We start from the raw sequence: 57,671 nt of genomic DNA on the forward strand, positions 1-57,671 counted from the left end.
GCAGGTATTGCGTATATAGACTGACAGGAACAAACCTGTACACATAAACAAGACAAGAACATAATTAATTTATTTACACTATGACGGAGCAAAAAAATAACAATGGATTAAAGGTTATTGCCGGCCTTTTAGGGGTTATTCTACTCGGTACCATAATCTACACTGTTAGCCTTTATCAGGACAAGAAAAAAACCACTACCGCACTTACCAAGGAGAAAGAACTGGTTGTGGAGGACTTAAATAGCCTTAAATCTGAATACGATAAGGCTATTCTGGAGAGCAATGCAACCAATGAGGAATTGGTTATTGCCAGGGACAGAATTGCCAAGTACATCGATTCTGTTGAAACAATGAAAGCCGACATATCTGCTTTATCTCGTTACAGAAGGCAGGTTAGAGTACTAAGAGCTGAGCGAGAGCAATTGCTTAAGCAGGTAGATTCCCTGACCCAGTCTAACGCCCTGATTGCGATGCAAAGGGACAGCACGTTTACCGAGCTGGAAAAGCAAACTGTATTTAACGATTCACTTGTTGTTCAGAATACACAACTTGCTGCCGCCGTAGAGCGCGGATCTGCTTTGAATCTATCCAGTTTTACGGTAGATGCCGTTCGTGAGCGTAGCAGTGGAAAACTTGTATCAACGTCAAGAGCCCGTAGTACAGATAAATTCAAAATCTGTTTTACCGTTGCTGATAATATTATCGCCGAGGCCGGAGATCGTGAATTCCTTATTGAAGTATTGGATCCTCAGGGTAATATCCTCGGAGGTGGTCTTTCCAAAACCACAGAAGAAGGTGCTTCTGTAAGCTACAGCAAGGGTACAAACTTCTATTATGAAAACAATTCGCTGGATGTATGTGATTATATCAATAAACCAGCGGGAGATTTCCAGAAAGGAAACTACATGGTCAATGTATATGATGACCGTTTAAAATTGTTGGGAACTTCCAAGTTTACTTTGAAGTAGGACTTTAGTTAGTTAGTTAGTTTGAAAAAGGGGCACTGTTTAGTGCCCCTTTTTTATTTCCACAGCGGAATACCTGGAAGGTCTGAAGTCCTTATTTAAGGGATCCTACCATTTCTTCCGGCTTAACCCATTCGTCGTACTCTTCTGCCGTTACATACCCGAGGTTGATGGCTTCCTCTTTAAGGGTGGTGCCGTTTTTGTGTGCCGTATTGGCGATCTCAGCCGCTTTGTAATAACCAATCTTAGTATTCAATGCCGTTACAAGCATAAGCGAGTTGGAAAGCAGCTTCTGTATAACTTCCTGATTGGGTTCTATGCCCACCGCACAGTTCTTTTCAAAACTCACACAGGCGTCACCGATTAATTGGGCGGATTGGAGGACATTGGCGGCCATAACAGGTTTAAATACGTTGAGTTCGTAGTGGCCCTGGGTACCTCCCACCGTAACGGCCACATCATTGCCCATAACCTGGGCGCAGACCATGGTAAGGGCTTCGCATTGGGTTGGATTCACTTTGCCGGGCATTATGGAACTACCGGGCTCATTTGCCGGAAGGATAATTTCCCCAATGCCGGATCGTGGACCGGAGGCGAGCATACGAATATCGTTTGCAATTTTATTAAGGGAAACAGCGAGTTGCTTCAGGGCACCGTGTGTTTCCACCAGGGCGTCATGGGCTGCCAGAGCTTCAAATTTATTAGCAGCAGTTTTAAAGGGATGCCCGGTGAAATCCGCAATATATTTAGCAACTAACACATCGTAACCTGAAGGTGTATTCAAACCGGTTCCTACTGCTGTTCCTCCCAGTGCCAGTTCGCTAAGGTGTTCCAGGGTATTTTTCAGCGCCTTCACACCATGATCCAGTTGGGCTACATACCCTGAAAATTCTTGTCCCAGGGTCAGTGGAGTGGCATCCATGAGGTGGGTGCGCCCAATTTTTACAATCTTCTCAAAAGCTTTGGCTTTGTCATTAAGTGTATCACGAAGCTGGACCACACCGGGGATGGTATTCTCCACCACCTTTTTGTATATGGCTATGTGCATGCCTGTTGGAAAGGTGTCATTAGACGACTGGGACTTGTTTACATCGTCGTTAGGTGTAAGCACCTTTTCTCCTTCTCCTATAGCCCCGCCTGCAAGCACCTGGGCCCTGTTGGCAATAACTTCATTTACATTCATATTGCTTTGGGTGCCAGAGCCGGTTTGCCAGATGACCAATGGGAATTGCTCATCGTGCTGCCCGTCAAGGATCTCATCGCAGACCTGGGCAATTAGGTCGCGTTTGTTCTCTGGTAAAACGCCCAGTTCACAGTTGGCAAAAGCAGCCGCTTTTTTTAAATAGGCAAAGCCGTAGATGACTTCCAGTGGCATGGAAGCCGCAGGGCCAATTTTAAAATTATTCCGGGAACGTTCCGTTTGGGCACCCCAGTACTTGTCGGAAGGGACCTGTACTTCGCCCATAGTGTCCTTTTCTATTCTAAAACTCATAGATCGCGTATTTTTTGGTCTTTACAAAGTTAGGGTATATGCCTTTCTTAAACGAGCGGCGGCCCTATTTTTGATACCTGATAATTTTTTTTGAACCGATTTGACTTTATTGTACTTTTCACTATATCTTTGTGCCCATAACAATACACACTATGTTTGATTTTGACCAGTATTTAGGATTTCTTGCCTTCCTCACCATAGTTACAATTGGTTTCTGGCTGATGATGTTTTTACTATTGTTTGTAATCCCGTACTGGGTTACCGGAAATATCCGTGAAATGTTGAAAGAAAAACGCGAGGCCAAACGAGCCAAGCGGGAAGCATAAAAAAAGAAGCCATCTGGCTTCTTTTTTGTTTCATATAACTCTTTGCTTATCTGGACGAACCTTCAAATTCAAAATCGTCGTCCCCTCCGTTTCCGTTCCTTCTTCGACCATTACGCTGATCCTGTTGCTCGTTGAAACGATATAGAAATGACATGGTTATCTGCCGTTCCCTCCACTGGAATTCACTGTAGGTAAATACGTTGTCGGTCCGCACTTCGGAACGACGTTTCCTGGAGTTAAAAAGGTCACTTACATTAAGGGACAGGGTGGCCTTGTCTTTTATGATGTCCTTGCTGAAGGCCAGGTTTGTACTCAGGATTCCCTTATTCTCGCTTTGTGCATTTCTTGTAGGGCCCCTGTAAAATACATTAGATTGAAAATCAATCTGGTAGGGCAGGGGTATCTTGGCGCTTACCCGGGTGAACCAGGTAAAATTGTCCGCATCAAAATTCTGTGTGACCTCCTCGCCCAGGAAATTTGTAAAGGTATAATCCCCACGTATATTTTGTTGAAACAGGTTCAGGTTCCAGGTTAGCCTCCAGCTTCTCTTGGGAACATAGGTAGTGGTAAACTCCCACCCAATGCGTTCATCCGTTGCCAGGTTAACGGGTGTCCTTCGCTGTACTGGCACGAGTACCGGATTACCAGGATCATCAGGATTTTCAATCTCTACAAAATCGCCTGTTTCCTGCTGTATAAACTGGAACACTCCGGTAGAACGATTATAGTAAGCTGACGTGTTGAAGGTCAGTTTTTCCCAACGTTTCAAATACCCGAAATCGAAAGCATTGGTGTATGTGGGGTCAAGGTCGGGGTTTCCCTGGAACAAGTTGGTGTTGCTGGACCGCGAAGGGAATGGGTTGATAAAACGGTTTCTCGGGCGGCGCAATCTTCGGCTGTAACTCAGGGTAAGTTGTTCCTCTTGTGAAAATTCATAGCCCAGGAACAGGGAAGGAAACCAGTCAACATAGTCCTTATTATCCACCTCTCCTGTATTGACCAGTTCTATGCCAATATCAGAGGCTTCCATCCGCAAGCCCCCAAGTATATTGAACTTGTTAAACTTAGAGCCCAGCTGGGCATAGGCCGCATTGACGTATTCCTTATAGTTGAGCTCGTTGCTGAAGTTCGGATCTACATCCAGGTTACCGTCCTCGAGTATACCAAAATCAAAATCAGTATTGAAATTATTGAAAGTACCACGGTATCCCAGTTCAAATTGCGACTGGTTGTCTTCCCCGAATGGCAAAACATAATCAAATTGAACCAGCTGGTTCTCCTGGGTTTCATCATTGATGGTCTGCTCGGTAGGCAGATTGATGTTCTCACCCAGAACTACCTCATTGATAATCGAATTCTCAATTTCGTTACCTCTGGAGTACTGGTAATCTGCCGTAAGGATGTGACCATCTCTTTTGAAACGTTTGACAAAATTTACGGAATACTGCACCGTTTCGTCCTCATTGTCTTCATTGGTAAACCGATTCCTTTCAATGGTAGGATTTAGAGCGGCATCGAAATTAAAAAAATCAATATTCGTTTCGCTGTTTCCACCCCTGCTGCGTATTACTAGGGAATTAGTAATGCTGCTGGTATCATCGAAAAAATATTCAAAGCCTACATTGGTATTAAATCCATCACTTTGTCGCTGGTAATTGCGTATTTCGTCCTGGAAACTTGCTGTTGTGCCATCGGGGTTCAGGTTCTCCTGTTCAAAAAGGGCGTTACCTGGTGCATCCCTGTATCGGTAGGTTGTATTTGTGAAGATGTTGAATTTTTCTCTTCTGAGGTTCAGGCTCACGGCACCTCCAAAGTTATCGGGAGTACCGGCAAATACATTGACAGATCCATTTAAACCGGCTGTTTTACTTTGTTTAAGTACAATATTCAGGATACCTGCTGTCCCTTCTGCGTCATAACGAGCGGATGGGTTGGTTATTACTTCCACTTTTTCTATGGCTTCTGCAGGCAGCTGCTGAAGGGTTTCCGGATTTAAACCGGATAGGGCCGAAGGTTTTCCATTGATCAGGATACGGACACTTTCATTACCCCTGAGGCTGATATTGCCCTCCACATCCACAGTTACCGAAGGAACATTGTCCAGTACGTCCGTAACAGAGCCCCCTCTTACGGTAAGGTCAGATCCTACATTGTACACTTTTTTATCCAGGCGGAGCTCTACCGTAGTACGTTCACCAACAACCTCTACTGCCTCCAGTTGTTCTGCATCTATTCCCAAACTGATATTTCCCAGGTCTGTAGAAGCCCGGAAGGTTTGATTTGGAAGTTCATAAGTTTTATACCCAAGGTATTCTACACGCACATTATACTGACCTGGAAATGTCTCCACGCTGAATTTTCCCGAGCTATCCGTGATACCCCCGGTAATGAGGTCTGGCCTTCTTACGCTTTGCAAGACCAGTGTGGCATATTCAAGTGGCTGACCGGTTTCCTGGTCAAACACTGATCCAGTGACGGTGATGGATTGAAGACGATTTTGATTTTGAGGGCGTTGGCTATTAGCGAGGCTAAATACGAGAAGACTCGCTAGAATTAGAATATACTTCATCTAAATTTCTGAATCAGAATTATTCTTGTTGTTTTTCTTCTTCTTCCTTTTTTTCTTATCCTTTCTTTTAACCTGAAATCTATTTTTCTGAAGTTCCTGGAAGGCGAGAAATTTGTCTTCAGGAAGGCCTGCTTTTAATTCTTCTTCCTGATTTTTCTGGATTTTTTCTATACTCTCGCGCATCTTATTTGGTTCCAGCTTTAACAACTGCAATTCTATGCGCTGTTGAACATATTTGGTGAGTATACTACTAACTACAGCCTGTTCAAATTCATTAAGGTTCAGGGCCTCGGTAATTTTGGGCATTTCCTGTTCCACAATCTCAGGTGCAGTAAGTGCTTTGGGTTCCTGCTGCTGCACCGGACCGGCGGGAGCCATGTTCCGTTGCCTGCCGAAGCGATTGCCCATGGTCTGGGCATTTAGGTTAGAGATACCTAGTAGCAGTATAAAAAGGCCGATTAGTATTATTCCGTTATATTTCATTACCCCTCATTCTTGGAGTGTAAAATTAGCAGAAGGTTTAACGCTACTCGGTTAATTGTTTGTTAAAGCGCACATTGAAATTCGCAATATCGCTATTGGGATAGTCGATATCACTACCGGATAAAAAGTCGGGGATGTACTACAGCAGCTCGTTTATTTTATCCGCTGGGCGGGCTATCACGGCCTTATTGCCCATAAGTACAATGGGTCTTTCTATCAGTTTGGGGTGTTCGGCCAGCGCAGCTATCAGCTGGGAATCGCTGAGTTCCTTACCCTTGTAATCACTTTTCCAGATAGCTTCATTTTTACGCACCAGGTCTATAGGGGAGATGTTAAGTGCCTTAAGTAATGCCGTGATTTCCTCCCTTGTCAGCGGATTGTCCAAATAGCGGACTATTTCAAATTTTTCTCCTGATTTTTCAAGGAATGCGAGCCCTTCACGGGATTTACGGCAGCGGGGGTTATGATAGATTTTAATCATTAATTTAGGTAATGAATGTTCGTTTTAATAATCAGGCTTCTTTTTCCTTTTGCCCCATCATCATGAGGTAGGCTTTTAGAAATGCATTGAGGTCACCATCCATAACGGCATCCACATTTCCGGTTTCCTCACCTGTGCGGACATCCTTTACGAGCTTGTAAGGGTGCATCACATAATTACGGATTTGCGACCCCCATTCAATCTTCATTTTGGACGATTCTATGGCGTCTCTTGCCTCCTGCTTTTTCCGGAGTTCTATTTCGTAAAGCTGGGACTTCAGCATTTTTAGGGCGGTGGCACGGTTATCATGCTGGGACCGGGAATCGGAACAGGAAATTTGTATACCCGTGGGTTTATGGACCAGCTGAACCTTGGTTTCCACCTTGTTGACATTCTGTCCTCCAGCACCGCTGGAACGCGCAGTGGTTATTTCGATATCAGAAGGATTAATCTCAATTTCAATGCTGTCATCCACCAGAGGATAAACATAAACAGAGGCAAATGAGGTATGGCGTTTGGCATTGCTGTCGAAAGGTGAAATTCGCACCAGCCGGTGTACCCCATTTTCTCCCTTCAACCATCCGAAAGCATAGTCCCCATCAATCTGCAGGGTTACTGTTTTAATACCCGCTACATCACCTTCCTGAAAATTGAGTTCTTTAACCTTGTAGCCGTTTTTCTCACTCCACATCAGGTACATACGCATAAGCATAGCTGCCCAGTCGCAGCTTTCCGTACCTCCGGCACCTGCCGTTATCTGCAAAACAGCCACCATATCGTCACCCTCTTCCGAAAGCATGTTCCGGAATTCCAGGTTTTCAATAGCAGTAAGGGCTTTATGGTATTGTGTGTCTACTTCCCCGGCATCAACTTCGCCTTCCTTGTAGAATTCGAGTAAAACCTCCAGGTCATTGGTCAGGGTCATACCCGCTTCAAAATCGGCAACCCACTTCTTTTTCTTCTGCAAAAATTGCATATGCTCCTGGGCTTTTTTGGGGTCATCCCAGAAATCAGGAGCTAAGGTTTTTTCCTCTTCGTTCTCTATTTCAATGCGTTTGGCATCTATGTCAAAGATACCTCCTTAGCGCACCAAGGCGCTCCATGAGATCTTTATACTGATCTGTAGTAACCATGCTTTTTTACTTTCCTCAAAAATACGCTATAAACATGGTTGAGCAACCAAATTTGCATAAATTTAAAATTTCAACACGGAACGCTATGAAGACATTGACCATCTGTAAATTCCTACTACTATTTCCATGCCTGTCCCTTACTGCACAATTTTCTAGTAACAGTAAGGATTACCAGAAATTCCAGGGTTTTTTCAACTACTATCACGATGATAAAAACGACCGCATATATCTGGAGGTAGAAGACCTGGAGAAAGATTTCCTTTATGTCTATTCCCTCAGCAGCGGCATTGGAAGCAATGATATTGGCCTGGACCGTGGTCAATTAGGGAACGAACAGGTTGTGTTTTTTGAAAAGGCCGGAAACAAGCTCTTGTTGGTACAACCTAACCTCAGGTTTCGGGCCATTACAGACAATGCGCTGGAAAGCAAGGCCGTAGAGCAGGCCTTTGCCAGATCCGTGCTCTATGGCTTTCCTATAGAGGAAGAAATCAACGATACCTTCATTATTGACATTACGGATTTCCTGATGCGTGACGCTCATGGGGTTGCTGCCCGACTAAAAAACTCCGGACAGGGTACTTATACCCTGGATAAGTCCCGCAGCGCTATGGCCATGGATCGAACGCGAGCATTTCCCAAGAACCTGGAGTTCGATTTTACCCTGACCTTCAAGGGCGAACCCAAAGGCCGCTACATCAGTTCTGTGACCCCTAATCCCAACCTGGTTACGGTTGCGCAACATCACAGCTTTATTGAACTGCCCGATGACAATTATAAAAAGCGTGAATTTGACCCCAGAAGTGGGTCTTACCCCTTTTCTTATTACGACTATGCCACACCTGTTGAGGAGCCTATCCTGAAACGCTTTATTACAAGGCACCGGCTGGAGAAAAAAGATCCTTCTGCGGAGGTAAGTGAGGCTGTTGAACCCATAATTTACTACCTGGATAACGGCACCCCTGAGCCTGTCCGCTCAGCTCTTCTGGAAGGTGGACGCTGGTGGAATGAAGCTTTCGAAGCCATTGGCTTTAAGAATGCCTTTCAGTTGAAGATGTTGCCGGATAATGCGGACCCACTGGATGCCCGCTATAATGTGATTCAATGGGTACACCGGTCTACCCGGGGCTGGAGTTATGGCAGTAGCATTACTGACCCACGCACCGGTGAAATCATCAAGGGACACGTTAGCCTGGGCAGCCTGAGGATACGCCAGGATTTTATGATTGCACAGGCTTTGATGAATCGCCCTTATGCCCAGCGGGATGATAATCACCAGCCCATGCTGGAACTGGCATTGGCCCGTATTCGTCAGCTATCTGCACACGAAATCGGGCATACGCTTGGTTTTACGCACAATTTTGCAGCCAGCACAAACAACAGGGCCTCAGTGATGGATTATCCCCATCCTAATTTTGAAATCCGCGATGGCAACATCGATTTCTCCAATGCATACGATACCGGAATAGGGGAATGGGATAAGGTTACAGTGGCTTATTCCTATTCCCATTTTCAATCGGGGACAAATGAAAAACAGGCACTGAATGCCATACTGGATCAGGCCAGAGAAGACGGGTTGCGATTTATATCCGACCAGGATGCGAGGCCCATGGGCAGTGCGCACATCTTAGCGCATTTATGGGATAATGGAGAACAGGCTGCGGATGAGCTGGAAGAGGTACTGCAGATAAGAAAGGTGGCCATATCCAATTTTTCAGCTGAGAATATCCCTTCCTATCAGCCATATACGGTTCTGGAAGACGTCTTTGTACCCCTGTACTTTTTCCACAGGTATCAGACAGAAGCAGCTACAAAAGTAATTGGAGGTATGGATTACAACTACGCGGTCCGGGGGGACAGACAGGGAATTTGGAAAATGGCAGACAAGGACCTGCAGGAAAGTGCTTTGCAAAGTATTCTGAAAACCCTCGATGCCAGTGAAATAGCAATCCCCCGGGAGAAATTACCGCTGTTTCCGCCCAGGGCTATAGGCTACAACAGAAGTCGGGAATCTTTCAGGGGAAAGACTGGGGTAAGCTTTGACGCCCTTTCTGCAGCCGAAACTGCAGCCGATATGACACTGGGATTTTTGCTCCATCCGGAACGTGCTTCCCGCCTTGTTCATCAAAAAAGCCTGGAATCCAAACAGTTGGGATTAAAGGAGGTTATGGAAAAAACGGTGGAAGAAACCATTTTTAAAGAAGAGAAAGATTCCTACCTGGCCGAAGCACAGCACATTATAAACTATAGAGTCCTGTTCCATATTATGAACCTGGCCCAGCACGAAGATGTGCACCCGCAGGTCAATGCGCTGGCCCATGAACAGCTAAAGAGTTTGAGGGCGTCCCTGTTAAAGTCCAGGGCAAATGGTACTGCTGTGGAAATGGTAAGGAGAATAGATCGTTTTTACAGCGACCCTGAAGAGTTTAAAGTGATACCCTCGCCAAAGATACCCGATGGCTCGCCTATTGGAATGGACTGTTTTACACCTTATCAAACACATGGAGATTAATCTGATTAGTGATACGGTTACGCGTCCCGGGAAGGGAATGCTGGCCGCAATGATGGACGCTGAAGTTGGGGATGATGTCTTTAAGGCCGATCCCACAGTAAACGCACTGGAATCCGAGGCTGCTGCTATGTTCGGCAGGGAAGCTGCGCTGTTTTTTCCCAGTGGTACAATGACCAATCAAACAGCAATTAAACTGCATACAAATCCGGGTGACCAGCTCATTTGCGACCACTACGCCCATGTTTACAATTACGAGGGCGGAGGAGTGAGCTTTAACAGCGGGGTTTCCTGTAAACTGATTGAGGGTCAACGGGGTATGATTACCGCCACCCAGGTAGAGAAGGCAATCAATCCACCGGATTTTTATCACAGCCCGTTAACCCGACTGGTATGCATTGAGAATACTACAAACAAAGGAGGAGGCGCTTGCTGGGATTTTGAAGAACTCAAGCGAATAAGGAAAGTGTGTGATGCTCACGGGCTTTCCTATCACCTGGACGGTGCCAGATTGTGGAATGCCATGGTGGCCAAAGGGGAAACTGCAGAGCAGTATGGTAGAATGTTTGATACCATAAGCGTTTGTCTCAGTAAGGGATTGGGATGCCCGGTTGGTTCACTGTTAATTGGTGATCGGGAGCATATTGATAAAGCCCTTCGGGTAAGAAAGATCCTGGGAGGGGGCATGAGGCAGGTCGGTTACCTGGCTGCTGCAGGTTTATATGCTCTTAGGAATAACATCGAAAGGCTGGTGGAAGATCACAATAAGGCCAGTGAGATAGGGCAAACCCTTTCAAAATTGGAATTTGTAAAAAAAGTGGAGCCGATAGAAACAAACATTATAATCTTTGAGGTTGAAGAGAAAATAATAACAGCTGAATTATTCACCGAAACCCTGAAGAAAAACAATATTCATATTATCAGTATGGGGCAGGGCAAATTACGTATGGTAACGCATCTGGACTATACAGGCGCCATGCATAAAGAGCTCTTAAAAAGGCTAACGTCCTTATAAAATTTCATCCTCAGGAATGTCCTGTATGCGTTTTAACAGGTGTTTTATCCCGTTCTCCATACCTGCCTCGGATGAGAAAAGTCCGCTTTTTCCGACGATCTTCCCCTGTTTATCCCTCAAGCTGAACAAGAATTTTCCGTTGTAGTTGGTCTTTCGTTCTACACGAATGGATCTTTCCGATGCAGGAATTAAGCGTCTCAGGGATTCACGGGCTTCCTTTTCGCTTTTGTAATCCACACTATTCAGGAGGGTTCGGCCCTGCATGGTTTTTAGCAGGAAGCGGTAAGTGTTTTCTTTTTCTTTTCGGATTTCGTACATCTCTAAAAGTTGCGCAATGCGAGCAATTTATTTAAGAAAGGCATCCATGCCAGGTATATTAGGCATTCCTTCCTTGGCAACCGCAGCCAGTTCTTGTTCGTGGATCTGAGTGGCTTTATCAATGGCCTTATTCAGAGTGAGAACCAGATAATCCTCGAGTTGTTCCTTATCGGCAAGGAGTTGGTCGTCAATTTCAATTGCCTTGATCGTCCTGTTTGCGGTTAAAGTGACAGAAAGGAGTCCATCTGAGGAAGCTTCCTGAATGCTTACGGAATTCAACCTCTCCTTTGTAGCTTTTACTTTTTCCTGGGTTTCTTTTAGTTTACCCATCATGCCCATCAAATCTCCAAACATATTATTGTGATTTAGTTGAACCCAAATTTACTAATTTGTTGCTCAAATGTAAATCATGCGATCAACTCTGAAATTCGTTTCCATATTGGCATTAAGTAGTATTTTAGCCGCCGCATGTCAAAATCATAAAGGTAACCAAATGGCCAGTACGCCTCCTAAAGCAAAAAAAGTAGAGAAAGCACTTACTATTCACGGAGACACCCGTATTGATCCTTATTACTGGTTAAACGAACGGGAAAATCCTGAAGTTATAGCATACCTGGAACAGGAAAATGCTTATTACCAGGCGGCTACGGCCCACACAAAGGAGTTTCAGCAGCTGCTTTTTGATGAAATGAAATCCCGTATAAAGGAAGATGATTCCTCTGTTCCTTACAGACTGAACAATTACTGGTATGCTACACGATATGAAAAGGGCAGGGAATACCCTGTTTACACCCGAAGGGCCGGTTCATTGGATGCGCAGGAGGAGATCATGTTTGATTGCAATGTGCTTGCCGAAGACCAGGAATACTTTAACCTAAGGGGTATTTCCATAAGCCCGGACAACACATATGCAGCTTTTGGTATAGATACAGTTTCAAGAAGGCAGTATCAGATTCAGGTCAAAAACCTGAAAACTGGTGAGGTTTATGAAGACAAGATAGAGAATACAACCGGAACGTCTGTATGGGCCAATGACAACAAGACCCTCTTTTATGTGAAAAAAGATCCGGTTACACTTCGTTCGGAAAAGGTCTATAAGCATATTCTTGGAACTCCTGCCGAACAGGATGAACTGGTGTATCACGAAAAGGACGCAACGTTTAACATATATGTTTACAAGTCCAAATCACGGGATTACATTATCATTGGTGCTAACAGTACCATGACTTCAGAATACCGTTTCCTCAGAGCGGATGATCCCAACGGAACTTTCCAGGTGTTCTCCCCAAGGGAACGTGGACTTGAATATTCGATTTACCATTTTGGAGACCATTTTTACCTGCTGACCAATAAGGATGGAGCTACCAATTTCAAATTGATGAAGACGGGCACAGACAAAACAAATTCGGAACATTGGCAGGAGTTCATACCGCATCGTGAGGATGTGCTTTTGGAGGACCTTGAAATTTTTAGCGATTACTATGTACTGGCCGAAAGAAACAATGGGCTAACCCACCTGAAGATCAACAGGTGGGATGGTGGTGAGGCTTATGAGATCCCCTTTACAAGTGAAACCTTTATTGCTTATCCCTATGTAAACCCCGACTATGATTCCAAAAAGTTCAGGTACGTTTACAATTCGCTTTCTTCCCCATACGCTATAATTGATTTTGATATGGAAGACCGCACTCAGGAAGTCCTTAAGGAACAGGAAGTACTGGGTGGAAAATTCAACAAAAAGAACTACAAAACAGAACGTGTCTGGGCCAAAGCCAGGGATGGCAGGGAAATTCCCATATCCTTGATTTACCACAAAGACACTCCCCTCGATGGAAGCAGTCCGCTTTTTCAATACGGATATGGTTCCTATGGGAGTACCTCGGACCCTTACTTTTCTTCTATCCGACTTAGTTTACTGGATCGCGGGTTTATTTATGCCATAGCTCATGTGCGGGGAGGGGAATACCTGGGCAGACCCTGGTATGAGGACGGAAGGTTGTTCAACAAGAAGAATACCTTTACTGATTTTATCGATTGCTCCACATACCTAATAAATACCCGTTATACTTCACCGGAACATTTGTATGCCTATGGTGGATCGGCGGGAGGTCTGCTTATGGGTGCCATAGTAAATATGGAGCCAGACTTATATAATGGGGTTATTGCTGCTGTGCCCTTTGTGGATGTGGTTACCACCATGCTGGATGATTCCATTCCGCTTACTACCGGGGAATACGATGAGTGGGGAGACCCCAATGATCCTGAGTACTACAAGTACATGAAATCTTACTCTCCCTATGATAACGTAAAAGCCCAGTCTTATCCCCATTTATTGGTGACCACAGGCCTGCACGATTCGCAGGTACAGTATTGGGAACCCGCTAAATGGGTAGCCAAACTGCGAGAATACAAAACAGACGACAATCAGCTTTATCTGGATACTAACATGGATGCCGGTCACGGAGGCGCTTCAGGTCGTTTTGAAGCCCTGAAGGAAACCGCCAAAGAGTTCGCTTTTCTGCTGGATTTGGAGGGAAAAATTCCCTAAATAAAAAAAGTGTAATTTTGTCCCCACAACCAGAGTACAATAGAATTGCATAATCTAACCAAGATATATGGCAAAATCGATTCAAGCGTACGATAACATCCTGCAACTTGTAGGGAATACTCCGCTTATCAGACTTAACGATATAGTTTCCAACTTTGATGGTAACTTTTACGCTAAAGTAGAAGGATTTAACCCCGGGCATTCTGCCAAGGACCGCATCGCTGTTCATATAGTTGAAGAGGCAGAGCGCAAAGGCATCCTAAAGAAGGGGAGTACAGTTATAGAAACTACATCAGGGAATACAGGGTTTAGCCTGGCTATGGTATGTATGATCAAGGGATATGATTGTATCCTGGCCGTAAGTTCCAAGTCTTCTAATGATAAGATAGACATGCTCCGTTCCATGGGGGCAAAGGTGTATGTTTGTCCTGCTCACGTGAGTGCAGACGATCCGAGGTCCTACTACGAGGTGGCCAAACAGCTGCACCGGGAGATCGAAGGCTCTATCTATATCAATCAATACTTCAACGATCTCAACATTGAAGCCCATTACAGGACTACAGGACCAGAAATCTGGGAGCAGACCAATGGTTTGATCACTCATTTGGTGGCTTGTAGTGGCACAGGAGGTACCATTTCCGGAACAGCCCGATATCTTAAAGAGCAAAACCCGGATATTAATGTTATCGGAGTAGATGCCTATGGTTCTGTTTTGAAGAAATACCACGAAACCAGGGAGTTCGACCATAATGAGATATATCCATACCGGATCGAAGGCCTGGGTAAGAATCTGATACCAACCGCAACGGATTTCGACATTATTGATTCTTTTATAAAAGTAACCGATGAAGAGAGTGCCCATACAGCGCGTGAAATTTCCCATAAAGAGGGAATTTTTGTGGGCTATACAAGTGGCGCGGTTATGCAGGCTGTAAAGCAGCTAGACGCCATGGACACTTTCACAGCAGACAGTAATGTGGTTCTGATATTTCCCGATCACGGCTCCCGCTATATGAGCAAGATTTACAGCGACAAATGGATGGAAGATCAGGGCTTCTTCGACAAGCAAAAGGCTGCGGAGGTCAAACCTGTTGAAGTAATACGCTGACCAACAGTATCCTAAACAATTTTTCTACCTTCAAATCAGCTTAATCCCTGTTAGGGATTGGCTAAATATTATTATGAATCCTAGGCAAAATTCTATATTTTTGCACCCATCAAACTAGGCTGAATGAGAGATTTATTTGACAGGATTATTGAGAATAAAGGTCCTTTGGGCCGATGGGCCTCACAGGCAGAAGGATACTTTGTTTTCCCAAAGCTGGAAGGGCCAATCAGCAACCGTATGAAGTTCCAGGGAAAAGATGTGATTACCTGGAGTATAAATGATTATCTGGGATTGGCAAACCTGCCTGAAATCAAAAAGGTAGATGGAGAAGCAGCCATGGAATACGGTGCTGCTTATCCCATGGGAGCTCGTATGATGAGCGGTCATACCGATTACCACGAAAAATTGGAGCAGGAGCTGGCTAAGTTTGTCAATAAGGAAGCAGCCTATTTGCTGAATTTCGGATATCAGGGAATTATGTCTGCTGTGGATGCCCTTGTCTCCAAAGATGATATCATAGTTTACGACGTTGATTCCCACGCATGTATTATTGATGGTGTTCGCTTGCATATGGGTAAGCGCTTTACCTTTAAGCACAATGACATTGACAGCCTGAGAAAGAACCTGGAACGCGCCACCAAATTAGCGGAACAAACCGGAGGTGGCATACTGGTTATTTCCGAAGGTGTTTTCGGAATGCGTGGAGAACAAGGAAAACTCAAGGAAATTGCCGCCCTAAAAAAGGAATTTAATTTCCGCCTTCTTGTTGACGATGCTCATGGGTTTGGTACTTTGGGCAAGACAGGTGCTGGCGCCGGGGAAGAACAGGGGGTACAGGACGATATCGATGTGTACTTCGCCACTTTTGCCAAGTCTATGGCGGGAATTGGTGCTTTCCTTGCAGCAGATAAAGAAATTATTGACTACCTCAAATACAACCTGAGGTCCCAGATGTTTGCCAAGTCATTGCCAATGATTTATGTGAAGGGAGCCCTCAAGAGACTTGAGATGCTCCGCACCAGGCCTGAACTCAAGGCGAAGTTGTGGGAAAATGTAAACGCCCTTCAAAATGGTCTTAAGGAAAGAGGTTTTGATATTGGCAACACTTCAAGCTGCGTTACACCGGTCTACCTGAATGGAAGTATCCCGGAGGCCATGGCTTTGGTTAAAGACTTAAGGGAAAACTTCGGAATATTCTGCTCAATTGTAGTATATCCTGTGATTCCTAAAGGGCTTATACTACTGAGGATGATACCTACCGCCACGCACACCATGGAAGACATTGCCGAGACTCTCGAGGCCTTCTCCTCAATACGGGAGCGCCTGCAGAAAGGGGTTTACAAGCGTTTGTCTGCTGCTGTAGCTGCAGCAATGGGAGAATAATTTCAGAGTTCTTTACGGTAGGTCCGTCGCTTCTTATAGATAACCGGGTCAAAATTCTTCCAAATCAAACGAGTAGCGATATTATCCTCTAACTCTGGCGTACGGTAACAGTACTCTATGCCTTTAGGCTCAAAGGTATCGTAGAACTCATTAAAGATTATAGCTGTAACCCCTTTTCTCTGGTAATCAGGATGGATACCGATCAGGTAAAAAATCATATCCTTGCTGTGGTTACGTGCTCTAAGTAAATGTATAAGCCCAAATGGAAATAACTTTCCCCTGGCCTTTTGAAGTGCTTTGGAATAGGATGGCATCACAATTGCAAAGGCCACTAGTTCATCGGATTCATTTACTACAAATTTGATGTATTCCGGATTGATAAAACTGAGATACTTCTTCTTGAAATACTCCCGCTGCAGGTCTGAAACGGGTACAAAGGAAGACAGCGCAGCATAGCTTTCATTGAAAAGCTCAAACATTTTATCCGTCCAGGGCATAATTTCCTCTGTCTTGGTAAAGTTCAAAGCTTTCAAACCATAACGTTTTTTTATCAAAACATTCGCTTTTCGAAACGTCTTGGGATCGGCGTTTCTGAAAGGAAATTTATTTTCATGGTATGTTTTTTCAGTTACGAAGCCCAACCTTTCATAGTGTTCCTTATAATATGGATGATTGTACCAGGTAACCATGGTTCCAATATGGTCAAATCCTTCAATCAGCACTCCCACTTTATCCAGGTTGGAAAAGCCTACAGGGCCTTCCACATATTCCAGCTGCTGCGACTTGCCTATCTCAATAACCTTTCCTATCAGGGCTTCTGACACCTCTGTATCGTCCACAAAGTCGAACCAGCCAAAGCGCATTTTCCGGATTTTCTGCTGATTTATTTCTATCCAGTTGATAATAGCCGCAATGCGCCCGACTATTTTGCCTTCTTTATAGGCCAGAAAAAACCAGGCATCAGCGTCATTGAAGATGGGGTTGACCTTTTTATTAAAGGTGTCCATCTCTTCTTTGATAATGGGAGGGACCCAATACGGGGAGTTTTTGTATAGCGCAAACGGAAATTTGACAAACTTTTTTAGTCCGCTTTTGGACTGCACTTCCTTTAGAGTAACCATACTTCCAATTTAGTACAGCCAATATCCGCAATATTTGGCAATACTAAAAATGACAGGACAATTTAAAGGTTAGCTGTTTTTTCTACCTGAAAGGTCTTAGCTGTCGCCATTTCGTTTGAGTTTTCGCAATTGCCTTTTGCTGGGACTTAAATCCACATCTTCTGCGCCTGTTTTCCTGCCTTTCTTTTTGGCCTTCCGATTTTTCTTATTGGGGTTCTTCCTGAAAAGTCCGCCCTTGCTTAGAGCCTTTTGTTCCTGAATAGGCTTAAGGTCCTGATGGTAATCCAAACGGTAGGAAACCCCTGTTGTAAAAAAAATGCGACTGGGGGAATTCTTAAAGTTGGCACCCAGGCTGAAATCTGCCTGGAAGTATTCTCCGAAGAGGTGGGCTATACCGCTTCGTAACAGCAAATCTGAATAACGATCCGAATCTATACCCTGGTTTTCAACAAACACACTCCATTTAGGATTTCTAAATGCATGGGAAACTGAAATTACGTAGCTGAGCTCTGGAAAATCAGTGCCTATACGGTCATAGGCTATATTGGTAATAAGCACCATACGTGGTGTTAGTCTGCTTTGTGTGGCTACCATGGCCCTGGGTGAAACTACCGGATCTCCTGGATAAAAAGGATTGTCGCCCAGGGTAAAGTTTGCCCCACCGTAAATGGAAATGGCAGGAAGGAGATTTCGAAACTGGAATTTGTTGTTAGCCCTCCAGCTGTACAAATTGGGTTTATTTCGCTCCGGATCTTTGAAGGGGTCAAAAATGAGGAATTTAAGTCCCAGTCGGTTCTGGGCAAAATCAGTCCTTGACTCCTCAAGTCCGAAATTCTCAAAAGTTATGTTCTGATTCTGGAAGGTACCCTCCCAGATAACCTCCAGTTGTTCCAGAAAGAAACCGTAGCGCAAGGCAAGGTCTGCACCAAAAATACCGGAGGTTGTATTTAGTCCGCTGTGATCCTGTTTTTCGTATGCCAGTCCCAATTCGGCCTGTATAACATCCTTTCCAACTGCATAGGCACTGACAGAAAAGCCCGGGCGGTTAGAATTGATAACATCTGTGTATTGTGAACTTACCGTAAGGGGGGCAATGCAAAGCAAAAACCCTGTTAGCCATAATGATGGCTTCAGCAAAGACGGTCGACCCATAAATAGCGATTTAGTATATTTTTATGACATTTATTCTGCTATTACAACGTCGGAATTGTACTTTTGATATAATATCGCAGCAGATTATGACATTTTTGAAGGTACTTTTCTTCGTTTTATTATTTTACTACCTGCTAAGGCTGCTCGGTCGCTGGTTCGCTCCCAAGCTTTTTCAGTATGCCGTAAAGAAGACGGAACAAAGGTTTCAACAGCAGTACGGACAATACCAGTCGCACCGTGAACCGGAGGCACCGGAGGGTGAAGTAAGCATCTCCAAATCACCCGGTACACGAAAAAAAAACCAGGAATCTCTCGGAGAATACATAGATTACGAGGAAATCGATTAAATTGTATCGTATTCGCTGCCTATGAATAAAAGAATCCCATCTGTATTTGTTCATTTTTTTGTCCTTGTTTTCCTGATCCTCGCCTCATTGGCCTATTTCTATCCTGTATTGCAGGGCAAAGCCATAAGCCAATCGGATATTCAACAATACATTGGGATGGCCAAGGAGCAAAACGACTTCCGGGCACAGTTCGACCAGGAACCTTACTGGACAAATAGTGCTTTTGGGGGTATGCCTACCTATCAGCTCGGAGCCAACTACCCACACAATTATGTTAAGGAACTGGACAGGGTTCTCAGGTTCCTGCCACGTCCGGCCGATTATCTTTTCCTGTATTTCCTTGGCTTTTATATACTGCTTTCATGTCTTAAGGTAGATTATCGATTGGCTGTGCTGGGTGCACTGGCTTTCGGTTTCTCTACCTATATGATTATCATTCTGGGAGTAGGTCACAATGCTAAGGCCCATGCCATTGCTTATATCCCCATGGTGCTAGGTGGCATAATACTGACCTTCCGGGGCAAATATTTAAAGGGATTCCTGCTAACTGCAATTGCCATGGCACTGGAAATAAGCGCCAATCACTACCAGATGACCTATTACTTTATGTTATTGGTCCTGGTTCTGGGCCTGGCATACCTTATTGATGCCATTCGGGGCAAAACGCTTAGGCATTTTGCAGTAAGCCTGGGTATCCTGATAGGTGCCGTGTTGCTGAGTATCGGCATGAATGCCACGGGTTTGCTGGCAACCAAGGAATATGCAGACTGGAGTACCAGGGGGTCTACCGAATTAACCATGAACCCGGACGGAAGTCCAAAGGAAGACGTTTCTGGACTAAGTAAAGAATACATTACCCAATATAGCTATGGGGTAGCCGAGTCGCTTAACCTTTTTGTTCCCAGGTTATTTGGCGGTGCCTCAACAGAAGATCTGGGTAGTGAATCCAAGGCATATCAATACCTCACTGAGCAAGGTATTTCGCGGAGCAGGGCGCTGGACTTTTCCCGCAACATTCCACTGTATTGGGGGAACCAACCCGGGGTAGCTGCGCCGGCTTATGTTGGAGCTGTTGTTTTGTTCCTCTTTTTTCTCGGGATTTTCCTGGTAAAGGGAAAAACAAAATGGTGGCTTTTGGGTGGGGTTGCATTTTCGCTTGTACTTTCCTGGGGAAAGAATTTTGGCCCGCTTACTGATTTCATGATCGATTATTTTCCTTTGTACAACAAATTCAGGGCCGTTAGTTCCATACAGGTAGTGCTTGAACTCTGTGTGCCGCTCCTGGGTGTTTTAGGCCTTGCCCGATTGTTTGATAAACAGCTATCGTCAAAAGAAAAGTTAAGGGGAATCAAAGGCGCTGGTTTAATCTTGTTAGGCACTGGGGTAGCCCTGTTTCTGGCAAAGGGAATGTTTTCTTTTACCGGCCTGAACGACTCCACTTATCTGCAATATTACGGGGAGGAGATCATGACCATGATCAGGCGCGACAGGGAGATGGCTTATACACAAGACCTTATACGGTCACTTGTTTTTGTAATACTGACTGGGCTAATCTGCTGGTTGTCTATAAAAGGCAGGCTAAAATACAACTTTGCTATACTTGCACTTGCGGTCCTAATTGCGGTGGACCTTGTAGGGGTAAACCTGAGATATGTAAATGAGGATGATTTTGTAAGGCAGCGCCAGGTGAACGAGCCTTTTGCAGAGCAACCTTTTGACAGGGAAATAAGGAAGGATTCTACGGTATTCCGGGTGTATGATCCCAGAGAAGGGCTCAACGGGGCAAGGACCTCATATTTTCATAAATCCATAGGGGGTTACCACGCAGCTAAGCCCCGAAGCACTCAGGAACTATTTGATTACCAGATCTATCAGGGTAATCTTCAAATGCTGAACATGCTCAATGTCAAGTATGTAATACAGAGAAGTGAAGAGGGTGCATTTGCAGTTCGGAACCCCGATGCTTTGGGTAATGCCTGGTTTGTTTCAGGTTTGGTTGAAGTGAATTCTGCGGACCGGGAAATGCAGCAGTTAAGCACGCTGAACGTTAAGGATTCTGCGGTAATAAACACGGCTAAATTCCCGGATTTATCTCTTAGAAAACAATATCAAAAGGATTCACTGGCTGATATATCCCTGGCCAGGTATCTGCCAAACAGATTGATTTACAGCACATCCAATGCTTATGACGGCCTGGCAGTATTTTCCGAGCTCTATTATCCACAAGGCTGGGTAGCTTATGTAAATGGAATAGAAACACCTCACTTCCGGGTTAATTATGCCTTGAGAGCAATAGAGATACCTGCAGGGGAAAATGAAATTGAATTCAGGTTTGAACCGACGGTGATTGAAACAGGCTCGCAGATAGCCCTGGCGGGATCCCTGCTTTATGTTTTAATTGGAGCTGCCGGATTTCTCTTTACCATAAGAAACCGAAGAAAAGAAGAACAAGCAGATTAGCCATGCAAAAGGTGCTGATCATTACATATTACTGGCCTCCGGCAGGCGGACCGGGAGTACAACGCTGGTTGAAGTTCGCCAGGTACCTTAGGGAATTCGATGTAGAGCCGGTAATATATACTCCCTCTAATGCAGACTACCCAGTCCTGGATCAGGAGTTGGAAAAAGAACTGCCTGAAGGAATCCGGGTACATCGCCGTCCCATTTTTGAACCCTACAGGCTGGCCAGGTTCTTTTCAAGGGAAAAAACAGACGTGATCCGTACAGGAATCATTCCCAGTGATCGCCAATCACTAATGGACCGACTATTGCTTTGGATAAGGGGAAATCTGTTTATTCCTGATGCCCGTAAATTCTGGGTAAAACCTTCTATACGCTTCCTGCAGGAACTTCATAAGAAGGAAGCATTTGATACTATTATCACAACGGGTCCGCCGCATAGTGTGCACCTGATTGGTTTACAGCTAAAAGAACAACTGAAAATAACATGGTGTGCAGATTTTCGGGATCCCTGGACCAGTATAGGATATCATAAGCAATTGAAGTTGGGTAATGCCGCAAAGAAAAAGCACCTGAGGATGGAAAAGCAGGTGTTGAATACGGCCGACTGGATTCTGGTAACCAGCAATACCACAAAAAAAGAGTTTGAGGGGATTACATCCAAACCGGTACATGTTATTACCAATGGCTATGATCTGGGATATGAAAAACCGGAAGTTCCGGATTCCGGGTTTACTATTTCACATATTGGATCACTTTTGAGCAAGAGAAACCCGGAGAACCTCTGGAAGATACTTGGTGAATTGCTTCAGGAGAATTCCGAAATGCGCAAACACCTTAAGCTGCAACTGATAGGATTAGTGAGTCAGGAGGTGCTGGATTCCCTGGAAAAGCATGGTCTTATCACCTATACCCAAAGGGTGGATTATGTACCGCACGAGGAGGCCATCCAATATCAGAAGAAATCACAGGTATTGTTGCTCCTTGAGATTGATGCTGAGGAGACCCGGGGTATCATCCCGGGAAAGCTTTTTGAGTACCTGGCAGCAAGGCGGCCTGTACTTGCAGTTGGCCCGAAAGAGTGGGAGGCAGGTGATCTACTTGTTAGTACCGGTGCTGGCAGGGTTTTCAACTACCAGGAAGAGTCTGGTTTAAAAAAGGTAATTTTAGAGTGGTTTAAGAAATACCAATCTGGGAATCTTAATGTGAAAGAAACCCAAATCACTCAATTTAGCAGGAGGGAATTAACCCGTAAACTTGCACAGCTGCTCCATGGGAATCGTATTTAGACAATCGGCAAGGAACACCCTGGTGACCTATTTTGGCTTTGCCATTGGAGCGATAAATACGCTATTTCTCTACACCCGATTTCTGACAGACGAATACTTTGGACTTGTTGGGGTAATCCTGTCTACAGCAACCTTGCTAATGCCTGTTATGGCCTTTGGAGTGCCAAATACCCTCATCAAGTTCTACAGCAGATTCAACAATGACGAGTCTTCCTATTTCCTGGGCAGCATGCTGTTTTTTCCCCTGATTATGATATTGCCCCTGGGCCTGCTGAGCTATTTGGCCAATGAAGCCATAGGAGCCTTTTTAGCCCACAAGAACCTGATCGTTAAGGGTTATGTCTGGCATATTTTCCTTATTGGCATGGCCATGGCTTATTTTGAGGTGTTTTATGCCTGGAGCAAGGTACATATGAGGTCGGTCTTCGGGAATTTTATGAAAGAGGTTTTTGTGCGGATTGGCGTTACCCTTTTACTGCTGTTGCTATATGCCGAAATCATAGATGTTTCCTTTTTCCTCAATGCCCTGGCAGGCCTGTACATATTGCGGACACTACTGATGAAACTGGTTGCTTTTTCCCTCGAATTCCCGAGGTTGCGGATTGGCGGGCATTTGGTTACCCGTGAGATCCTGACCTATAGCTTGCTAATTATACTGGGCGGTTCAACGGCAATAATACTCCTTGAGATCGATCGCTTTATGATCAACCAGTTCATTCAAATTGAAAATGTAGCTTATTATACGGTAGGTATATTTATTGCAACAGTGGTGGCTGTGCCCTCCAGGGCTATGCATCAGATTACCTATCCCTTAACTGCCGAGATTTTGAATACGGGTGATAATGATGCCCTGAAAAAACTTTATACTAAAAGCTCGCTGACCCTTTTTATTGTAGCTGGTATGATCTTTTTGCTCATTATGCTAAACCTTCCCGATCTCTATCCCTTTTTGCCTGAAAGCTACAGGGGTGGATACCTGGTTGTGTTCCTTATTGGGCTAAGTCGTGTTTTTGATGCGATCCTGGGTAACAACAACGCTATTCTTTTCAATTCCCGCTACTACAGAGCCGTATTGCTTATGGGCGTCCTGCTTGCCCTGGCAACCATAGTACTCAACCTGATATTTATTCCGCTATACCAGACGGCCGGTGCTGCCATGGCTACCTGTATTGCCGTTTTTCTATACAATATTGCCAAATTGGTATTTGTCTGGATAAAATTCGAGATATCTCCATTTTCCAATAACACCATAAGAGTGCTGGGGCTTCTGATTTTTATCGGTGTTTTGTTCCATGCACTGCAATTCACATTCCACCCTATATTAAATATTATCCTGAAGAGTGCACTTATGGTGATTATGTATGCGGGAGTACTTTATCGCTTCAGGATATCTGAGGACATCAATGGTATTGTCAGTAGGTGGTTCAGGAAATAAAAAAACCCCGCAGGGACAAATCCGCTACGGGGTTTAAACAACTAACCAACCTAAATATTTTAATCCTATAATGATCTTCTGCTTCTATTTGCAGTGCTGCTGCGCTTCGTTCTGTTCGCTTTGCTTTGAGTAACCTTTCGCTTAGGGCTCCTGCTCACCTCTTTCCGATTTGAGCGTTGTGGCGCCTTGTATGTAGGTTTTCGGCTTGAAGACCGTTTGGCTATTGCCTGGCTTCGCGAACTTTTATTTGTCGGGGCAATCCGCTGTGTCCGATTGTTCTGAACACTACGGCTTACCTTTTGTGAACCTTTGTCTGCATTAGATCGTTTCACTGTACGTGTCCGTACAACTCTATCGTCCCGCTTCTGTGCAGGGTTCCTCTGTATGGAAGTGCTCCTGCTGTTGCTTTGACGTACTACCTCATTCCGCTGGTTTCGATTTACCGATTTGTTTCCGGAACGACTTACCTCATTGCTGCGTTGGGCAGTGCTTCTCCTTCCGTTATTAATCGCACGGTCATCTCGGGATACCGTTCTGTTTGCAGAGCGCCTGGCATCACCATTCCTATAGGCAGTGCTTCGCCTTCCATCCTCACGGTATCGGTCATTCCGAACCGATCGCCTGCTGTCAACCCTGTAACCATCTGCAAGGTATCGCTCGTTGCGGGCAACTACGCGCCTGTCATTTCTATAGACACTACGCCTTCTTTCCCAGCTGCGATCGTTTCTCCTGTACTCACGGCCAATCCTGGCATAAGACCTCCTGAAATTGTCCCTATAAGGACGATACCAGGTGTATCGAATTGGTTGATAGAACCTTCGGTACGGCCTGTTATAAACCAGGCAGAAACCTAATGCCGGACGAACAAAGAACCTGTGGAAAGGACGGTATACATAATAACGGTTGTATACGTTTATAAAACCTGTGTGATATTGATAAACACCAAGGTTATTGTAGAATACACGCATTCCACCTATACGTCTTACCCTTCCGTTTCGATACCAGATGTTCACATCGCCAATCTGGGCAACCCTACCATAGAAATCATAGTAGACGGGCACATTTTCAACCTGGATTACAGCACCGTAGTCATCGTACTGTACAAAAGGGTTGTAATTAAATCCGGAGTTAAAAGTAATGCTGGCCGGACCAACTCCTATACCCGCAGATACATTAACACGGTCGTTTATAAAAAAGTCGAACTCCCCATCCGGATACACTGAAAATGTAATCCCATTATGAACAAAAATAAAGGAGTTGTCATATCGATAAGCGTTACGCAAGGTAACAGTATTATCCGCTGTGGCAGCCATGGTACTCGGTGCACCAAGAAAAAGGGCTGCAATCAAGAGTACTAAATGTTTCATAATATTAGATTTTAACTGTTCCGAATGGAAATATTCACATTCGCATAGTATAAACCAAACAGCGTGCCAAAAATTGAAGTACACACATAAAGTGTTGTAAATGAAGTAGATAAAAAATATATAGAAGCTTTCGAAGGAGGGATATCTATTCCTAAATGGTATTTCCAGGAAAAAGAAGACTACCCAATACCCAGTTTTGGCCGAAGGTAACGAGCAGTGTGACTGTTCTGGTTTTGAGCCACTTCTTCCGGGGTTCCTTCGGCAATCAGCTGTCCGCCACGGTCACCTCCGTCAGGACCGAGGTCTATCAGATAATCCGCACATTTGATGAGTTCAATATTATGTTCGATAACCACTATTGAATGACCCCGCTCCAATAAGGCATCAAAAGATTTCAGCAATTTTTTGATATCGTGAAAATGCAGTCCGGTGGTGGGCTCATCGAAAATAAACAGGGATTTGTCTTTCGTGCTTCCTTTCACCAGGAATGAAGCCAGTTTGATGCGTTGAGCTTCTCCTCCAGACAGGGTAGAAGAAGACTGCCCCAGGGTAACGTAACCCAGTCCTACATCCTGCAAAGGCTGAAGTCTGCCTGTAATTTTGGGCTGATTATTTTTTGAAAAGAAGGAGATGGCGTCATCTATGGTCATGTTTAGTACATCGTCTATACTCGCACCTTCAAAACTTACCTCAAGAACGTCTTTTTTGAAGCGCTTGCCCTTGCAGACGTCACATTCAAGGTGCACATCGGCCATAAACTGCATTTCCACTGTGATTTCTCCCTCTCCCTTGCATTTCTCGCACCGCCCTCCATCTACATTAAAGGAAAAATGTTTCGACTGGTAGCCTCGTATTTTACTCAATTTCTGCCGGGCAAACAGGGCCCGTATCTCATCGTAAGCTTTTATATAGGTAACCGGGTTAGATCGGGAAGATCTGCCAATAGGGTTCTGATCAACGAACTCCACATTTTTAAGCCCTGAAAAATCGCCTTCAAGGGCTGTATGCTGACCGGATTTTTCACCATAACCACCAAGTTTCTTTAGCATTACAGGGTAAAGCAGGCGTTTCACCAGTGAACTTTTGCCACTGCCCGATACCCCTGATACCACGGTAAGCATATTTAAAGGGAAGGTAACGTCAATATTTTTAAGGTTATTTTCACGAGCTCCCTTAATGATGATCTGCTTTTTGCTTTTGCGGCGGATTTCAGGTACCACTATTCGTTCGCTGCCGTTCAGATATCCTGCGGTGAGAGTGTTGGTCTTTACTATTTCGGACATTGGACCATGGGCAACTACTTCGCCACCACGCGTGCCGGCTTCCGGACCGATGTCTATTACTTCATCGGCCGCTAGCATAATGTCTTCATCATGCTCTACAACAATAACCGTATTGCCCAGGTCACGAAGCGACTTAAGCACGGCAATAAGGTTTTCTGTATCCCGGGGATGCAACCCAATACTGGGTTCATCCAGGATGTACATAGAGCCAACCAGGCTGCTTCCCAGGGAAGTAGCTAAATTTATCCGCTGACTCTCCCCACCGGAAAGAGAATTAGACTTGCGGTTCAGTGTGAGATATCCCAGGCCTACTTTCTGCAGGAAATCAAGACGGGTGGTAATCTCTTTAAGCAATCTGCCGGCAATCTTCTTTTCAAAAGCGGTCAGGGAAAGGTTTTTAAAAAATTCCGCGAGCGATTCAATGGAAAGCTCTACGAGCCCCGAGATTGAGGCACCGCCAATCTGTACGTTATTGGCTTCTTTGCGAAGTCGTTTACCCTGACATTCCTGGCATCTGGTTTTACCCCTGTAGCGGGAAAGCATCACCCGGTTTTGAATCTTATAGCTCTTTTCCTCCAGCATTTTGAAGAAACTATTGATTCCGGTAAAATGCGCATTACCCTGCCATACAAGCTCTTTCTGCTCCGGGCTTAATTCGTACCAGGGCTTATGTATGGGAAAATCAAACTTATATGCAGCGTTCACCAATTGATCGCGATACCAGCTCATACTTTCACCCCTCCAGGGGAATATGGCATTTTCGTATACGGACAAGGCTGTGTTTGGAATAACCAGATCCTCATCTATACCGATGACATCGCCATATCCCTCGCATTTCGGACAGGCACCATAGGGGTTATTAAAACTGAACAGATGCACATTCGGTTCAGGAAAGCTCAGTCCATCCAGTTCAAATTTATTGCTGAAATCTGTGGAGGAGGAAGTCTCCAGATCCTTAATAATACAGGAACCCTTACCTTCAAAGAAAGCATTGTCCACCGCGTTAGCCAGGCGGTTAAAAAAATCTTCATCGTCCTTTTTAACGATTCGATCTACTACCAGGAAAAAATCGTACCCGATATCTTCAGGTGCATCCTCAATCCGAATTACCTGGTCTTTATACTGTATGCGAGCGTATCCCTGCTTGGACAGCAAAGCGAGCGATTTTAAAGGATCCCGGTCATCCGGAATATGTATAGGTGCCAGCAGGAGCAATTTGCGTCCATTTTCAAAACCCTGAACATGATCAATGACATCGCTGACTGTATGTTTTTTTACTTCCTTGCCGGAAATGGGGGAGTAGGTTTTTCCAATCCTGGCATATAGCAGTTTGAGGTAGTCGTAGATTTCCGTAGTGGTCCCCACCGTTGAACGCGGATTGCTGGTGTTTACCTTTTGTTCAATGGCAATGGCAGGTGCAATGCCTTTGATGTAATCTACTTTGGGTTTGTCCAGTTTTCCCAGGAACTGCCTGGCGTATGAGGAAAGACTTTCGACGTATCTGCGCTGTCCTTCGGCATACAGGGTGTCAAAGGCAAGGCTCGACTTTCCGGAGCCGCTGAGACCAGTAATGACCACCAGTTTGTTTCTGGGAATCACCACGTCAATATTTTTGAGATTGTGGAGTTTGGCCCCTTTTATAATGATGTTTTCCCTCGGATTTACCTCGCTAATCGCTGCCATTTTCCTTATTGAGAATGCAAAGATAAGATATGTTACTTTCATTGACCAGAAGGGATGGCCATGAAAAATTTTTCGACCAAATGCATAGCGGGATTTGTTTCCTAGGAAGGAATTTTTCTATATTTGATTTATAAATCCTAAAGAAAAAGCGCCTATAGACATACAATTACTTTTTTGAATTACGCCTGAATAACTGATTTCCTTTCGGTTTTTGAAAGGCACTTATGTTAAACCAAAAAAGGTAATTTGTATGGAATTACAGATCGACGACGCGGTATTAGTGCGAGACTACATGGAGGGAGATGAGCGCGCCCTGGAACTTCTAATCAACAAACATAACCAAAGACTCAGCAGTTTTATCTATTCCAAGGTCAAGGATAGGGAAGCAACTGAAGACATCTTTCAAGATACGTTTATGAAGGTGATCCGTACCCTCAAGCGCGGTTCCTATAATGAAGAGGGTAAATTTATATCCTGGGTAATGCGTATTGCCCATAACCTGATTATAGATCATTTCAGGAGGAACAAAAGGATGCCTAAATTCCAGTCCAACGGCGACTTCAATATCTTCGGAGTGATAGGAGATGATGAATTAAATGCCGAATGCCGACTCATCAAAGATCAGATCGACCGTGATTTGGGACATTTGATCGAAGAGCTCCCTGAGGACCAGAAAAACGTACTTTTAATGCGTATTTACAAGGATATGAGTTTCAAGGAAATCGCTGAAAATACGGGGGTTAGCATCAACACTGCCCTGGGTAGAATGCGCTATGCACTGATTAATATCAGGAAGATCGTAGAGAAGCACGATATAGTTTTAACGAATTAATAAGCTTTAGGTCGACTATAATTAAACATGCTCCTGCACTGCCGTTATTTAGATATAACAAAAGTGATTATGGAGCATATTTACACAAAAGAAGAAAACAATTGCAAGCTGGTTAAAACCAGAGCTAACAGGATTAAGTTCTTGCTGGATTATTCAAAATCTTTGAACATTATAGAACATGAGGGTCTTACATTCGAAAGCAACCTGAACTAGCCGGTTTATATCCTTAACCCACTGCAAGAGAAATCTGAATCCCCTGATGCGACAGCACGGGGGATTTTTTGTACCCCCTTTTATTCGGACTGCATACCTATGTAAAGAACTGAGGCCTAACTCAGTTTTCCTGCGTTTATTGTACGGTTTTTCTTAAAAACGCCAGTTTACATCAAAAATCCGGGGTTTGACAACATACTTTTTACCGCAGATGGCCATTTCTCTACTTTAGAACTGGATTTAGACACCAAATCAGTTTAAAAACAACAACAAGAAAATCAATTACGCCTCAGGCAAAGGGCAATTAACCTTAACCAAAAATACTATCATGGAATATCCAATCGACGACTCAATCTTAGTTCAGGATTACATAAGCGGGGATGAAAAGGCCCTTGAGGTTCTGATCAACAGACACAACCAGAGAATAACGAGCTTTATCTATTCCAAAGTACTGGACCGGGATATTGCTGAGGATATTTTTCAGGATACATTTATCAAGGTTATCAAGACCCTCAAAAAGGGAACTTATAGCGAAGAAGGAAAGTTCCTTCCCTGGGTAATGCGTATTGCCCATAACCTTATCATAGATCATTTCCGCAAAAACAAGAGGATGCCGAGGTTTGAAGGTAATGAGGAGTTCAATATCTTTTCCGTCCTTGGTGACGATAAGCTTAATGCCGAAAAGCAACTGATTAAGGATCAGATAGACAGCGACCTTTCCAAATTGATAGAAGAATTGCCTGATGATCAGAAGGAAGTGCTGGTAATGCGTATTTACCGTGACATGAGTTTTAAAGAGATTTCCGAAAATACAGGGGTAAGCATCAACACTGCCCTGGGAAGGATGCGCTATGCCCTTATTAACCTGAGAAAGATTATCGAGCGCCACAATATTGTCCTGACAAGCTCCTAAAAAGAAGATAATTTAGGCCCGAGCAATAATTCCATTATAGTTGCGTTATTTTAACATAACTAGACTATAATCGTATGGAAAAAATTTACTCTGCCGAAAAAAGTAACTGTGAACTGGCTAAGGCACGACCTGAAACGGTGCAGTTTTTAATGGATTATTCCAGGTCTCTTAGGCCCGTGCGTTATAAAAAAATGGTATTTGAAGCCATAATGAACTAAAAAAAGGCCGGTTTATCCGGCCTTTTTTCTTTTCCAATATTCCCTGATAACCGATTTTCTCCCTATGGTCCTGGTGATAACATCTTTTTCGAGATTCCATCCCCGGGCGGGAGAATATTCCCGTCCATACCATATGATCTGAAGGTGGAGGGAATTCCACAAGTCCTTAGGGAACAAGCGTTTAGCATCTTTCTCTGTTTGCACTACGTTTTTTCCGTTTGAAAATCCCCAGCGGTACATAAGCCTGTGAATATGGGTATCAACCGGAAATGCAGGTATACCAAAAGCCTGGGAAACCACAACGCTTGCTGTTTTATGTCCTACCCCCGGCAATTCTTCCAGGAGTTCCAATTCCCTGGGAACCTTACCCGCATACCGGTCTATAAGGATCTTTGAAAGTCCGTGTATGGCTTTGGATTTGGAAGGAGAGAGACCAACCGGCTTTATTATTTCCCGAATTTCTTCGACAGTGAGCTTTACCATATCATAGGGATTGTTAGCCCTTTCAAACAGGAAGGGGGTGATCTGGTTTACCCTTACGTCTGTGCTCTGGGCAGATAATAATACGGCGATGAGCAGGGTATAGGGATCTTCATGATCCAAAGGGATGGGGATTTCCGGATATAGCTTTTCCAGAGTATGAATTGCAAAAGCTACTTTTTCGGCCTTGGTCATTTTTGTATTTTTGATGTGCAAAAAGAATTGCCAAAATAACTAAAAAAAGCACTATGAAAACATTGAAAGCCGGAGAAAAAGTTCCGGAGTTTACAAGCAAGGATCAGGATGGAAACGATATTAGCCTTTCAGATTACAAAGGGAAGAAACTGGTAGTATTCTTTTATCCAAAAGCAAATACCCCCGGCTGTACAGCCGAAGCCTGCAATTTACGGGATAATTATGCCGAGCTTCAGGCAGCAGGTTATGAATTGCTAGGGGTAAGTGCAGATTCCCAGCAAAAGCAGACTAATTTTCGCAACAAGTTTGAGTTTCCGTTTCCCCTGCTGGCTGATGAAGACCACACTGTTATCAATACTTTCGGGGTATGGGGACCTAAGAAGTTTATGGGACGAGAATATGACGGTATACACAGAATGACTTTCCTGATTGATGAGGAAGGAGTAGTGGAACGCGTGATCGAAAAAGTGAGGACCAAGGACCACGCGGCACAGATACTGTAAATAAATGTATAGTAAAGAAAACCCTGGATGTAATGTCCAGGGTTTATTTTATTGCATTTTCTCAGCCAGAACAGTGGCTCCCATGAAAAGCTTTTTCTCCTTGATGATCTGAGCCACACCTTCGGGGATCATTTCCTCCCAACCCTCTTCGCCTTTGGTTATCTTTTTCAGGACATCACGAGAGAAGATGTGCATGATTTCAGGATCGTAATCGATAATATCCATTACCTTTCCGTTATACTTGAAGAACTTGTACAGTTCTTTCATCCTCGGGTGAACTTTTACATTGTTGCTGGTCATGATCTGACCGGTATCCGGATTCTTCATCGGATACAAATACACTTTCAGATCTTTGAAGAACAGCTTTCCAAAAGCTTCCAGAATACCACCACTGAGATGGCGATAATATTTTTCGTCAAAAATGTCGACCAGGTTATTAACACCCATAGTTAATCCTATCCGTGCTTTGGTGTAATTGCTGAAATATTCTACTAACTTGTAGTATTCCTGGAATTTGGATATCATTACTGTATGCCCCAGTGAACCCAGGAGTTCCGCGCGGTCAAGGAAATCCCTTTCATCAATTTCACCGGCCGTTTTCAGGTTTTCAAGGGTAATTTCGAAAATTACAATGGTCTTTTCCTCCTCCACGGTCTGCTCCCGGACAAAAATATCGTATGATTTCTCATACATATCTTCATTCACCTTGGTAACCGGCCTGAAACTTCCCCTCAGAGCAAGGATATTCTTTTTATAAAGTATAGCTGCAGGAAGCAGGTTGTTCCCATCCGGACCAAACATAACCGCGTCGGTCATATCGTTGCGAATAAGCTGAAGGCTCATCAGACGGTTATCCACATCTTTGAAGTTGGGGCCCGAGAAATTGACCATGTCAATTTCAAGGGTGTCCCGGTCAATGTGATCGTAGAGGTATTTCAGCAGCTTCTTGGGCTTGTTGTATTTATAGAATGCCCCGTATATGAGGTTTACACCAACAATTCCCAGAGTTTCCTGTTGCAAACGCGCTTCATTCTGTTTAAAACGCAGGTGCAGTACTATTTCATCGTATTCCTTTTGCTTGGGATCCAGCTGGAAACGGATACCTACCCAACCATGTCCTTTGTACCGTTTGGAAAAATCAATAGTGGCAACAGTATTAGCATATGCGAAGAAAAGCCTGTCCGGATGTTCTTCCCGGCTGATGCGTTGCTCCATAAGGCCCATCTCATGCGCAAGCATCTTCTTCAGCCTGCTTTGGGTAACATAGCGTCCATCTGACTCTACACCGTAAACCGCATCACTAAAGGATTTGTCATAGGCACTCATGGCCTTGGCTATGGTTCCGGAAGCTCCTCCGGCACGAAAAAAATGTCGGGCTGTTTCCTGTCCGGCACCAATTTCGGCAAACGAGCCATAAATATCCGGATTGAGGTTGATACGGAGGGTTTTTGCTTTGGTAGAAGGAATGTTTTCAAATGCGGGATCCCTCTTAAAAACTGAAGCCATAGGTTGCGATGTCTTTCGGGACAAAGTTAATAAGAATGGCCCATCTATTAAATAATTTAGTTATAAATTTGACTTAAATAGACCAGCGGTTGAAGATCACATTTTTAGGTACCGGGACATCTCAGGGCATCCCTGTTATTGGGAGTTCCCACCCGGTTTGCCTGAGTAAAAACCCCAGGGATAAAAGGTTGCGGGTATCTGTGATGGTTCGCTGGGACGATTACAATTATGTAATTGATTGTGGTCCGGACTTCAGGCAACAAATGCTCACCCACAAGGTTACCCATCTTGATGGTATCCTTTTTACCCATGAACATGCCGACCATACTGCTGGTATTGATGATATAAGGCCTTTCTTTTTCCGGCAGGGAGATATCCCAATTTACGCCCACGAACGGGTGGTTAATAGCCTGCACAGGCGTTTCGATTATATTTTTGCAGATGAAAATCGCTATCCGGGTGCCCCTGCAGTTAGTGTTAACCGTGTAGAAAAGAATACTCCTTTTGTTATCGGAAAACTGGAGGCCATGCCCATAGAGGTTTTGCACAATCGCTTGCCAGTATTGGGTTACAGGCTTGGTGATTTTGCCTACATCACGGATGCAAAGACCGTTGAAGAAGATCAGATAATGAAGCTAAACGGGTTAAAGGTTCTTGTGGTTAATGCCCTGAGGAAAGAACCCCACCATTCCCACTTCAACCTTGAAGAAGCCCTTCAGTTTGTGGAGCAGGTTAAGCCAGAGCGGGCCTACTTTACCCATATCAGCCATCACATGGGTTTTCATGATGAAGTAGAGCAGGAATTACCAGATCATGTACATTTGGCATACGATAATCTAATAGTTACCATTTAAATGAAGAGCAGAATTTTTTTGTACCTGTTTGTATTTTCGGCCCTGGTAGCCCTTTACCTGGGCATCAGCGGGAACCGTACCGTAAAGACCCTTGAAAAACAGATCATTGCCACTGAGGGAAAACTGTCCAAACTCGAAGACAGCCTTCAGCAGAGCCAGCTACAGGTGCTGGATATGCAATACTTTTCCCTGAAAAACAATGACGATGCCCTGGCATATTACGATCACCTGGGCATACAAGACCCGGCCCGTTATATAGCGGATAAGCTTTTGGAAACCAATGAACAGGAGGGAGATAACCCCCTTGTTCCTTACGAAGGCATGCAAAACAGTTTTAAGATCAATAAGATCAAACTGTTGAACCACAAATGGATCATTGCCGATTTTTCGGACGGTAAATACTGGGGAGAGTTACTGATCAACTATGAATTGAAGGACGATCTCAGTGTAGACTTTACTTTAACGGACCACTTGCTTTACACGCGGAATTAGGGCAATCTTTCTTCGAGCCACCTTTTAAACGAACTAAAATTCTGTGGGGAAACCCCGTGACCTACAGGATATTCCTCAAAAATGTGGTTTACACCTATTTCCTCGAGCATATCCTGCGATTTTAGAGCCCAATCCATAGGGATAACCTGGTCTATCTGGCCGTGGGACGCGTAAACCTGGAGTTTGGAATGGTCCTTTTCCCTGAAATCTTCCAGTAGCAGGTTTTGATCAATATACCCGCTTAATGCTACAAGGTTTTTGATTTTTTCCGGATAAGAAAGCGCGATGGCATAGCTTAAGACCGTACCCTGGCTAAAACCCAGCAGGGTGATATTGTCTTTATCCAGGCCATATGCGTCACAGGCTTCATCCATAAATTTCATGATTAGTTCCCTGGAAGCCAATGCCTGCTCCACATTAGTCCATCTCCCCTGAGAAGCTTCAAAGTTAATTGCATACCAGGCATTTCCAAAGGGTGGGAGGGGAATAGGAGCGCGAGCCGAAATCACGCATAATTCTCCCGGCAGTTCAGGAGCAAAAGAGAATAAATCTTCTTCATTGCTACCATAGCCATGGAAAAGGAAAATAACGGGGGGTTTACCTTGTGTTTGTTGAGACGGACGGATTAAATGTTCCAGGGAAAGCGGGGCAGTAGTCATATTACGGTATAAAAGTGAACCATTTTTGAAAATAGGACCCTAGAATCGGAATCTCCTGTTGTTTGTTATTCAGTGCGCTGATAAAACCATAGAACCACAATACGATATAAAAAATATAGAGGGCATACCAGGCATAAACATTAAACCAGACACTCAGGAAGAGTCCAAAACCAATAAAAACAAGGTGCAGACCGAACGCCTGACGGGTATGAAAACGCGCAAAGCCATGTTTGGGTTCCGAATTCATGCTGATCGCAATCAGAGATCCTACAATAGTCAGGTAGGACACAATTGCTGCGGTCTTTCCAGGTGGGGCTTTACTCATTTATTGAAATATTGCGGGATTATATATTGCATTTAAGGCTCAGATAAGGATTCTATCCTGACGGATTACCCCGTAAACCTGACCCTTTAAGGATTCTCCAAGGAACATGCTGTTTTTTGAGGTCGACAAAAGATCGTTCCTTTCTACAATTTTTTCAGTGTCAGGATTGAATAGGGTAAGGTTGGCGTCTGAACCTTCCGTCAGTTTTGGGGATGGTATTCCAAACCTTTCTCTGCCATTGGTTAGTAAGCGAACCGCCTCTTCCATTCCCAGCGCGGAGTTTAATACACCGAAGGCATGCTCCAGTCCCAGGCTGCCATAGGCGGCATGGTCAAATTCAATTCGTTTCTCCTCGATATCTAATGGCGAGTGGTCTGTGGTTACCATATCGACAACCCCTGTTTTCAGTCCTTTTATAAGGGCCTTGATGTCCTTGCTATTCCTGAGAGGAGGGAGAACCTTGTAATTACTGTCAAAGCCTTCAAGGGCCTCATCATCAAACCAAAGATTATGTAAAGCTACGCTACAGCTAACGTCCAGCCCTTTCTTTTTGGCAACTTCTACAAGGGCCACGGATTTAGCTGTGGAGATGGTGGGAATATGAAGGCTCCCACCGGTGTATTCGAGTATCCCCAGGTCCCGGGCAATCTGGATCTCTTCTGCCATTGCAGGTATGCCCTTCAGCCCCAGTCGGGTAGATACCTCACCTTCATTAACTACCCCTTTCCCTGCTATCTGCCTGTCCAGAGGGAACGAAAAGACGATACTGCCAAAATTCTGTGCATATTGCAGGGCGATTTTCAGCAGGTTACTATTGGTAACAGGAGCTTTGTAGTCATAAAAACCAACTGCACCAGCACCTTTCATGTCATAGAGCTCAGCCAGATCCTTCCCCTCGCTTTTTACCGTTAGTGTGCCCAGAGGATATAGTCTGCTTACAGCATTTTCACCAGCATTTTTCAGGAAAACAATATCTCCACTGCTATCGGGGAGGGGGAAAGTGTTCGGATTCAAGACGATCTCCGTAAAACCACTTTTACCAGCTACCTCAAGACCATGAGCTATGGTTTCCCGTTCTTCAAAACCGGGTTCTCCAAATGAAACACCACTGTCAAACCATCCAAGGGAAACATGAAGGTTGGGAAAGCTTATTTTTTTTGCTCTGGAAGGGACTTCAAGCCGGGTTCCGATCTTTTCAATAATACCATCCCGGATAAGGATGTCCCGTTTCTTAAGATGTAAATTCTTATTCTTGGGGTCAATTAAAAGTGCAGACTTGATGTGTATGGTCATTTGACTAGCTTTTGAATAAGAACCTCGGCAAGGGCGAACACCAAGGCAAAAATAACAAACCATTTCCAAAGCTCATTTACCCGACCTTCTTTTTCAAGACTGGCGATGAACTCCGGCATATTTTCCAGTAGCTCGAAGGAAGAGGGTAAATCAGGTTTGGAATATATGAGAACACTCTCCTCACGAGGATAGTTAAAGCTTAGGGGCATTATCTCTTCCTCACCGGAAATTGCCATGTAATTCCCGTCTTTTCTGGGGTCCCCAACCAGAGTTAATGTTGTTTTGTTGGCATACTTTTTCTGAAGTGGGATGAACTCATAGGCGTTACCCCTCAGTTTAATAATCTCATCTGCATTAGCAACCCAGGGAATATCGGTGGTTATTAATTCGGACAGGTTCTGATATAAAGCCGGAGTCTTCAGGCTGTTCCAGGCAATGGAATAGAATGTGGGAACAACCAGGGAGTTATTTACGAAAGTCCCGTTCCCTATGGACAGGGGAGACGTAAACAGATAACGGCCATTATCGCCCAGAAGGAAGGGTTTGCTATTCTGGAAGCCAAGAATTTGTGGAGCAGAGCCCTTTATGCTGTAATGTGAACTAGCCATGGGGTAATCGAAGTTGGTCACACGTTTTTCGAATACATCCCTGTATAAGGGATGATCAAATTCAATATCCGTTATATTGAGACTTCCAGGAACCACTGAGTCCAACTGTGGAAGGCCTAATTTGGAAAGCAGTCTGTTATAAGCGCCTGGCTCAATGCTACTGCCCGGGATTACCACCACACTCCCGCCGTTTTCAACAAAAACCTGGATAGCATTTTCCAGGGCTGTGCTAATATCTCTTAGTTCATCCAGTACGATTAAGCTGCTGAGGGCAAGTTCACTGTAATTTACCTCGGTTACCGGGATGTAGGAGAAATCAAACTCATCCGCTACGTAAATGCGATCCAGGTAATTATTGGCATTCTGGCCAATAACCATTATCCTGGTTTTGCTACGTGGTGGAATTGAAAAGTACAGCACATTGTCATAAGCAAGTCCGGCATCCAATATTTCAATCCTCCCGTTAGTGATTTCTTCCGCAGGCAGGGTGAAGATAAGCTCACTGCTTTCAGTTCCTTCAAATGAAGCTGCTGATTTCGCAATTAGTGTTTCTCCATTAAAAAGGGATACGGGAACACTTTCAACTTCTGCTGAATTTGTTTTTAAAAAAACAACCAGTTCAATCTGATCTGATCCTGTGCCGGCAATATAAGCGCTGTCCAGTGCTATGTTTGTCCATTCATCCGGGGTTAGGGATACCAGTCTGCTGCTGATGCCGTTTATGGGTTCAATAGTCTGCTCAGGGATGAATCTGTTTTGCAGATCAGAAAGAAGGATCAGGTTCGTCGACTGATGCATATCTGAAGCAAGCATCTCCCCTGCCTTAAAAAGGATATCCTGCAAATCCAGCTGTTTATAGGTGGGTTCAATGTTGAGTAGCTCGTTCTGGATGTTTTTTATCCGGGCCTTTTTGAAAGTTTTATCGTTGGTAAACAGGGTAAACTCCTTTGATTCCGGAATACCCTGTACCAATTCCTGAATGGCGTATTCCAAAAGAGACTGATCTCCGTTTCGCAGCTGCAGACTGAAGGAATTGTCCAGATATATCAGGGTTTCTCGATTCTCGCCAATCTGTTGTTGGGCTCGGTAAGGTCCGGCAAATGCAGTTATAAGCATGGCGAGCAGGAATAGCCTTGAGAACAGCAGGAGCCACTTCTTTAGTGTACGTGTTTTGCTAGACTGTGCAGTTACCTTTTTTAAGAGGCGAACATTGGTGAAAGACGTTTTCCGGAACCGTCTTAGCTGGATAAAGTGGACAATTATAGGGATCAGGAGAAGAAAGAGCGCCCAAAAGATTTCCGGATATTTAAACTGCATTCCTGATCTTGATTGAACAAATATAGGAAGTAGTCTCCTATTATTATTGCTATTGGCACAAATTTAGCAGTGGATTCCCCATCCGGTTATCAGCAGAAAAAGAAGGAATCACCAGGTTTATCCAATCCCAGTGCACTTAGGTATGCCCTGATCTCTTCCTGAGCCCTTTCGTTGGCCACACTGATTACGCTTTGGGGGTTATGCATTGCAGCCAGATCCTTATAATGCACGAGAGGAATACCATAAATGCTTTTCCCAATTTTCTGGGGGTTGTCACAAAGCCAGGTGAAATTTATTTGCCTTTGTTTTAAGGACCTTGCCAGGTTTTTACCTTTAAATCCAGCACCCCAGATGACAAGTGGCCTGTTGGTGTCAAAATCCAGCTTCAGGAAATAGTACAGTTTAATATCAAGAAAATAGTTCTGGGCATAGTGTTCACTCGTACGTGAAGTGCGGGTGTCATAATCCCTCCACAGGTGCAAAATATCCCCGCAGGGCAAACATTTCAAGCCTTGCTCATAAAATCGAAATGTGAGGTCGTAATCTTCCGGGTACCGGTCCGAATTAAATGCACCGCAGGCGTCGAGATCTTTTCTCAATACCATCCAGCAGGGAGAGGGAATCACGCATTCCTTGTAGATTTCACTGAAATTAATCCCATTTTGGGTGAGTCTGTTGATCCAGCGTTCATAACGCGCATAACCATCGCTGATACCTCTTTCAGAAAAGTATTTAACTTGTCCAACTGAAAGATGTGCGGGACCATTTTCTATAAGGCTGTAGAGCAAGGCTGAGATTTTATCCTTTACCATAATATCATCCGAGTCCATTCGGGTAATATAGTCTCCGCGGCTATTAGCATAGGCAGTCCTCAGCGCTGGAATAATGCCTTTGCCCTTGTTCTCCATCAATACTATTCTGCTATCACGAACAGTGTAATCCTTTACAATCTCCGAACTGCTGTCTGAGGAATGGTCATTAACAGCGAGGAGCTCCCAGTGGGAATAGCTCTGGTTTTGGATAGAATCCAGGCATTCCCTCAGGTACTTTTCTGTATTCCTGAAAGGCATGAGTATACTAACCAGGGGATTTGAAGCTCCTGCTGATCCCTCGCTATTTTTGGTATTCTTTTGCTCAAAAGGATCTTCCATTCAGGTTGCTTGTTGCCACAGGAAATTTACTCCTATTCCTTTATAAGGGCTTCCTTTATCGCCTGTTCCGTCAGGGGAGCCATTATCTTGTATCCGGCTTTATTAGGATGTACCCCGTCTTCACCCAGTTCTTTTCTAAGTCCATTATTCCCGTCGTTCATTGCTGCAAAATAATCGAGGTATACAAAACCCTTTCTTTCTGAATAGGCCTTAATCATGGAGTTTAGTTTAGGAATTTTCCTGTTTGGTTCAAGACCTGGTCGCCAGCTATAATCTGCGGCGGGTAGTACAGATGCGAGGACAACCTTGATTCCATTAGTTTCGGCCATTTCGGACATGGAAATGATGTTCGCCATTATGTCTTCCAGGCTTATAGGGCCGTTATTCTGGGCTATGTCGTTTGTACCGGCAAGTATGACAACAACAGCAGGTTGCAGGGAAATGACATCCTGCCGGAATCGAATAAGCATCTGGGAGGTTGTCTGACCTCCTATACCACGATTTACATAAGGTTTGCCCCTGAAGAATTCCGGGTAGTGGCTGAGCCAGCCAATAGTAATGGAATTGCCCATGAAAACAACACGTTTTTCTCCTTCAACTGGAGGTGCAAGCAGTGCGTTGGCCTCTTTGAAATGACTGAGGCCAGCCCAGTCCTGTGCCATTGTGTCATTGGTTTTAAATAAGCCCATGAGTAAAAACAGTAAAAGGCAGTTCAATTGACTTTTCCATGGCAGATTCAAAGAATACAAAGTTAAGTTATCAATAACGGGCACTTTTACCATTGGCAAGAGTCCTTTTAATAAAGGTGCGGATGTCTTCATTTGCCTGCTTCAGATCTTCACGTCTCAGGTACATCATATGGCCGCTTCGGTATCCCTTAAACTCAAATCGATCTTTCATCCGACCACTGGGATCTATCTGCCACATGGTGTATTTGGCATTAAAGTAGGTGGTAGCACCATCGTAATAACCCGATTGGATCAGGACGTTGAGGTAGGGATTCTGGGCCATGGCCTGCCTTAAATTGTCCCGGGTATTGTCGTCCTTATTGTCCCATGGCCTTACCGGTCCAAACATGTTGTACTTTATGTCCGTCCTGAACTTCAATACCTCCTGCAGGTAATAATTGATAGCTGGTGTGAAGCTGTGCAGCCATGAGGTGATCTCGGAATTATAATCCGGGCTGTTACCCGCAAGTTGTTTATCTATCCCCAGGTACCTGCTGTCCAGTCGGCCAACAGTATACCCCCCGCGGTCCCTCAGCAGGGCCTTCCAAAAGTAGGAGGTGGGTACATCGAGGTTGTGATCCAGTATTTCCTTCTGGGAAAGTCCGGAATAGTAGGCCATTTTTTCCGCTACTTCAAGCCTTTCTTCCTTGCCGATAAAGCCACCTTTGGCAATGGCAGGTATCAGGGTGTTGATGGTGTAGTCTTCTGATTCAGGTAAAATTTCCAGCAGGTCTTTTTGTTGCAGTGCATCAGGTAACGCTTTCTGGTGCCAGGCAGCAGCCGTGTAATAGGGGAGATTCAGGGCGCTGCTAACAGGTCCTCCCACGCGAATAACTTTATAATCTGCCGGACTCACCATAATAACCCCGTTCAGGTACATCCACTGCTGGTTTTGAAGAGCGAGTGAAAGTCCCATAACCCGCGTGCCACCATAGCTTTCTCCTATGATGTACTTGGGAGAACGCCAGCGGTTATGCCGGGTTACAAATGTGTTCAGCCATTCTGCCAGGTATTTTATATCTGCATTGATTCCAAAGAACTTGGAGCGGTCTACTTCCTTGCCTGTTTCGGGAATGGTTCTGCTGTACCCGGTATTGGCTGGGTTTACGTAAACAATATCGGTAACATCCAGCACAGAATAAGGATTTTCCCTTACCCCATAGGGCTGTACAGGATAACCCTCATCATCTATTTTCAAAATCCTCGGGCCCGTGTAGGCCAGGTGCATCCATACTGAACCGGATCCGGGGCCCCCGTTAAAAGAGATCAAAAGAGGTCTGGACCCCCTGTCTTTTATACCATTTCTGGTATAATAAGTATAATGCAGGGAGGCAATTGGCTTTCCGTTTTCATCCCAAACAGGCTGGGTCCCGGTTTCTGCCGTGTAATTAAAACTAGCTCCATTGATGGTAACGCTGTGTTGTGTGGTCACAGTTGTATCTAAAGGTAGTTTCCTTTCCTGGGCGCTTAAAGAACAATAAAGCATGAAATAAATCAGCAGTGCTAAAGGGTATTTGATTTTCATGTATCAGAATTTAGTCAGCTTCTAAAATAGACATTTTCAATGAGAGTCAATTTTTGAACCGGGACAAAACACGGCTGTATTTTGAGAATTATGTACCTTTAAAAGAAGGAGTACAAATTAGTCCAAAATGAGAAGAAGAACATTTAATCAGACGGTAGCAAGGGGGGTTGGAGGAGTTGCACTGATGAGCACCCTGCCACTTGCCTGCTCCATGGGGAGTAAGGAAGAAAAAAAGCTTGGAATAGCACTTGTTGGATTAGGTAGCTACAGTACTTACCAGCTGGCCCCTGCGCTACAGGACACACAACACTGTTACCTGGCGGGAATTGTAACCGGAACCCCAGCCAAGGAGGTTAGTTGGGCCAAAAAATATAATATCCCCCGGAAGAATATTTACAATTATCAGAATTTCGACTCCATTGCTGATAATAAAGATATTGATGTTGTGTACGTTGTACTTCCGAACAGCATGCATGCAGAGTTTTCCATACGCGCAGCCCGGGCGGGCAAACATGTCATTTGCGAAAAGCCTATGGCCATAAACGTCCAGGAGTGCGATGAAATTATTAAGGCCTGCAGGGACGCAGGGGTAAAGCTGAGCATGGGCTATCGCCTGCACTCCGAACCCTATACGCAACAGGTCAAGTCTTATATTGAGGAAGGCACATTTGGCCAGCCGTTGTTTGTTACAGCCGAAGCAGCTTACGTTTCCAGGGGCAATCCGGATCAGTGGAGGCTCGATATCAAGCGTTCGGGAGGGGGAGCTCTTATGAATATGGGGGTCTATTCCATACAGAGTGCGATTTACGGCTGTGGGATGAATCCGGTTTCGGTTAGCGCCCAGGAATTCAGTACACGCCCCGAATATTTTAAGGAAACTGATGAAACCATAACGGCGCAATTTGAATTTCCTAACGGTACCGTTGGACAGATCATGACTTCGCATAATGCCAGTGCCAATAGGTTGTATGTATCCTGCAGCAAAGGTTGGATGGAATTACAACCGGCAAATAATTATGGTCCTTTGCGTGGAAAAACATCAAGCGGGCCTATATCCTTTCCCCATGAAAGTCAGCAAAAACTCCAGATGGACGATTTCAGCAGGCATATACTGGAAGGAGCACCCAATCTGGCACCAGGTGAAATGGGTAAGCGGGATATGATTATCGTTCAAGCCATCTATGCCTCCATAGCGGCTGGCGGCAAAAAGCAAAAACTGGACCTGGGAACCATGGGACTGGTATAACCGGATGGGTTTATACTTTATGGGGGTTAGAGGTCTGGACCTCATGGTCATGGAGCAACCAGTACTCTGCTATTTTAACTGAATCAAAAATGCGCATATTGGCAGCCCTGTTTGTTGCAACCTGTTCCAGGAACTGCTCCTCTTCCTTTCCTTTCCAAACCAGGGCAAGTTTAACCTTATCCCTTAATACCTCGGCTATGATCTCCCCAAGGAAAAACAATTCTATGGTTGGCAGTTCTGTGTATGAAACCGGAATGAGATCTACGAGCACACGGTATACCTGGGCCGATTGGCATTTGCGAAGTATGACCTTGGGATATTTTATAAAATCCCAGTAATCATAAATCCCATCAATAGACATAACAAGGAATTGCACCTTGTTCTTAAATGCATATGTGCTATTCATTCCTATTCTATGTTTTATAAGAATGTTTGTCTATGTAATGGTCAGGTTGTTATAAACTTGTGTGTAGATAAAAATAATAAATCAAATCGCGATAATATTATTAAATATGTTAAAATACTATCAATAATACATCATTAATTTAAAAAAGATAAATAAAATACATATATACAGGGAATTTAGTATAAACCTGTTAATATATCAGAATTCGGTTTTAAAACTTTTCAAATACACCCAAGCCGAAAAGCGCAAAATCGTATTTGACGGGATCTTCCGGGTCCAATTTTCGGAGGTTTAGATCTAATTCCAGCACTGCCCTGGCATCATTCTGCTTTCTCTTTAGCAGGCCAAGTTTTCGGGCAACATTACCAGAATGCACGTCCAGAGGGCAAGACAGAGCGGCTGGAGATATGCCTTTCCAAAGCCCAAAGTCCACCTCCTGTGGGTCTTTCCTGACCATCCACCTGAGGAACATATTGATGCGTTTGGCCGCCGAACCTCTGGCGGGGTCGGAGATGTGTTTGGTGGTCCTTAAGGGGTGTTTGAGTTCAAAAAAGTGCCCCTTGAATGCGGTAATGGCCGACTGCAGGCTGTTTTTTTCCGCATAACGGGTAAAGACACCTTCCAGCCCATTATGGTTGCTGTACAGGTGTCTAAGCGCTGTAACAAAAAAGGCCAGGTCTGTACCATTAAAAGTGCGGTGTACGAACGAGTCCAAGGATTTGAGATCATTTTCTGTATGCCCCATGACAAAGTCATGTGGCGCGAGATCTATCAGCTCCGTAATTTGCCTGGCATTTTTGATAATACTCTTTCGGTTTCCCCAGGCAATTGTTGCGGTGAGAAACCCACTGATCTCAATATCTTCTTTTTTATCAAAACGATGCGGAATACATATCGGGTCTGTCTCAAGAAATTCCGGGGTATTGTACTGCACTACCTTGGCGTCCAGAAAATCTTTGAGTTCTTGCCTGGTCATTGGTGTTTTCAGCGGAGTTACTGGATTATCTGACCATCTACCATGGTTAGCTTACGGTCGGCCATTTCAGCAAGTTCTTCATTGTGCGTTACAATCACGAACGTCTGGCCCATTTCATCCCGTAACTGAAAGAACAATTTGTGAAGCCGCTCGGCACTTTCGGAATCCAGGTTGCCGCTGGGTTCATCTGCCAGGATTACCGAAGGTTGATTGATAAGTGCTCTGGCTACTGCCACCCGCTGCTGTTCCCCTCCGGATAGTTCCTGAGGCTTGTGATGTATCCGTTTCTCCAACCCCAAATACCCCAGGAGTTCCAGGCCTCTTTTTTCGGCCTCAGACTTCGCAGTACCTTTTATGTAGGCGGGAATACAAACATTCTCAAGGGCAGTAAATTCGGGAAGCAACTGATGGAACTGAAAGATAAAACCGATATGCTCGTTTCGGAAACGAGCCAGGTTCCTCCCGTTTAAAGCATTTATATCCGTATCGTTTATCAGTAGTTCACTTTCTTTTCTGTTCGACTGAATATCCAGGGTGCCCAGAATTTGGAGCAGGGTGGTCTTTCCTGCACCTGAGGCCCCGACTACCGATACAATTTCACCTTTGGCAATATCGAGATCCACTCCTTTCAATACCTGAAGGGATCCGAATGATTTCTTAATATTCCTTGCTTTAATCATGAAGGTTTACCTGCTGATCTAATGAGTGGGTACGCAAAAATAGTAATATGATAGAATAATACATCAGCCACTGCCTAAAATGAAAGAGAATATCTGTGTCGGTTTTTCCATATAAAGAACTAACTTAGTAGTATCTGCCAATTTGTTCATACAAAATAAAATGCCATACAGAAGCCTGGAAGAATACAACATTGAAATAACCAATGAAGTAAAAGATCGTTATTCTCATATAATCAGTGAGATAGGAGAGGACGTGAATAGAGAAGGCCTGGTGAAGACACCGGAACGTGCAGCCAAGGCTATGCTCTTTCTAACCCAGGGATATAAGCAGGATGCCGCTTCTGTTTTGAGAAGTGCCCTGTTCGAGGAATCCTACAATGAGATGGTCATAGTAAAAGATATTGAATTGTATTCGCTTTGTGAACACCATATGCTGCCTTTTTTCGGGAAGGCACATATAGCATACATACCTAACGGACAGATCGTTGGCCTTAGCAAACTACCCAGGGTTGTGGATATCTTTGCGCGTCGCCTTCAGGTGCAGGAGCGGCTCACTGAACAGATTCTCGATTGCATAAACGATGTGCTGAAGCCCAGCGGAGTAGCTGTTGTAATTGAGGCGGCCCATATGTGCATGATGATGCGGGGAGTCCAGAAACAAAATTCAGTTACTACTACTTCTGGTTTCCGGGGTTCTTTCCAGCAGCAGGAAACACGTAACGAATTCCTGAAGTTGATTAGCAGCGATTTATCCTCCTGATTTACGCCCAATAACGGATCTTCACCGCTTCAAGCAATGGAAAAAGCAAATAAATGGCGTAACCTGTTACTGGGACTCCTGTTGGATGGAATCGGGATGCTTTCTTTCGTTATTCCCGGTATAGGTGAATTTTCGGATGTCATCTGGGCACCTGTTTCAGGTTGGCTTATGACCCGGATTTACAAGGGTAGAGTGGGGCAGGTGGCAGGAGTGGTTGCTTTTGTGGAAGAACTTTTGCCTGGTTTTGATTTCATCCCTTCTTTTACGCTTATGTGGATTTATACCTATCTGATCAAAGGAGGCAGTCCTAAGGGAAGTAATCAATAGCTGAGCTACCTGAACAGGAAGCCCAGGCCCATGCGCTGCAGCATTTTCTTCTCAAATCCCCAGAAAAATTGAAACTGGCCAAAAAGCCATCCAAAAAATACCAGCAATACCTGATATATTGGGAATATAATCAGGATCCTCATGGACCAGTAGAGCGCTCCACTCCACCAGGCATCAGGAAAATTAGCCCGGTCAAGGCCTATAAAAGCCAGAAAAGGCTTTGCCACATAGACGGAGGCTGATCCGGTAATGGCAAATACAACAAATATTACTATAAGCTGGAAATTCGATTCAATTCCCCAACGCTGTTTGAGTTTGTTCATAGCACCAAATTCTCCCGCCAAATATATTACTTATATCCGGGGGATAAAAGGTCCCAGCCTTTGCCTGTATTTGCGCTGAAAATAGATGAAGTAATAGTAGAGTTTGTAATTCACTTCATAACCATAGTCCACATTGGGATCATAATTAATCCGAAGCTCATATAACAACGAGTTATAGCGGTTAGGCATCATTACCCGGTTGTTCCATTCGATTACATAAATTCTATTGCGGTTTTCAAGAAAGCTTTGTGAATAGTACCCCCGTGGCCTGGCTATGCTGTTTAGCCAGAAGTTAAAACCCGGCTCGATAATAATGATTTCGTACTTGGAATCCGGATCACTGATGCTTACCGTATCTGCCTCCTGATTCTTGAATGCGACAGCCTCCTCTTCGCTTATAGTTACTGATTTTTGGCTGCTTCCACAGCTGCTAACGCTCAGAAATACCAGCATTAATAGAATGCCAGAACCGACTAATAATGTCCTCATGACCAAACCTTTTCTTTAGTCATAAGGTACAAAAAAACCGCCTGCTAATTGCAGGCGGCGTTGTTAATTCTTGTTAAGTATTTTTCGATATTATTTACCCAAAAAACTCCCGAGCATGCCCCCCAGGCCACCTTTCTTTTTTGAACCCCCTAGCACCATTCCAGCCACATCGTCCAGAACGCTACCGTCTCCATCCGAATCCAGGAGTGTGGTGATAAGGCTTTGGTTTTGTTCAGGTTGCCCGCCGAGCATACTGCCCAACAAGGCATTCATTCCGGATGAATCCTGAACACTGCTCTGGGCGGTTTGCCGTCCCAGAAATCCCATTACAATTGGTGCTGCGAGCTTTAAAATTTGAGCTATACTGCCTGTATCCATACCAGACTTCTGGCTTAATGCATTCTCCACAGCCGTTTGTTTATTGCCAAGCAGATGGCCTAAGATACCAGCCCCGTCTTCCAAGACCGATTGATCCACGCCGCCGCCAAATAGCCCGCCAAGGTCGTCCAGGATACTGCCGTTGTGTTTGTTGGACAGTGCACTCATCAGCCCCTGGGCCCCTTCAGTTGTGCTTACATTCTTCTTCATAGCGCCCAGTAATATAGGCATAGCCATTCCCAGCACATCGGCCGTTTTGCTTTCGGGCTGACCAGTTTCTCCGGCAACGCCACTGATTAATTGCTTGCCTAAAGGGCCATTCAAAAGGTCTATTAATCCAGACATGATTTTTAATTTTTAGTTGATACTATAGGTGTTCTCACCATGAGTTGGCGGAAAATCACCTCCTGAAAAGTTTAATTTTTTAAAATTGAGATGATCTGGGTTGCCAGCTCTTCCCCAATCCGATCCTGAGCTTCGCCCGTTGCGGCACCGATATGAGGAGACAGCGATATGTTGGGGTGCATGAGCACTTTGATTTCAGGTTGGGGTTCCGATTCAAAGACATCCAGCCCCGCGAAGCGCACCTTGCCAGTTTCCAGGGCATCAATAAGGGCCACTTCGTCTATAATTCCCCCCCGCGCGGCATTGACAAGTCCAACACCGGATTTCATTATTTCAAATTCGGGTTTGCCAATGATGTATTCTTTCTGGGCGGGAACATGCAGGCTGATAAAGTCTGCTTTGGCCAGTACTTCATTCTTGGAGATTCCCTTTAACGAAAAGCTTACTTGCTGCCCGTCGAAAAAACTAAGTTCAATATCGGCTTCCTCAATAAAGGGGTCGTGGAAAATCACTTCCATGCCAATTCCAAGGCCAATTTTTGCTGTAGCACGGCCTATTCTTCCAAAGCCAATAATGCCCAGCGTCTTTCCCCTTAGTTCAGCTCCTTTGGCGTATGATTTTTTAAGTTTCTTGAAGTTCTTGTCGCCTTCAAGTGGCATATTGCGGTTGGCATCATACAGGAAGCGGACTCCTCCGAATAGATGGGCAAATACGAGTTCAGCCACAGACTCAGAAGAGGCGGCCGGCGTATTGATCACATGCAGGCCTTTTTCCCGGGCATAAGCGACATCTATATTATCCATACCTACGCCCCCTCGTCCAATAAGTTTGAGCCCGGGACAGGCATCAATAAGTTCTTTGCGGACCTGGGTAGCACTGCGCACCAGAAGGCCAACCACATCATTTTCATTTATAAAATTCTGCAGTTGTTCCTGGGCTACATTTGTGGTAAGTACTTCGAACCCGGCACTCTCAAGCGCTGCAATTCCGCTTTGAGATATTCCGTCATTGGCCAGTATTTTCATTCGTGTTATAAAATTAATGGGTTGATGTCATCTGATTCATCTATGCCTTGCGCTCCAACTCACTCATTACATCCACCAGCACACCAACACTTTCAAGGCTTAGCGCATTGTACATGGAGGCTCGGTAGCCCCCTACGGAGCGGTGACCGTTTAATCCGTTGATACCTGCTTCTCTCCACATACTGTCGAACGTTTCTTTGAGTCCCTCTTCTGCCAGGGTAAAGGTGGCATTCATGTTTGAACGATCTTCCGCCTTGGCAAAACCGTTGAACAGCGGATTTAAATCAATTTCGGAGTAAAGAAGCTTGGCTTTCTTCTCATTGATTTCCTCGATGGCAGAAATTCCGCCCAGATCCTTCAACCACCTGAGTGTCAGCATGGAGGTATATACGGCGAATACGGAAGGGGTGTTGAACATGCTGTCCTTGCTTATATGTACTTTATAATCCAGCATGGAGGGGATAGTTCGGCTAACTTTCCCAAGGATATCTTCCTTTACCACCACCAGTGTGGTTCCGGCAGGCCCCATATTCTTTTGGGCCCCTGCATAGATCAGGTCGAACTTTGAAAAATCGAGCTGTCTTGAAAAAATATCCGAACTCATATCGCAAACAAGCGGAACAGAGGTTGTTGGGAATTCCTTGATTTGGGTTCCGAAAATTGTATTGTTGGAAGTAAGGTGAAGGTAATCCAGATTTTCCGGTATACCGTATCCTTTGGGGATGTAATTGAAGTTTTTATCCTTGGATGATGCTACCTCTACCACTTCGCCAAGTAACTTAGCTTCTTTGATAGCCTTAGAGCTCCATGTCCCGGTATTGACGTACCCGGCTCTCTTATCCAGAAGATTGTAAGCCACCATCAGGAATTCAAGGCTTGCTCCGCCCTGCAGGAAAAGAGCCTGGTATCCCTGGTCTTCCAGTCCCAATAGTTCAAGGGAAAGGGCTCGTGCCTCCTCCATTACGGCTACGAATTCTTTGCTCCTGTGTGAAATTTCAATCAGAGAAAGCCCGAGACCATCAAAATCAAGGACGGCTTCAGATGCTCTTTTCATTACTTCCTTCGGGAGGATACAGGGACCTGCGCTAAAGTTGTGCTTTTTCATTTTCAGTAGATTACAGTAGTGGACAAAGGTCTTAATTTATAAGCGATTCGCCACGAAATAAAGGAAAAGATTGTGTTATGTTTTTAACAAGAATTCAACAGTGTCCACACCGTCTGCATAGTCTGAAAGCGACGGGTATTGTGTTCTTCCAAAGGGAACTTCATTTTCCATAAAACCTTTGGCTACAAGGCATTGGATGTGCTCCTGATCTTTCTGGAGTTGTGATTTCAGTTGCTTCAAATCCTCATACCGCTCATAAAACAAAGTTCCAATTGGGGATGCATAGGAGGTGTCTTCCTTAAGCATTACAAAACCATTGTCCAGGAAGGGAAATTTACTCATCAGGTAGATGGCTTTGTTGTAATCGTAATTGTTCTGGTATTTCCTCTCTTCAAGCAGATAGCGGTAACTTTCAAAAGCCTCGAACAGCAAATCAAAATTAAAGTCTTGGGGAATAAATAGTTTGGATACGCTCCGGCAACCCAGGCCATAGTATTGAAAAACATCCCTGCCCAACGCTTTGAGTTCTTCCTTTGTTTCCGTTCCCTTTAATACAGCTGCTGAATTTCGATTCCTTCGAATGATATTAGGTTTCTTACCGAAATAGTATTCAAAATATCGGGCGGTGTTATTGCTGCCAGTCGCAATAACCGAATCAAAATCCTTCAGCATTTCATCTTCAAACCTTACATGGTTTTTCATTCCCGGAGCAAGTTCTTCAAGGATGTTTAAGAGGGCGGGCAAGAGCACATTGTCATTGGAAGAAAGCTTAACTAAAGCATTGTTTCCGCTCAGCAGCACAGCCAGCAAATCGTGAAAGCCCACCAGCGGAATATTTCCGGCAAGGATCAGTGCTACAAGTTTGTTTTGGTTAACTGTGATTTCATAAGGCTCCAGCCATGCAGACAATCGCTCTTCCGCCAGGCAGTTGCCCCATACTTCAAGGGCAAATTGTACCTGATCTTCTGTAAACCACCCATTTTTTTGTCCGGCCAGATCAACACTTCTATCCAGCTGAACGAATAAGTGATTTTCTTCCCGATCTTCTTCTGCCGCCCGTGATTTAAATTGGATATAATCCCGAAAGAGGGCTCCGAGTTTAACAAAAGCTTCTAATCTTTGTTGTGGTTCAAGCATTAAATTTGTTCAAAAAAGGACCAGCCTTTACCTTTGTGCAAAAATAGAGATGCTGAAGGAAATCAGCTGAAAAAAGGAAAAGAAAATTATGGCTATAATCATTACAGACGAGTGTATCAACTGCGGGGCCTGTGAACCAGAATGCCCGAATACTGCAATCTACGAGGGAGCGGATGAGTGGAGGTACAGCGACGGAACTTCCCTGAAAGGTGATGTTGTTCTGCCCGATGGCAAAAAAGTAAATGCGGATGAGGTACAGGAGCCTATTAGCGATGAGTTCTACTATATTTCTCCGGACAAGTGTACGGAGTGCATGGGATTCCACGAAGAACCTCAGTGTGCTGCGGTTTGCCCGGTAGACTGTTGCGTCCCGGATGAAGACCGTGTGGAAAGTGAGGAAGTGCTGCTGGCCAAACAGCGCTTTATGCACCCGGAATAATTATTAAGGGCAGGTTGCCAGAATCCTGGCGGCTATTTCCTTCAGGAATTTAGCACAAACCGTGGCAGTGACCCCATTAATGTCCCTTACAGGGTTGAATTCTACAATATCAGCGCCAACTAAAGGAGCGTCAATGCCCTGAATGATTTCTATAACCTGCCTGCTGCTAAATCCTCCTGGTTCATGGTGAGATATGCCAGGTGCAAAGGCCGGATCCAGTGCATCTATGTCGAGAGACAGGTATAACGGACCTTTGAAAGCAGGTAATTGCCCGGAGCGGAAATCGCGCATTTCAATGACCTCAACACCAAAAAGTTCTGCCTGTTCCCGCTGATGGGTGGAAAAAGTCCGTATTCCTACCTGAACAAGTCTGGAAGCAAGATTCTCTTCCATTATCCTGGCAAATGGGCAGGCGTGGGAATATTTATCACCCTCAAAGGAGTCATACAGGTCCGCATGGGCGTCAATATGAAGGATCTCCAGGGGGCCGTAGACTTTGCTAAATGCCCGTAGCACAGGGTAGGTAATAGAGTGGTCTCCCCCCAGTGTTATCATGGGAATATTTTGCTTTAGATGATCCAGGCTAATCTGCTCGATATCAAAATATTCTTCAACATTAAAATCACCTCTATCCAGGAATAGATCAGGCCTGATTTCAGACCCGTTTTCAGCAAAAAAGTTAAAGGCATCGCTGAGGTAGGCATCCCTTATTAAGGGAGGTGCTTTGGCTGGTCCCCTCAGGTAAGATGATTTCTCATCGTATAAGATTCCCTGCAGCTGAATTTTTTCCATAGGATATTCCGCCTGATTGCTTAGGAAATGTAATGTAAAAACTATATTTGCATCCTCAAAATCAACATCTCATGAAAGCAGGTATCGTAGGCCTTCCCAACGTTGGAAAATCGACCCTCTTTAATTGCCTTTCCAATGCAAAGGCGCAGAGTGCGAATTTTCCATTTTGCACAATTGAACCCAACATAGGAGTGGTAAATGTGCCCGATAAGCGTCTGGAACAGCTGGAATCACTTGTGCAACCAGAGAAGGTAATTCCTGCTACGGTTGAGATCGTTGATATTGCCGGACTTGTCAAAGGAGCCAGCAAAGGGGAAGGGCTGGGAAATCAGTTTTTGGCCAATATCCGGGAAACCGATGCCATCCTGCACGTGCTTCGCTGTTTTGACAATGACAATGTGGTGCACGTAGACGGTTCTGTAGACCCTATGCGCGACAAAGAGACTATTGACATTGAATTGCAGCTCAAAGATCTGGAATCTGTTGAGAAAAGGCTTGATCGCGTCAAGAGGGCGGCAAGGACGGGTGATAAAGAAGCACAGAAGGAAGAAGCAGTTCTGGATAAGTTAAAGGGCCAGTTGGAATCCGGGGTTTCCGTAAGGGCTATATCTTTTGGGGATGATGAGTACAAAGATTATATCAGGCCCCTGCAGCTTATAACAGCCAAACCTGTGCTTTACGTATGCAATGTAGACGAGTCAGCCGCAGTTAGCGGAAACACCTATGTGGAGCAGGTGAAGGCTGCGGTAGCCACCGAAAATGCTGAAGTACTGGTGCTGGCTGTAGCCACCGAAGCCGATATCATGGAGTTGGATACCTATGAGGAGCGTCAAATGTTCCTTGAAGATTTAGGTCTTGATGAGCCCGGGGCGTCCAAGCTCATACGGGCCGCCTACAGGCTATTGAACCTGCAAACGTACTTTACCGCCGGCCCCAAGGAAGTCAGGGCGTGGACTATCCCCATCGGCGCTACAGCACCCCAGTCTGCCGGGGTAATCCACACGGATTTTGAGAAAGGATTCATCCGGGCTGAGGTTATTTCATTTGCCGACTATATAGCCTATGGAAGTGAACAGAAGGTGAAGGAGGCTGGAAAAATGAGGGTAGAAGGAAAAGAGTATGTGGTTCAGGACGGAGATGTGATGCACTTCCGTTTTAACGTATAAAACAGGGATTAAACTCCAGTGTTTTCGGGAGGTCTAAGCTCCTGTGCTATCAACAATAGAGTCCTTTTATTGTTAATTACTTTCTTTTGTGCCCACTTTGAATTCTGCCTTGAAATTTTATATTAGCAAGATAAAGCCCAATCTATGGCAATTACGCAGTATACAGAGGAAAACATCAGGTCGCTCGATTGGAAGGAACACATCCGTATGCGACCCGGGATGTATATCGGGAAGTTAGGGGATGGATCTTCTGCGGATGACGGTATTTATATCCTGTTAAAAGAAACTATAGACAACAGCATCGATGAGTTCGTTATGGGAGCCGGTAAGACCATCGAGGTTTCCATACAGGGAGACAAGGTAACGGTTCGCGACTACGGTCGGGGGATTCCGCTTGGGAAGGTGGTAGACGTTGTGTCCAAAATGAATACCGGAGGGAAGTACGATACCCGTGCCTTCAAAAAATCTGTCGGACTTAACGGAGTGGGTACAAAGGCAGTGAATGCCTTATCCACCTTTTTCAGGGTAGAATCCAACAGGGATGGAAAGTCTAAATCTGCTGAGTTCACCCTGGGTGAACTGGTTGATGAGGAAATGCTGGAGGAAACCTCGAGAAGGAGGGGGACTAAAATCACGTTTACGCCAGACCCCTCAATATTCAAGCATTACAAATACCGTAATGAGTATGTGGAACGCATGCTCAGGAATTATGTCTACCTGAACCCGGGTCTGACTATCATGTTCAACGGTGAAAAGTTCCATTCTGAAAACGGACTCAAGGATCTCCTGGAAGACAACAACAACCGGGAAGATATGCTCTATCCGATCATTCATCTTAAAGGAGATGATATCGAAGTTGCCATAACGCATAGTAAAACACAGTACAGCGAAGAGTACCATTCCTTTGTCAATGGGCAGCATACCACCCAGGGAGGGACACACCAGGCGGCTTTTCGCGAAGCAGTGGTGAAGACGCTCAGGGAGTATTATGGAAAGAATTACGACGCCTCGGATATTCGCAAATCGATAATTTCCGCTATTTCCATCAAGGTGATGGAGCCAGTCTTCGAAAGCCAGACCAAGACCAAGCTGGGTTCAACTGATATGGGGGGTGATTTGCCAACGGTACGGACCTACGTGAATGATTTTATCGGCAAGCAGCTCGATAACTACCTGCACAAGAATCCGGATACGGCGGAAAAGATTCAGAGAAAGATTGTGCAGGCCGAAAAAGAGCGCAAAGAACTTTCCGGAATCAGAAAGTTGGCAAGAGAAAGGGCGAAGAAGGCCAGTTTACACAATAAAAAATTGCGGGACTGTCGAATCCACCTGGACAACATGAAAAATGATCGCAGGCTGGAAACAACTCTTTTCATCACCGAGGGTGATTCTGCCTCCGGTTCCATTACCAAATCCAGGGATGTGAATACCCAGGCCGTATTCAGCCTGAGAGGTAAGCCCCTGAATTCCTATGGAATGAGTAAGAAGATCGTCTATGAGAATGAGGAATTTAACTTGCTTCAGGCTGCCCTGAACATTGAGGAATCCATGGAAGACCTGCGATACAACAATATCGTTATCGCCACAGATGCCGATGTAGACGGGATGCACATACGTTTGCTGCTCATCACTTTCTTCCTTCAGTTCTTTCCTGAGTTGATAAAAGAAAATCACTTGTATATCTTGCAAACACCCCTCTTCCGTGTCAGGAACAGAAAAGAAACTATTTACTGCTACAGTGAAGAAGAGAAAAGGGCAGCCATCGCAAAGCTTAGCGGCAAACCTGAAATAACTCGTTTCAAGGGGCTGGGAGAGATCTCTCCTGATGAATTCAAACATTTTATTGGAGATGATATTCGCCTGGAGCCGGTTATGCTTGACAAGGCGATGTCTATTGAGGAATTACTCAAGTTTTACATGGGTAAAAACACCCCCAACCGTCAGGAATTCATTATAGAAAATCTTAAAGTAGAAGTTGATTTAGTAGAAGAAAATCAATTGTAAATCAAAAATATAGATTTCTTTCTTTTATGTCAGAGAATGAAGGGATGAACGAAGCACAGGAAGAAGAACAGGGCCATGGGCAGGATACCCTGACCAGGGTAACCGGCATGTACAAGGATTGGTTTTTGGACTATGCCTCCTATGTAATTCTGGAGCGTGCAGTACCAGCAATCGAAGATGGTTTTAAGCCGGTCCAGAGAAGAATCATGCATGCCCTTAAGGAATTGGATGATGGACGTTACAACAAAGTAGCAAATGTGGTTGGACACACCATGCAGTACCATCCGCATGGAGATGCCAGTATTGCCGATGCTATGGTCCAACTGGGTCAGAAAGACCTGCTTATCGATACGCAGGGGAACTGGGGGAACATACTTACCGGAGACAGTGCTGCAGCATCCCGTTATATTGAGGCCCGATTGTCTAAGTTTGCCCTGGATGTAGTATACAGTCCAAAGATTACGGAATGGCAGCTTTCCTATGATGGTCGTAAGAAAGAACCGGTAAACCTCCCGGTTAAATTCCCATTGTTGCTCGCCCAGGGTGCAGAAGGTATTGCTGTTGGGTTATCCACCCGAATCCTTCCGCATAATTTCAATGAGATTATTGATGCCTCTGTAAAACACCTGAAAGGGCAGCGCTTTAAACTCTTTCCGGATTTCCCGACCGGCGGAATTATTGATGTAACCAATTACAATGATGGGATGCGAGGGGGAAAGGTCCGGGTAAGGGCAAGAATTTCCCAGCTCAACAAGAATACACTCATCATAACCGAAATACCACACGGCACAAATACCTCCAGCCTGATTGACTCTATTCTGAAGGCGAATGAAAAGGGAAAGATCAAGATTAAGCGGATCGAAGACAATACAGCAGCAGAAGTAGAAATCCTGGTTCACCTGCCAGGAGGTATTTCTCCGGACAAAACCATTGACGCCCTCTACGCCTTTACATCCTGTGAATCTTCAATCTCACCCCTGGCCTGTATAATAGAAGATAATAAGCCAATATTCATAGGGGTTCAGGAAATGCTTCGGCGTTCAACTGACCATACAGTGGAAATGCTTAAATCCGAACTGGAAATCCAGCTTTCGGAATTGGAGGAGCAATGGCATTTTGCATCCCTGGAGCGCATTTTTATAGAAGAACGCATTTACCGGGATATTGAAGAGGAAGAAACCTGGGAAGGGGTTATCAAGGCCATAGACAAAGGGTTGAAACCTCATACTAAGCACCTGAAAAGAGCGGTTACAGAAGAGGATATTGTGAGGCTAACCGAAATTCGCATCAAAAGGATCTCAAAGTTCGATCTTGATAAAGCCCAGCAGCACATCGAAAGCCTGGAAGGAAAAATTGCAGAGACCCTAAATAATCTGGACAACCTGATAGATTTTGCTATCGCTTATTTTAAGGATCTTAAGGCAAAATATGGAGCAGGCCGGGAGCGCAAGTCCGAAATAAGGATTTTTGACGACATCGAGGCTACAAAGGTTGTAATCAGGAACACCAAACTCTATGTGAACAGAGAGGAAGGCTTTATTGGTACTTCAATGAGGCGTGATGAATACGTGACAGACTGCAGTGATATAGACGATATAATAGTCTTTACCAAATCTGGCCAGATGATGGTAACCAAAGTGGATTCCAAAACCTTTGTTGGTAAGAATATTATCCATGTAGCTGTTTTCAAGAAGAAGGACCAGCGCACTACTTACAATTTGATATACAAGGATGGTCGCGGCGGGGCCTGCTACGTGAAGCGCTTTAATGTTACCAGTATTACCAGGGATAAACTAT

At 44.7% G+C, this 57,671-nt stretch carries 54 protein-coding genes (1 of these 54 running past the window's edge); 24 read left to right on the forward strand and 30 right to left on the reverse strand.

Annotated features, from left to right (window positions below):
* The first annotated feature begins 80 nt into the window (after nt 1–80).
* Nucleotides 81–968 carry a DUF8428 domain-containing protein gene (locus OO016_RS07575; protein ID WP_266012132.1) on the forward strand — a complete coding sequence of 296 codons (888 nt, stop codon included), beginning with the start codon at nt 81–83 and terminating at the stop codon, nt 966–968.
* A gap of 91 nt (nt 969–1,059) precedes the next feature.
* Here the strand turns inward: OO016_RS07575 and fumC are convergent, their stop codons facing one another.
* The gene (fumC, locus tag OO016_RS07580; protein WP_266012133.1) at nt 1,060–2,457 is read right to left on the reverse strand and encodes a class II fumarate hydratase; all 1,398 of its coding nucleotides are present in this window, start codon (nt 2,455–2,457) and stop codon (nt 1,060–1,062) included.
* A gap of 152 nt (nt 2,458–2,609) precedes the next feature.
* Here fumC and OO016_RS07585 point away from each other — a divergent pair, with 152 nt between their 5' ends.
* Nucleotides 2,610–2,783: a hypothetical protein gene (locus OO016_RS07585; protein ID WP_266012134.1), complete on the forward strand. Its 174-nt coding sequence runs from the start codon at nt 2,610–2,612 to the stop codon at nt 2,781–2,783.
* A gap of 46 nt (nt 2,784–2,829) precedes the next feature.
* Here the strand turns inward: OO016_RS07585 and OO016_RS07590 are convergent, their stop codons facing one another.
* From OO016_RS07590 to prfB, 4 genes are all read right to left on the reverse strand, one after another.
* Nucleotides 2,830–5,352 carry a TonB-dependent receptor gene (locus OO016_RS07590; protein WP_266012135.1) on the reverse strand — a complete coding sequence of 841 codons (2,523 nt, stop codon included), beginning with the start codon at nt 5,350–5,352 and terminating at the stop codon, nt 2,830–2,832.
* Nucleotides 5,353–5,835, reverse strand: a complete 483-nt coding sequence (locus tag OO016_RS07595; protein ID WP_266012136.1) for a hypothetical protein — start codon at nt 5,833–5,835, stop codon at nt 5,353–5,355.
* A 139-nt stretch (nt 5,836–5,974) separates the two neighbouring features.
* Nucleotides 5,975–6,316 carry an arsenate reductase (glutaredoxin) gene (gene arsC, locus OO016_RS07600; protein WP_266012137.1) on the reverse strand — a complete coding sequence of 114 codons (342 nt, stop codon included), beginning with the start codon at nt 6,314–6,316 and terminating at the stop codon, nt 5,975–5,977.
* Between the two features lie 31 nt (nt 6,317–6,347).
* A protein-coding gene (gene prfB, locus OO016_RS07605) for a peptide chain release factor 2 (RefSeq protein ID WP_266012138.1) occupies nt 6,348–7,449 on the reverse strand; the annotation gives its coding sequence in 2 pieces (ribosomal slippage) (nt 6,348–7,385 and nt 7,387–7,449; 1,101 coding nt in all).
* A gap of 85 nt (nt 7,450–7,534) precedes the next feature.
* Between prfB and OO016_RS07610 the strand changes: the two genes are divergently transcribed.
* Both OO016_RS07610 and OO016_RS07615 read left to right on the forward strand, forming a co-directional pair.
* Nucleotides 7,535–9,958, forward strand: coding sequence for a zinc-dependent metalloprotease (locus tag OO016_RS07610; protein ID WP_266012139.1), 2,424 nt, complete (start codon nt 7,535–7,537; stop codon nt 9,956–9,958).
* On the forward strand, nt 9,948–10,970 hold the full coding sequence (locus OO016_RS07615) for a threonine aldolase family protein (protein WP_266012140.1): 1,023 nt from the start codon (nt 9,948–9,950) through the stop codon (nt 10,968–10,970). The genes OO016_RS07610 and OO016_RS07615 overlap by 11 nt, the downstream gene beginning before the upstream one ends.
* Here the strand turns inward: OO016_RS07615 and OO016_RS07620 are convergent.
* A complete protein-coding gene (locus tag OO016_RS07620) occupies nt 10,965–11,288 on the reverse strand; it encodes a YegP family protein (RefSeq protein WP_266012141.1) in 324 nt (107 codons plus the stop codon). The genes OO016_RS07615 and OO016_RS07620 overlap by 6 nt on opposite strands.
* Nucleotides 11,289–11,315: 27 nt before the next feature.
* Nucleotides 11,316–11,642, reverse strand: a complete 327-nt coding sequence (locus OO016_RS07625; protein ID WP_266012142.1) for a YbaB/EbfC family nucleoid-associated protein — start codon at nt 11,640–11,642, stop codon at nt 11,316–11,318.
* 139 nt (nt 11,643–11,781) lie between these two features.
* Here OO016_RS07625 and OO016_RS07630 point away from each other — a divergent pair, with 139 nt between their 5' ends.
* The 3 genes from OO016_RS07630 (at nt 11,782) to capB (ending at nt 16,327) form a co-directional block, all read left to right on the forward strand.
* Nucleotides 11,782–13,836, forward strand: a complete 2,055-nt coding sequence (locus OO016_RS07630; RefSeq protein WP_266012143.1) for a S9 family peptidase — start codon at nt 11,782–11,784, stop codon at nt 13,834–13,836.
* Between the two features lie 67 nt (nt 13,837–13,903).
* Nucleotides 13,904–14,944: a cysteate synthase gene (gene capA, locus OO016_RS07635; protein WP_266012144.1), complete on the forward strand. Its 1,041-nt coding sequence runs from the start codon at nt 13,904–13,906 to the stop codon at nt 14,942–14,944.
* Between the two features lie 123 nt (nt 14,945–15,067).
* A complete protein-coding gene (gene capB / locus OO016_RS07640) occupies nt 15,068–16,327 on the forward strand; it encodes a cysteate-C-fatty acyltransferase (protein ID WP_266012146.1) in 1,260 nt (419 codons plus the stop codon).
* Nucleotides 16,328–16,329: 2 nt separating this feature from the next.
* On the opposite strand, the gene OO016_RS07645 is transcribed toward capB, so the two are convergent.
* Nucleotides 16,330–17,448, reverse strand: a complete 1,119-nt coding sequence (locus OO016_RS07645; RefSeq protein WP_266012148.1) for a GTP cyclohydrolase — start codon at nt 17,446–17,448, stop codon at nt 16,330–16,332.
* Nucleotides 17,449–17,544: 96 nt separating this feature from the next.
* Nucleotides 17,545–18,600: a transporter gene (locus OO016_RS07650; protein ID WP_266012150.1), complete on the reverse strand. Its 1,056-nt coding sequence runs from the start codon at nt 18,598–18,600 to the stop codon at nt 17,545–17,547.
* An 86-nt stretch (nt 18,601–18,686) separates the two neighbouring features.
* On the opposite strand from OO016_RS07650, the gene OO016_RS07655 reads away from it, so the two are divergent.
* From OO016_RS07655 to OO016_RS07670, 4 genes are read left to right on the forward strand one after another with little or no spacing between them, the layout of a single operon-like run.
* A complete protein-coding gene (locus OO016_RS07655; protein WP_266012152.1) occupies nt 18,687–18,947 on the forward strand; it encodes a DUF4834 family protein in 261 nt (86 codons plus the stop codon).
* 21 nt (nt 18,948–18,968) lie between these two features.
* Nucleotides 18,969–21,407, forward strand: a complete 2,439-nt coding sequence (locus OO016_RS07660; RefSeq protein WP_266012154.1) for a glycosyltransferase family protein — start codon at nt 18,969–18,971, stop codon at nt 21,405–21,407.
* Between the two features lie 2 nt (nt 21,408–21,409).
* Entirely contained in the window at nt 21,410–22,696 is a 1,287-nt protein-coding gene (locus tag OO016_RS07665; protein ID WP_266012155.1) for a glycosyltransferase family 4 protein, read from the forward strand.
* A complete protein-coding gene (locus tag OO016_RS07670) occupies nt 22,680–24,131 on the forward strand; it encodes a lipopolysaccharide biosynthesis protein (protein ID WP_266012156.1) in 1,452 nt (483 codons plus the stop codon). Before OO016_RS07665 ends, OO016_RS07670 begins: the two co-directional genes overlap by 17 nt.
* 65 nt (nt 24,132–24,196) lie before the next feature.
* Here OO016_RS07670 and OO016_RS07675 read toward each other — a convergent pair whose 3' ends face one another.
* Both OO016_RS07675 and uvrA read right to left on the reverse strand, forming a co-directional pair.
* Nucleotides 24,197–25,498, reverse strand: coding sequence for a splicing factor U2AF large subunit (locus OO016_RS07675; RefSeq protein ID WP_266012157.1), 1,302 nt, complete (start codon nt 25,496–25,498; stop codon nt 24,197–24,199).
* A 179-nt stretch (nt 25,499–25,677) separates the two neighbouring features.
* Entirely contained in the window at nt 25,678–28,464 is a 2,787-nt protein-coding gene (gene uvrA, locus OO016_RS07680; protein ID WP_266012158.1) for an excinuclease ABC subunit UvrA, read from the reverse strand.
* 250 nt (nt 28,465–28,714) lie between these two features.
* On the opposite strand from uvrA, the gene OO016_RS07685 reads away from it, so the two are divergent.
* The 3 genes from OO016_RS07685 (at nt 28,715) to OO016_RS07695 (ending at nt 30,640) form a co-directional block, all read left to right on the forward strand.
* Entirely contained in the window at nt 28,715–29,296 is a 582-nt protein-coding gene (locus OO016_RS07685) for a sigma-70 family RNA polymerase sigma factor (protein ID WP_266012159.1), read from the forward strand.
* A gap of 541 nt (nt 29,297–29,837) precedes the next feature.
* On the forward strand, nt 29,838–30,422 hold the full coding sequence (locus OO016_RS07690; RefSeq protein ID WP_266012160.1) for an RNA polymerase sigma factor: 585 nt from the start codon (nt 29,838–29,840) through the stop codon (nt 30,420–30,422).
* 74 nt (nt 30,423–30,496) lie between these two features.
* Entirely contained in the window at nt 30,497–30,640 is a 144-nt protein-coding gene (locus OO016_RS07695) for a hypothetical protein (protein ID WP_266012161.1), read from the forward strand.
* Between the two features lie 12 nt (nt 30,641–30,652).
* On the opposite strand, the gene OO016_RS07700 is transcribed toward OO016_RS07695, so the two are convergent.
* Nucleotides 30,653–31,315, reverse strand: coding sequence for an endonuclease III domain-containing protein (locus OO016_RS07700; protein ID WP_266012162.1), 663 nt, complete (start codon nt 31,313–31,315; stop codon nt 30,653–30,655).
* A gap of 53 nt (nt 31,316–31,368) precedes the next feature.
* Between OO016_RS07700 and bcp the strand changes: the two genes are divergently transcribed.
* Nucleotides 31,369–31,818: a thioredoxin-dependent thiol peroxidase gene (gene bcp, locus OO016_RS07705; RefSeq protein WP_266012163.1), complete on the forward strand. Its 450-nt coding sequence runs from the start codon at nt 31,369–31,371 to the stop codon at nt 31,816–31,818.
* A gap of 48 nt (nt 31,819–31,866) precedes the next feature.
* On the opposite strand, the gene OO016_RS07710 is transcribed toward bcp, so the two are convergent.
* On the reverse strand, nt 31,867–33,324 hold the full coding sequence (locus OO016_RS07710) for a TonB-dependent receptor (RefSeq protein WP_266012164.1): 1,458 nt from the start codon (nt 33,322–33,324) through the stop codon (nt 31,867–31,869).
* A gap of 89 nt (nt 33,325–33,413) precedes the next feature.
* Between OO016_RS07710 and OO016_RS07715 the strand changes: the two genes are divergently transcribed.
* Together OO016_RS07715 and OO016_RS07720 are read left to right on the forward strand one after the other, a co-directional pair.
* Nucleotides 33,414–34,178, forward strand: coding sequence for an MBL fold metallo-hydrolase (locus OO016_RS07715; protein WP_266012165.1), 765 nt, complete (start codon nt 33,414–33,416; stop codon nt 34,176–34,178).
* Entirely contained in the window at nt 34,179–34,670 is a 492-nt protein-coding gene (locus tag OO016_RS07720; RefSeq protein WP_266012166.1) for a hydrolase, read from the forward strand.
* Here the strand turns inward: OO016_RS07720 and OO016_RS07725 are convergent.
* The 7 genes from OO016_RS07725 to OO016_RS07755 all read right to left on the reverse strand — a co-directional run bounded on the left by OO016_RS07725 (nt 34,667) and on the right by OO016_RS07755 (nt 42,237).
* Nucleotides 34,667–35,329, reverse strand: coding sequence for an alpha/beta hydrolase (locus OO016_RS07725; RefSeq protein WP_266012167.1), 663 nt, complete (start codon nt 35,327–35,329; stop codon nt 34,667–34,669). The genes OO016_RS07720 and OO016_RS07725 overlap by 4 nt on opposite strands.
* A 1-nt stretch (nt 35,330) precedes the next feature.
* Nucleotides 35,331–35,654 (reverse strand): magnetosome magnetite crystal formation protein family, encoded by a 324-nt coding sequence (locus OO016_RS07730; protein WP_266012168.1) that lies wholly within the window; start codon nt 35,652–35,654, stop codon nt 35,331–35,333.
* Nucleotides 35,655–35,693: 39 nt separating this feature from the next.
* A complete protein-coding gene (locus tag OO016_RS07735) occupies nt 35,694–36,947 on the reverse strand; it encodes a dihydroorotase (RefSeq protein ID WP_266012169.1) in 1,254 nt (417 codons plus the stop codon).
* Complete coding sequence (locus tag OO016_RS07740; protein WP_266012170.1) at nt 36,944–38,872, reverse strand: BatA domain-containing protein; 1,929 nt, start codon at nt 38,870–38,872, stop codon at nt 36,944–36,946. Before OO016_RS07740 ends, OO016_RS07735 begins: the two co-directional genes overlap by 4 nt.
* 89 nt (nt 38,873–38,961) lie before the next feature.
* The gene (locus OO016_RS07745; RefSeq protein WP_266012171.1) at nt 38,962–40,023 is read right to left on the reverse strand and encodes a glycosyltransferase; all 1,062 of its coding nucleotides are present in this window, start codon (nt 40,021–40,023) and stop codon (nt 38,962–38,964) included.
* Between the two features lie 32 nt (nt 40,024–40,055).
* On the reverse strand, nt 40,056–40,685 hold the full coding sequence (locus OO016_RS07750; RefSeq protein ID WP_266012172.1) for an SGNH/GDSL hydrolase family protein: 630 nt from the start codon (nt 40,683–40,685) through the stop codon (nt 40,056–40,058).
* A gap of 97 nt (nt 40,686–40,782) precedes the next feature.
* Nucleotides 40,783–42,237 (reverse strand): S10 family peptidase, encoded by a 1,455-nt coding sequence (locus OO016_RS07755; RefSeq protein WP_439649316.1) that lies wholly within the window; start codon nt 42,235–42,237, stop codon nt 40,783–40,785.
* Between the two features lie 166 nt (nt 42,238–42,403).
* Between OO016_RS07755 and OO016_RS07760 the strand changes: the two genes are divergently transcribed.
* Entirely contained in the window at nt 42,404–43,522 is a 1,119-nt protein-coding gene (locus OO016_RS07760) for a Gfo/Idh/MocA family protein (protein ID WP_266012174.1), read from the forward strand.
* Between the two features lie 10 nt (nt 43,523–43,532).
* Here OO016_RS07760 and OO016_RS07765 read toward each other — a convergent pair whose 3' ends face one another.
* The 3 genes from OO016_RS07765 to OO016_RS07775 form a co-directional block, all read right to left on the reverse strand.
* Nucleotides 43,533–43,928, reverse strand: coding sequence for a hypothetical protein (locus OO016_RS07765; protein ID WP_266012175.1), 396 nt, complete (start codon nt 43,926–43,928; stop codon nt 43,533–43,535).
* Between the two features lie 211 nt (nt 43,929–44,139).
* Entirely contained in the window at nt 44,140–44,904 is a 765-nt protein-coding gene (locus OO016_RS07770) for a TIGR02757 family protein (protein ID WP_266012176.1), read from the reverse strand.
* 17 nt (nt 44,905–44,921) lie between these two features.
* The gene (locus OO016_RS07775; protein ID WP_266012177.1) at nt 44,922–45,584 is read right to left on the reverse strand and encodes an ABC transporter ATP-binding protein; all 663 of its coding nucleotides are present in this window, start codon (nt 45,582–45,584) and stop codon (nt 44,922–44,924) included.
* Nucleotides 45,585–45,744: 160 nt separating this feature from the next.
* Here OO016_RS07775 and folE point away from each other — a divergent pair, with 160 nt between their 5' ends.
* A complete protein-coding gene (gene folE, locus OO016_RS07780) occupies nt 45,745–46,344 on the forward strand; it encodes a GTP cyclohydrolase I FolE (protein ID WP_266012178.1) in 600 nt (199 codons plus the stop codon).
* 36 nt (nt 46,345–46,380) lie between these two features.
* The gene (locus OO016_RS07785) at nt 46,381–46,671 is read left to right on the forward strand and encodes a hypothetical protein (protein ID WP_266012179.1); all 291 of its coding nucleotides are present in this window, start codon (nt 46,381–46,383) and stop codon (nt 46,669–46,671) included.
* Between the two features lie 5 nt (nt 46,672–46,676).
* On the opposite strand, the gene OO016_RS07790 is transcribed toward OO016_RS07785, so the two are convergent.
* The 6 genes from OO016_RS07790 to OO016_RS07815 form a co-directional block, all read right to left on the reverse strand.
* A complete protein-coding gene (locus OO016_RS07790) occupies nt 46,677–46,994 on the reverse strand; it encodes a DUF6787 family protein (RefSeq protein ID WP_266012180.1) in 318 nt (105 codons plus the stop codon).
* 30 nt (nt 46,995–47,024) lie between these two features.
* Nucleotides 47,025–47,483, reverse strand: coding sequence for a DUF6146 family protein (locus OO016_RS07795; RefSeq protein WP_266012181.1), 459 nt, complete (start codon nt 47,481–47,483; stop codon nt 47,025–47,027).
* 90 nt (nt 47,484–47,573) lie between these two features.
* Entirely contained in the window at nt 47,574–48,206 is a 633-nt protein-coding gene (locus OO016_RS07800; protein WP_266012182.1) for a DUF937 domain-containing protein, read from the reverse strand.
* Nucleotides 48,207–48,277: 71 nt separating this feature from the next.
* Complete coding sequence (locus OO016_RS07805) at nt 48,278–49,231, reverse strand: D-2-hydroxyacid dehydrogenase (RefSeq protein ID WP_266012183.1); 954 nt, start codon at nt 49,229–49,231, stop codon at nt 48,278–48,280.
* Between the two features lie 40 nt (nt 49,232–49,271).
* Nucleotides 49,272–50,336, reverse strand: coding sequence for a 3-phosphoserine/phosphohydroxythreonine transaminase (serC, locus tag OO016_RS07810; RefSeq protein ID WP_266012184.1), 1,065 nt, complete (start codon nt 50,334–50,336; stop codon nt 49,272–49,274).
* Between the two features lie 75 nt (nt 50,337–50,411).
* Nucleotides 50,412–51,473 carry an acyl-CoA reductase gene (locus tag OO016_RS07815; protein ID WP_266012185.1) on the reverse strand — a complete coding sequence of 354 codons (1,062 nt, stop codon included), beginning with the start codon at nt 51,471–51,473 and terminating at the stop codon, nt 50,412–50,414.
* A gap of 88 nt (nt 51,474–51,561) precedes the next feature.
* On the opposite strand from OO016_RS07815, the gene OO016_RS07820 reads away from it, so the two are divergent.
* Nucleotides 51,562–51,912 (forward strand): 4Fe-4S dicluster domain-containing protein, encoded by a 351-nt coding sequence (locus OO016_RS07820; protein ID WP_266012186.1) that lies wholly within the window; start codon nt 51,562–51,564, stop codon nt 51,910–51,912.
* A 3-nt stretch (nt 51,913–51,915) separates the two neighbouring features.
* On the opposite strand, the gene OO016_RS07825 is transcribed toward OO016_RS07820, so the two are convergent.
* Nucleotides 51,916–52,704: an agmatinase family protein gene (locus OO016_RS07825; RefSeq protein ID WP_266012187.1), complete on the reverse strand. Its 789-nt coding sequence runs from the start codon at nt 52,702–52,704 to the stop codon at nt 51,916–51,918.
* A 71-nt stretch (nt 52,705–52,775) separates the two neighbouring features.
* On the opposite strand from OO016_RS07825, the gene ychF reads away from it, so the two are divergent.
* The 3 genes from ychF to OO016_RS07840 form a co-directional block, all read left to right on the forward strand.
* Entirely contained in the window at nt 52,776–53,870 is a 1,095-nt protein-coding gene (gene ychF / locus OO016_RS07830) for a redox-regulated ATPase YchF (protein ID WP_266012188.1), read from the forward strand.
* Between the two features lie 144 nt (nt 53,871–54,014).
* Nucleotides 54,015–55,874, forward strand: a complete 1,860-nt coding sequence (locus OO016_RS07835) for a DNA topoisomerase IV subunit B (RefSeq protein WP_266012189.1) — start codon at nt 54,015–54,017, stop codon at nt 55,872–55,874.
* Between the two features lie 26 nt (nt 55,875–55,900).
* Nucleotides 55,901–57,671 carry the 5' portion of a DNA gyrase/topoisomerase IV subunit A gene (locus tag OO016_RS07840; protein ID WP_266012190.1) on the forward strand. The gene runs 887 nt beyond the window's last position, so 1,771 of the gene's 2,658 nt are visible here — the first part of the coding sequence; the start codon lies at nt 55,901–55,903; its stop codon lies beyond the right edge, outside the window.

The sequence above is a fragment of the Lentiprolixibacter aurantiacus genome, from assembly GCF_026241225.1.
GTDB lineage: Bacteria > Bacteroidota > Bacteroidia > Flavobacteriales > Flavobacteriaceae > Lentiprolixibacter > Lentiprolixibacter aurantiacus.

Bases quoted from the DNA above. Each gene is read 5' to 3' on its own strand.
- OO016_RS07575 (WP_266012132.1), top strand. From the start codon at position 81: ATGACGGAGCAAAAAAATAACAATGGATTAAAGGTTATTGCCGGCCTT.
- fumC (WP_266012133.1), bottom strand. From the start codon at position 2,457: ATGAGTTTTAGAATAGAAAAGGACACTATGGGCGAAGTACAGGTCCCT.
- OO016_RS07585 (WP_266012134.1), top strand. From the start codon at position 2,610: ATGTTTGATTTTGACCAGTATTTAGGATTTCTTGCCTTCCTCACCATA.
- OO016_RS07590 (WP_266012135.1), bottom strand. From the start codon at position 5,352: ATGAAGTATATTCTAATTCTAGCGAGTCTTCTCGTATTTAGCCTCGCT.
- OO016_RS07595 (WP_266012136.1), bottom strand. From the start codon at position 5,835: ATGAAATATAACGGAATAATACTAATCGGCCTTTTTATACTGCTACTA.
- arsC (WP_266012137.1), bottom strand. From the start codon at position 6,316: ATGATTAAAATCTATCATAACCCCCGCTGCCGTAAATCCCGTGAAGGG.
- OO016_RS07610 (WP_266012139.1), top strand. From the start codon at position 7,535: ATGAAGACATTGACCATCTGTAAATTCCTACTACTATTTCCATGCCTG.
- OO016_RS07615 (WP_266012140.1), top strand. From the start codon at position 9,948: ATGGAGATTAATCTGATTAGTGATACGGTTACGCGTCCCGGGAAGGGA.
- OO016_RS07620 (WP_266012141.1), bottom strand. From the start codon at position 11,288: ATGTACGAAATCCGAAAAGAAAAAGAAAACACTTACCGCTTCCTGCTA.
- OO016_RS07625 (WP_266012142.1), bottom strand. From the start codon at position 11,642: ATGTTTGGAGATTTGATGGGCATGATGGGTAAACTAAAAGAAACCCAG.
- OO016_RS07630 (WP_266012143.1), top strand. From the start codon at position 11,782: ATGGCCAGTACGCCTCCTAAAGCAAAAAAAGTAGAGAAAGCACTTACT.
- capA (WP_266012144.1), top strand. From the start codon at position 13,904: ATGGCAAAATCGATTCAAGCGTACGATAACATCCTGCAACTTGTAGGG.
- capB (WP_266012146.1), top strand. From the start codon at position 15,068: ATGAGAGATTTATTTGACAGGATTATTGAGAATAAAGGTCCTTTGGGC.
- OO016_RS07645 (WP_266012148.1), bottom strand. From the start codon at position 17,448: ATGGTTACTCTAAAGGAAGTGCAGTCCAAAAGCGGACTAAAAAAGTTT.
- OO016_RS07650 (WP_266012150.1), bottom strand. From the start codon at position 18,600: ATGGGTCGACCGTCTTTGCTGAAGCCATCATTATGGCTAACAGGGTTT.
- OO016_RS07655 (WP_266012152.1), top strand. From the start codon at position 18,687: ATGACATTTTTGAAGGTACTTTTCTTCGTTTTATTATTTTACTACCTG.
- OO016_RS07660 (WP_266012154.1), top strand. From the start codon at position 18,969: ATGAATAAAAGAATCCCATCTGTATTTGTTCATTTTTTTGTCCTTGTT.
- OO016_RS07665 (WP_266012155.1), top strand. From the start codon at position 21,410: ATGCAAAAGGTGCTGATCATTACATATTACTGGCCTCCGGCAGGCGGA.
- OO016_RS07670 (WP_266012156.1), top strand. From the start codon at position 22,680: ATGGGAATCGTATTTAGACAATCGGCAAGGAACACCCTGGTGACCTAT.
- OO016_RS07675 (WP_266012157.1), bottom strand. From the start codon at position 25,498: ATGAAACATTTAGTACTCTTGATTGCAGCCCTTTTTCTTGGTGCACCG.
- uvrA (WP_266012158.1), bottom strand. From the start codon at position 28,464: ATGGCAGCGATTAGCGAGGTAAATCCGAGGGAAAACATCATTATAAAA.
- OO016_RS07685 (WP_266012159.1), top strand. From the start codon at position 28,715: ATGGAATTACAGATCGACGACGCGGTATTAGTGCGAGACTACATGGAG.
- OO016_RS07690 (WP_266012160.1), top strand. From the start codon at position 29,838: ATGGAATATCCAATCGACGACTCAATCTTAGTTCAGGATTACATAAGC.
- OO016_RS07695 (WP_266012161.1), top strand. From the start codon at position 30,497: ATGGAAAAAATTTACTCTGCCGAAAAAAGTAACTGTGAACTGGCTAAG.
- OO016_RS07700 (WP_266012162.1), bottom strand. From the start codon at position 31,315: ATGACCAAGGCCGAAAAAGTAGCTTTTGCAATTCATACTCTGGAAAAG.
- bcp (WP_266012163.1), top strand. From the start codon at position 31,369: ATGAAAACATTGAAAGCCGGAGAAAAAGTTCCGGAGTTTACAAGCAAG.
- OO016_RS07710 (WP_266012164.1), bottom strand. From the start codon at position 33,324: ATGGCTTCAGTTTTTAAGAGGGATCCCGCATTTGAAAACATTCCTTCT.
- OO016_RS07720 (WP_266012166.1), top strand. From the start codon at position 34,179: ATGAAGAGCAGAATTTTTTTGTACCTGTTTGTATTTTCGGCCCTGGTA.
- OO016_RS07725 (WP_266012167.1), bottom strand. From the start codon at position 35,329: ATGACTACTGCCCCGCTTTCCCTGGAACATTTAATCCGTCCGTCTCAA.
- OO016_RS07730 (WP_266012168.1), bottom strand. From the start codon at position 35,654: ATGAGTAAAGCCCCACCTGGAAAGACCGCAGCAATTGTGTCCTACCTG.
- OO016_RS07735 (WP_266012169.1), bottom strand. From the start codon at position 36,947: ATGACCATACACATCAAGTCTGCACTTTTAATTGACCCCAAGAATAAG.
- OO016_RS07740 (WP_266012170.1), bottom strand. From the start codon at position 38,872: ATGCAGTTTAAATATCCGGAAATCTTTTGGGCGCTCTTTCTTCTCCTG.
- OO016_RS07745 (WP_266012171.1), bottom strand. From the start codon at position 40,023: ATGGAAGATCCTTTTGAGCAAAAGAATACCAAAAATAGCGAGGGATCA.
- OO016_RS07750 (WP_266012172.1), bottom strand. From the start codon at position 40,685: ATGGCACAGGACTGGGCTGGCCTCAGTCATTTCAAAGAGGCCAACGCA.
- OO016_RS07755 (WP_439649316.1), bottom strand. From the start codon at position 42,237: ATGCTTTATTGTTCTTTAAGCGCCCAGGAAAGGAAACTACCTTTAGAT.
- OO016_RS07760 (WP_266012174.1), top strand. From the start codon at position 42,404: ATGAGAAGAAGAACATTTAATCAGACGGTAGCAAGGGGGGTTGGAGGA.
- OO016_RS07765 (WP_266012175.1), bottom strand. From the start codon at position 43,928: ATGAATAGCACATATGCATTTAAGAACAAGGTGCAATTCCTTGTTATG.
- OO016_RS07770 (WP_266012176.1), bottom strand. From the start codon at position 44,904: ATGACCAGGCAAGAACTCAAAGATTTTCTGGACGCCAAGGTAGTGCAG.
- OO016_RS07775 (WP_266012177.1), bottom strand. From the start codon at position 45,584: ATGATTAAAGCAAGGAATATTAAGAAATCATTCGGATCCCTTCAGGTA.
- folE (WP_266012178.1), top strand. From the start codon at position 45,745: ATGCCATACAGAAGCCTGGAAGAATACAACATTGAAATAACCAATGAA.
- OO016_RS07785 (WP_266012179.1), top strand. From the start codon at position 46,381: ATGGAAAAAGCAAATAAATGGCGTAACCTGTTACTGGGACTCCTGTTG.
- OO016_RS07790 (WP_266012180.1), bottom strand. From the start codon at position 46,994: ATGAACAAACTCAAACAGCGTTGGGGAATTGAATCGAATTTCCAGCTT.
- OO016_RS07795 (WP_266012181.1), bottom strand. From the start codon at position 47,483: ATGAGGACATTATTAGTCGGTTCTGGCATTCTATTAATGCTGGTATTT.
- OO016_RS07800 (WP_266012182.1), bottom strand. From the start codon at position 48,206: ATGTCTGGATTAATAGACCTTTTGAATGGCCCTTTAGGCAAGCAATTA.
- OO016_RS07805 (WP_266012183.1), bottom strand. From the start codon at position 49,231: ATGAAAATACTGGCCAATGACGGAATATCTCAAAGCGGAATTGCAGCG.
- serC (WP_266012184.1), bottom strand. From the start codon at position 50,336: ATGAAAAAGCACAACTTTAGCGCAGGTCCCTGTATCCTCCCGAAGGAA.
- OO016_RS07815 (WP_266012185.1), bottom strand. From the start codon at position 51,473: ATGCTTGAACCACAACAAAGATTAGAAGCTTTTGTTAAACTCGGAGCC.
- OO016_RS07820 (WP_266012186.1), top strand. From the start codon at position 51,562: ATGGCTATAATCATTACAGACGAGTGTATCAACTGCGGGGCCTGTGAA.
- OO016_RS07825 (WP_266012187.1), bottom strand. From the start codon at position 52,704: ATGGAAAAAATTCAGCTGCAGGGAATCTTATACGATGAGAAATCATCT.
- ychF (WP_266012188.1), top strand. From the start codon at position 52,776: ATGAAAGCAGGTATCGTAGGCCTTCCCAACGTTGGAAAATCGACCCTC.
- OO016_RS07835 (WP_266012189.1), top strand. From the start codon at position 54,015: ATGGCAATTACGCAGTATACAGAGGAAAACATCAGGTCGCTCGATTGG.